The 57,671-nt window shown below is 45.2% G+C and carries 49 protein-coding genes, 2 tRNA genes, 1 other RNA gene and 1 CRISPR repeat array (1 of these 53 running past the window's edge); of the genes, 7 read left to right on the top strand and 45 right to left on the bottom strand.

Features of this window, described 5'->3' with window-relative positions; genetic code table 11:
• The 4 genes from NE638_RS06205 to NE638_RS06190 form a co-directional block, all read right to left on the bottom strand.
• Window positions 1-191: the 5' end (the start) of a DUF6553 family protein gene (locus NE638_RS06205; protein ID WP_015525807.1), read on the bottom strand. It extends 388 nt beyond the left edge of the window; 191 of the gene's 579 nt are visible here — the first part of the coding sequence; its start codon is at window positions 189-191; its stop codon lies off the left edge, out of view.
• Window positions 192-248: 57 nt separating this feature from the next.
• A complete protein-coding gene (locus NE638_RS06200) occupies window positions 249-842 on the bottom strand; it encodes a DUF5662 family protein (protein WP_021977109.1) in 594 nt (197 codons plus the stop codon).
• The gene (locus NE638_RS06195) at window positions 793-2,718 is read right to left on the bottom strand and encodes a Type II secretory pathway, pullulanase PulA and related glycosidase (RefSeq protein WP_237971517.1); all 1,926 of its coding nucleotides are present in this window, start codon (window positions 2,716-2,718) and stop codon (window positions 793-795) included. The genes NE638_RS06200 and NE638_RS06195 overlap by 50 nt, the downstream gene beginning before the upstream one ends.
• 62 nt (window positions 2,719-2,780) lie before the next feature.
• Window positions 2,781-3,536, bottom strand: coding sequence for an exodeoxyribonuclease III (locus NE638_RS06190; RefSeq protein ID WP_015525806.1), 756 nt, complete (start codon window positions 3,534-3,536; stop codon window positions 2,781-2,783).
• 200 nt (window positions 3,537-3,736) lie between these two features.
• On the opposite strand from NE638_RS06190, the gene NE638_RS06185 reads away from it, so the two are divergent.
• Window positions 3,737-4,111, top strand: a complete 375-nt coding sequence (locus NE638_RS06185) for a DUF1292 domain-containing protein (RefSeq protein WP_015525805.1) — start codon at window positions 3,737-3,739, stop codon at window positions 4,109-4,111.
• A gap of 94 nt (window positions 4,112-4,205) precedes the next feature.
• On the opposite strand, the gene NE638_RS06180 is transcribed toward NE638_RS06185, so the two are convergent.
• The 22 genes from NE638_RS06180 to cas3 form a co-directional block, all read right to left on the bottom strand.
• Window positions 4,206-4,718, bottom strand: coding sequence for a deoxyuridine 5'-triphosphate nucleotidohydrolase (locus NE638_RS06180; protein ID WP_015525804.1), 513 nt, complete (start codon window positions 4,716-4,718; stop codon window positions 4,206-4,208).
• 43 nt (window positions 4,719-4,761) lie between these two features.
• Entirely contained in the window at window positions 4,762-5,253 is a 492-nt protein-coding gene (gene nrdG / locus NE638_RS06175) for an anaerobic ribonucleoside-triphosphate reductase activating protein (protein WP_044961222.1), read from the bottom strand.
• Window positions 5,254-5,256: 3 nt separating this feature from the next.
• Complete coding sequence (locus tag NE638_RS06170) at window positions 5,257-7,350, bottom strand: polyribonucleotide nucleotidyltransferase (RefSeq protein ID WP_015525802.1); 2,094 nt, start codon at window positions 7,348-7,350, stop codon at window positions 5,257-5,259.
• Window positions 7,351-7,547: 197 nt separating this feature from the next.
• Window positions 7,548-7,814, bottom strand: coding sequence for a 30S ribosomal protein S15 (gene rpsO, locus NE638_RS06165; protein WP_015525801.1), 267 nt, complete (start codon window positions 7,812-7,814; stop codon window positions 7,548-7,550).
• A gap of 156 nt (window positions 7,815-7,970) precedes the next feature.
• Window positions 7,971-8,870 (bottom strand): bifunctional riboflavin kinase/FAD synthetase, encoded by a 900-nt coding sequence (locus tag NE638_RS06160; protein WP_015525800.1) that lies wholly within the window; start codon window positions 8,868-8,870, stop codon window positions 7,971-7,973.
• Between the two features lie 34 nt (window positions 8,871-8,904).
• Window positions 8,905-9,795 carry a tRNA pseudouridine(55) synthase TruB gene (gene truB, locus NE638_RS06155; RefSeq protein WP_044961224.1) on the bottom strand — a complete coding sequence of 297 codons (891 nt, stop codon included), beginning with the start codon at window positions 9,793-9,795 and terminating at the stop codon, window positions 8,905-8,907.
• Between the two features lie 7 nt (window positions 9,796-9,802).
• Window positions 9,803-10,759 carry a DHH family phosphoesterase gene (locus NE638_RS06150; RefSeq protein WP_044961226.1) on the bottom strand — a complete coding sequence of 319 codons (957 nt, stop codon included), beginning with the start codon at window positions 10,757-10,759 and terminating at the stop codon, window positions 9,803-9,805.
• Between the two features lie 9 nt (window positions 10,760-10,768).
• A complete protein-coding gene (gene rbfA / locus NE638_RS06145) occupies window positions 10,769-11,137 on the bottom strand; it encodes a 30S ribosome-binding factor RbfA (protein WP_015525797.1) in 369 nt (122 codons plus the stop codon).
• A 12-nt stretch (window positions 11,138-11,149) separates the two neighbouring features.
• On the bottom strand, window positions 11,150-13,843 hold the full coding sequence (gene infB, locus NE638_RS06140) for a translation initiation factor IF-2 (protein ID WP_173745921.1): 2,694 nt from the start codon (window positions 13,841-13,843) through the stop codon (window positions 11,150-11,152).
• Between the two features lie 42 nt (window positions 13,844-13,885).
• A complete protein-coding gene (locus NE638_RS06135) occupies window positions 13,886-14,203 on the bottom strand; it encodes a L7Ae/L30e/S12e/Gadd45 family ribosomal protein (protein WP_021650310.1) in 318 nt (105 codons plus the stop codon).
• Window positions 14,190-14,468: an RNase P modulator RnpM gene (rnpM, locus tag NE638_RS06130; RefSeq protein ID WP_015525795.1), complete on the bottom strand. Its 279-nt coding sequence runs from the start codon at window positions 14,466-14,468 to the stop codon at window positions 14,190-14,192. The genes NE638_RS06135 and rnpM overlap by 14 nt, the downstream gene beginning before the upstream one ends.
• Complete coding sequence (nusA, locus tag NE638_RS06125) at window positions 14,468-15,661, bottom strand: transcription termination factor NusA (RefSeq protein ID WP_015525794.1); 1,194 nt, start codon at window positions 15,659-15,661, stop codon at window positions 14,468-14,470. The genes rnpM and nusA overlap by 1 nt, the downstream gene beginning before the upstream one ends.
• Window positions 15,662-15,702: 41 nt before the next feature.
• Window positions 15,703-16,167: a ribosome maturation factor RimP gene (gene rimP, locus NE638_RS06120; protein WP_021650312.1), complete on the bottom strand. Its 465-nt coding sequence runs from the start codon at window positions 16,165-16,167 to the stop codon at window positions 15,703-15,705.
• A gap of 216 nt (window positions 16,168-16,383) precedes the next feature.
• Window positions 16,384-17,469: direct repeats of the CRISPR family, unit length 32 nt; unit sequence ATTTCAATCCACGTTCCCTCGTGGGGAACGAC.
• Between the two features lie 160 nt (window positions 17,470-17,629).
• Window positions 17,630-17,920, bottom strand: coding sequence for a CRISPR-associated endonuclease Cas2 (gene cas2 / locus NE638_RS06115; RefSeq protein WP_059085214.1), 291 nt, complete (start codon window positions 17,918-17,920; stop codon window positions 17,630-17,632).
• A 9-nt stretch (window positions 17,921-17,929) separates the two neighbouring features.
• Window positions 17,930-18,961 carry a type I-C CRISPR-associated endonuclease Cas1c gene (gene cas1c / locus NE638_RS06110; RefSeq protein ID WP_015525792.1) on the bottom strand — a complete coding sequence of 344 codons (1,032 nt, stop codon included), beginning with the start codon at window positions 18,959-18,961 and terminating at the stop codon, window positions 17,930-17,932.
• Entirely contained in the window at window positions 18,958-19,623 is a 666-nt protein-coding gene (cas4, locus tag NE638_RS06105) for a CRISPR-associated protein Cas4 (protein ID WP_059085215.1), read from the bottom strand. Before cas4 ends, cas1c begins: the two co-directional genes overlap by 4 nt.
• Window positions 19,623-20,534, bottom strand: coding sequence for a type I-C CRISPR-associated protein Cas7/Csd2 (gene cas7c / locus NE638_RS06100; protein WP_059085216.1), 912 nt, complete (start codon window positions 20,532-20,534; stop codon window positions 19,623-19,625). The genes cas4 and cas7c overlap by 1 nt, the downstream gene beginning before the upstream one ends.
• Window positions 20,531-22,267 (bottom strand): type I-C CRISPR-associated protein Cas8c/Csd1, encoded by a 1,737-nt coding sequence (cas8c, locus tag NE638_RS06095; protein ID WP_059085217.1) that lies wholly within the window; start codon window positions 22,265-22,267, stop codon window positions 20,531-20,533. The genes cas7c and cas8c overlap by 4 nt, the downstream gene beginning before the upstream one ends.
• Window positions 22,264-22,926, bottom strand: a complete 663-nt coding sequence (cas5c, locus tag NE638_RS06090; protein ID WP_015525785.1) for a type I-C CRISPR-associated protein Cas5c — start codon at window positions 22,924-22,926, stop codon at window positions 22,264-22,266. The genes cas8c and cas5c overlap by 4 nt, the downstream gene beginning before the upstream one ends.
• Window positions 22,927-22,945: 19 nt before the next feature.
• Window positions 22,946-23,386 (bottom strand): hypothetical protein, encoded by a 441-nt coding sequence (locus NE638_RS06085; protein WP_059085218.1) that lies wholly within the window; start codon window positions 23,384-23,386, stop codon window positions 22,946-22,948.
• A complete protein-coding gene (locus tag NE638_RS06080) occupies window positions 23,370-23,837 on the bottom strand; it encodes a DUF3990 domain-containing protein (RefSeq protein ID WP_015525783.1) in 468 nt (155 codons plus the stop codon). Before NE638_RS06080 ends, NE638_RS06085 begins: the two co-directional genes overlap by 17 nt.
• Window positions 23,838-24,168: 331 nt before the next feature.
• Window positions 24,169-26,304 (bottom strand): CRISPR-associated helicase Cas3', encoded by a 2,136-nt coding sequence (gene cas3, locus NE638_RS06075; protein ID WP_173745920.1) that lies wholly within the window; start codon window positions 26,302-26,304, stop codon window positions 24,169-24,171.
• A 150-nt stretch (window positions 26,305-26,454) separates the two neighbouring features.
• Between cas3 and NE638_RS06070 the strand changes: the two genes are divergently transcribed.
• Window positions 26,455-26,595 (top strand): hypothetical protein, encoded by a 141-nt coding sequence (locus NE638_RS06070; protein ID WP_173733046.1) that lies wholly within the window; start codon window positions 26,455-26,457, stop codon window positions 26,593-26,595.
• Window positions 26,596-26,665: 70 nt separating this feature from the next.
• On the opposite strand, the gene NE638_RS06065 is transcribed toward NE638_RS06070, so the two are convergent.
• The 4 genes from NE638_RS06065 to NE638_RS06050 form a co-directional block, all read right to left on the bottom strand.
• Complete coding sequence (locus NE638_RS06065; RefSeq protein ID WP_173745919.1) at window positions 26,666-28,912, bottom strand: DNA gyrase/topoisomerase IV subunit A; 2,247 nt, start codon at window positions 28,910-28,912, stop codon at window positions 26,666-26,668.
• 15 nt (window positions 28,913-28,927) lie between these two features.
• On the bottom strand, window positions 28,928-30,853 hold the full coding sequence (locus tag NE638_RS06060) for a DNA gyrase/topoisomerase IV subunit B (RefSeq protein WP_022426613.1): 1,926 nt from the start codon (window positions 30,851-30,853) through the stop codon (window positions 28,928-28,930).
• 287 nt (window positions 30,854-31,140) lie between these two features.
• On the bottom strand, window positions 31,141-33,045 hold the full coding sequence (locus NE638_RS06055) for a GGDEF domain-containing phosphodiesterase (protein WP_244094807.1): 1,905 nt from the start codon (window positions 33,043-33,045) through the stop codon (window positions 31,141-31,143).
• Window positions 33,032-34,711, bottom strand: coding sequence for a GGDEF domain-containing protein (locus NE638_RS06050; RefSeq protein WP_173745918.1), 1,680 nt, complete (start codon window positions 34,709-34,711; stop codon window positions 33,032-33,034). The genes NE638_RS06055 and NE638_RS06050 overlap by 14 nt, the downstream gene beginning before the upstream one ends.
• Before the next feature lie 213 nt (window positions 34,712-34,924).
• Here NE638_RS06050 and NE638_RS06045 point away from each other — a divergent pair.
• Window positions 34,925-34,996: transfer RNA gene (locus NE638_RS06045), tRNA-Glu, on the top strand.
• A gap of 224 nt (window positions 34,997-35,220) precedes the next feature.
• Entirely contained in the window at window positions 35,221-36,384 is a 1,164-nt protein-coding gene (locus NE638_RS06040; RefSeq protein ID WP_173745917.1) for a ComEC/Rec2 family competence protein, read from the top strand.
• A gap of 127 nt (window positions 36,385-36,511) precedes the next feature.
• Here the strand turns inward: NE638_RS06040 and NE638_RS06035 are convergent, their stop codons facing one another.
• Genes NE638_RS06035 through NE638_RS06015 form a run of 5 tightly spaced genes read right to left on the bottom strand, consistent with a single transcriptional unit; the run spans window position 36,512 to window position 44,019 of the window.
• Window positions 36,512-38,665 (bottom strand): RNA degradosome polyphosphate kinase, encoded by a 2,154-nt coding sequence (locus NE638_RS06035; RefSeq protein WP_173741592.1) that lies wholly within the window; start codon window positions 38,663-38,665, stop codon window positions 36,512-36,514.
• Between the two features lie 16 nt (window positions 38,666-38,681).
• The gene (locus NE638_RS06030) at window positions 38,682-40,217 is read right to left on the bottom strand and encodes a Ppx/GppA phosphatase family protein (RefSeq protein ID WP_118752447.1); all 1,536 of its coding nucleotides are present in this window, start codon (window positions 40,215-40,217) and stop codon (window positions 38,682-38,684) included.
• A gap of 34 nt (window positions 40,218-40,251) precedes the next feature.
• A complete protein-coding gene (locus tag NE638_RS06025; RefSeq protein ID WP_173745930.1) occupies window positions 40,252-41,568 on the bottom strand; it encodes an ATP-binding protein in 1,317 nt (438 codons plus the stop codon).
• A gap of 25 nt (window positions 41,569-41,593) precedes the next feature.
• On the bottom strand, window positions 41,594-42,724 hold the full coding sequence (gene pheA, locus NE638_RS06020) for a prephenate dehydratase (RefSeq protein WP_021650329.1): 1,131 nt from the start codon (window positions 42,722-42,724) through the stop codon (window positions 41,594-41,596).
• Entirely contained in the window at window positions 42,721-44,019 is a 1,299-nt protein-coding gene (locus tag NE638_RS06015; RefSeq protein WP_015525769.1) for a bifunctional folylpolyglutamate synthase/dihydrofolate synthase, read from the bottom strand. Before NE638_RS06015 ends, pheA begins: the two co-directional genes overlap by 4 nt.
• 253 nt (window positions 44,020-44,272) lie before the next feature.
• On the opposite strand from NE638_RS06015, the gene NE638_RS06010 reads away from it, so the two are divergent.
• The 3 genes from NE638_RS06010 (at window position 44,273) to NE638_RS06000 (ending at window position 46,098) form a co-directional block, all read left to right on the top strand.
• Window positions 44,273-44,674: a putative ABC transporter permease gene (locus tag NE638_RS06010; RefSeq protein ID WP_044960605.1), complete on the top strand. Its 402-nt coding sequence runs from the start codon at window positions 44,273-44,275 to the stop codon at window positions 44,672-44,674.
• Between the two features lie 69 nt (window positions 44,675-44,743).
• Window positions 44,744-45,667: an aspartate carbamoyltransferase gene (pyrB, locus tag NE638_RS06005; protein WP_022426605.1), complete on the top strand. Its 924-nt coding sequence runs from the start codon at window positions 44,744-44,746 to the stop codon at window positions 45,665-45,667.
• On the top strand, window positions 45,661-46,098 hold the full coding sequence (locus tag NE638_RS06000; protein WP_015525765.1) for an aspartate carbamoyltransferase regulatory subunit: 438 nt from the start codon (window positions 45,661-45,663) through the stop codon (window positions 46,096-46,098). Before pyrB ends, NE638_RS06000 begins: the two co-directional genes overlap by 7 nt.
• 183 nt (window positions 46,099-46,281) lie before the next feature.
• Here the strand turns inward: NE638_RS06000 and rnpB are convergent.
• From rnpB to NE638_RS05950, 10 genes are all read right to left on the bottom strand, one after another.
• An RNA gene (rnpB, locus tag NE638_RS05995) (RNase P RNA component class A) lies at window positions 46,282-46,632 on the bottom strand.
• 68 nt (window positions 46,633-46,700) lie between these two features.
• Window positions 46,701-48,074, bottom strand: coding sequence for a sodium-dependent transporter (locus NE638_RS05990; protein ID WP_015525764.1), 1,374 nt, complete (start codon window positions 48,072-48,074; stop codon window positions 46,701-46,703).
• 667 nt (window positions 48,075-48,741) lie between these two features.
• Entirely contained in the window at window positions 48,742-49,776 is a 1,035-nt protein-coding gene (gene selD, locus NE638_RS05985; protein WP_330418235.1) for a selenide, water dikinase SelD, read from the bottom strand.
• A gap of 215 nt (window positions 49,777-49,991) precedes the next feature.
• On the bottom strand, window positions 49,992-51,659 hold the full coding sequence (locus NE638_RS05980; protein ID WP_173740833.1) for a nucleoside kinase: 1,668 nt from the start codon (window positions 51,657-51,659) through the stop codon (window positions 49,992-49,994).
• Between the two features lie 147 nt (window positions 51,660-51,806).
• Entirely contained in the window at window positions 51,807-52,589 is a 783-nt protein-coding gene (locus tag NE638_RS05975) for a Nif3-like dinuclear metal center hexameric protein (protein WP_173733052.1), read from the bottom strand.
• Window positions 52,576-53,304, bottom strand: a complete 729-nt coding sequence (locus NE638_RS05970; RefSeq protein WP_244094806.1) for a tRNA (adenine(22)-N(1))-methyltransferase — start codon at window positions 53,302-53,304, stop codon at window positions 52,576-52,578. Before NE638_RS05970 ends, NE638_RS05975 begins: the two co-directional genes overlap by 14 nt.
• Window positions 53,297-54,424 carry an RNA polymerase sigma factor RpoD gene (gene rpoD, locus NE638_RS05965; RefSeq protein ID WP_021651146.1) on the bottom strand — a complete coding sequence of 376 codons (1,128 nt, stop codon included), beginning with the start codon at window positions 54,422-54,424 and terminating at the stop codon, window positions 53,297-53,299. The genes NE638_RS05970 and rpoD overlap by 8 nt, the downstream gene beginning before the upstream one ends.
• A 39-nt stretch (window positions 54,425-54,463) precedes the next feature.
• Window positions 54,464-56,257, bottom strand: coding sequence for a DNA primase (dnaG, locus tag NE638_RS05960; RefSeq protein WP_118752449.1), 1,794 nt, complete (start codon window positions 56,255-56,257; stop codon window positions 54,464-54,466).
• A gap of 19 nt (window positions 56,258-56,276) precedes the next feature.
• Window positions 56,277-57,287, bottom strand: a complete 1,011-nt coding sequence (locus NE638_RS05955) for a deoxyguanosinetriphosphate triphosphohydrolase (RefSeq protein ID WP_173745916.1) — start codon at window positions 57,285-57,287, stop codon at window positions 56,277-56,279.
• Window positions 57,288-57,576: 289 nt separating this feature from the next.
• Window positions 57,577-57,661 (bottom strand) — tRNA-Leu (locus tag NE638_RS05950).
• Between the last annotated feature and the right edge of the window lie 10 nt (window positions 57,662-57,671).

Here is a 57,671-nt window from a genome sequence, read left to right as displayed (position 1 = left end):
CAGAGACCGAGATAACCGTCTGCCCTGGTATCACCAGTCTCAGCTTTATCGCTGTAACGGATCTCCCAGAGTTCCTTGCGGATCCTGTTTTCTTCCGGTTCTTCTCCTGCTGCAATGGACTGCTCCAGAAGCTTCAGACGCTCCATGGGATCTTTCTCTCTATAGTATTTCGCAATTGTTGGTGTATCCATTCATTCTTCCTCCTGATATCTGAATATTATATCAGACAACCTGCCAAAAATACACCCCTATCTGTGATTTCGAAGCTTTTTCCCTGGGCTTTTCACTTTTTTTCCGCGGTTATCACATAGATATACATTGCGGATATACCACAGGGTCTTATCCTCTCCGTATTTATCCAGGATCCGGAGAAGTCCCTCCAGCTCTTTCTTTGTCTGTGGGTGGATAAACCACAGCTTCTCCTTGCTTTTCAGAAAATACTGCAATGGTTCATGATAGGTATATTCCTCTCCCAGATAGTTTCTGGATGCACTGATCCGATCCATGACCATTTCCGCCACATATTTTCTGGGCATTCTGGCTCCCATGATCACATGCTCACCGTCAAGAGAATAGTCTACCCAATGTTCAAAATGGTGCCGGTTTCTTCCCTTATGGTGCAGCCAGGACATGGATACGCCGGTTGCCTCACGTTCTGCGTTGTTGGGGCTTCTTGTCCCCTGATAATATTTACAGCCTACCAGAAATTCCGTCGGGGAATATTTGGACAGGTCATGAAGCAACCCCTGCTTATATAACCCGATACGAAAACAATATTTCATCACCAGAAGCTTATGCCTCGTGATGGTCCTGAAGTGCAGCCACGGGTGCCATGATCGCATCTTTCTCCGCCTCCTGTCTGCCCAGCAATACCACAATGGCGCGGGGGCCTATTTCGATTGATTTTTTATATTCTTCTTCCTCCTCCAGACAGAATCCTGTTCCGTGAAGAGAGGTATCTGCGATTTTTTTCCAGCACATGCCTTCCGGGAGATTGGGCAGAGCAAGGCTCCGGTTTTCCCAGTGGAAATTATAGCCGATGTAAATAAAATCATCCTCTGCAGCCTCCAGATCCTCTTTTTCCCTTGCATAGGCTCCGTAGTACATCATACCAAGAAGCCTGCTGGTATTCTCATAGCTCAGATACCAGGCACGTTCCCCGTGAAGAGACACATCCGGGAACCCCTTGGTCAGATAATCTACCCCTTTCAGTTCCACCGGCATATGAAGAACGGGATGGGCCTTACGAAAAACAATGGCATCCTTTACAAATTCCCTCAGTCCCTGGTTTCTGGAAAGGCCCTTCCAGTCTGTCCAGCCGGTAGCATTATCCTGACAGTAGGCATTATTGTTTCCGCTCTGGGAATTGCCGAATTCATCGCCGTGATAGATCATGGGAACACCCTGACTCAGCAGCATCATCAGAAAGGCATTTTTGATCTGGCGTTCCCTCATCTGGCGGACGGAAACCTTACGGGTAGGGCCTTCCACACCGCAGTTCCAGGAATAATTATAGCTGCTTCCGTCCTGATTGCCTTCGCCATTGGCCTCGTTATGTTTATAATTGTAGCTCACCAGGTCATTCATGGTAAATCCGTCCTGGCAGACCATGTAATTGATCACTCCATGATTCTCGCTGTTATGACGGATATGCCATGCTGCAGCCTCCACCATACCTTCATCGCTTTTCAGGAAACGGCGCATATCTTGGAGAAAATTCATATTGCTCTCCGCTCCGCAACGTCTGGCCGGAAGCTTTCCTCTGTAAAAATGATCAAAATCAAAGCCCTGGAAGATCAATTTTGCTCCGGAAAGGATTCCATCCCGAAGAAGCATCTCCCGGTTAAAGCCCTCTCCCAGCACATGAAATCCATCTACATGGTAAAAATCTCTCCAGAACTGCAAAGCTCGAAGAGCCATCAGGCTGTCTGTTTCCTCTGGAAAATAGAATTCCATGATACAGGCAATGCCGTTCTTGTGCAGCTCCCGGATCATATACCGAAATTCCTGCTCCGGTTCTCTGGTGCTGCAGTAAGCACTCTTCGGGCTGAAATAGAAGCCGGATGCATAGCCCCAGTAATTCACTACATTTTCCTTTCGACGGGTCTTGATGTGTTCACTGCCCTCCTTCGGTTTACTGATCGGAACCTCACAGAATTCATAGGCAGGCATCAGTTCAATGGCATTGATCCCAAGTTCTTTCCAGTAAGGGATCATCTCTGTCAGGCCAAGAAAAGTCCCCTTATGGGAAACCATCTTTCTGGCAAGCTTCGTATAACCACGGACATGAAGCTTGTACAGGATCATATTTTCATATTCTACTGCCGGTGCAGTTTCATTTTCCCAGCCGGAAACATTCTCATTAAGGAAGCGACAGCGGACCTCCTTTTCCGGATCGTAAGGTACTCCGAAATGCTCTCTCCCGTGAAGTCCGTATGCATACGGATCCTGCACGATCTCACCGTCTATTTTATAATTATATTCAAACTCCTTCAGAGAAGCACCGCACAGCTTCAGTGCCCACACACGTCCTGTATGGAAATCCTTTGGAAAAGCGATCTCCACCGGTGCGGCAGCTCCTCTTTTTTTATATAAAAGCAGGGACACTTCGGAATCCTCCGATGCCTCCACTGCAAAATTATAACCGCCCTCCATTTTGTTGGCTCCAAGTATCAGCGGCTGACCTTTTTCCACTCGACCTAATCTGCGGCTTGCCAAGGCAACTCCTCCTTTTCTCTTTTTATTATTCAAATCCATGGAAATCCGTTTCACCGGATCCGTCACAGATCAATATCCAGCTCAACCGGGCAATGATCGGATCCCATGATCTCTCCGTGGATCTTCGCATCCTGAAGCTTTTCTTTCAGAGAAGGGGAAACAAGGAAATAGTCGATACGCCAGCCAGCGTTCTTCTCTCGTGCACGGAAACGGTAGGACCACCAGGAGTAAACGCCCTCTTTATCCGGATAAAAATAGCGGAATGTATCAATAAAGCCACTCTCAAGGGCTCTGGTAAAGCAGGCTCTCTCTTCATCCGTAAAGCCTGCATTTTTGCGGTTGGTCTTCGGATTCTTGAGATCGATCTCCTGATGTGCCACATTAAGGTCGCCACAGCAGATCACCGGTTTCTTCTCCTGCAGTTTCAGAAGATAAGCCAAAAAATCCTCTTCCCATTTCATACGGTATTCCAGACGGCGGAGCTCGCTCTGGGAGTTGGGAGTATATACAGTCACAAAATAATACTCATCGAATTCCAGCGTGATGACACGTCCTTCTTTATCATGCTCCTCTATCCCGATCCCGTAAGCCGCAGACAATGGCTCCCTCTTCGTAAAAATGGCTGTACCTGAATAGCCTCTGCGGTTTGCGTAGTTCCAGTACTGATGATATCCGGGAAGTTCCAGTTTCACCTGTCCCTGCTGGCATTTCGTCTCCTGCAGACAGAAAATATCCGCATCCAGCTCATGAAAGCGTTCCTCAAAGCCCTTGGTGATACAGGCCCGGATCCCATTTACATTCCAGGAAATAAATTTCATATTTTTATATTTTCTCCTCATTTTTTCGTCATATTTTTATTATATCTCACATTGTCGGATTAAGCAAAAAATATTTTGAAAGTTTTCTCAGGCTCTCAAATATTTTGTTGCTGTTCTACGTCATATCTGTTAAAATGTTCTCTATATCATGCAGAGCTGCCCTCTTATTTACAGGCAGCAGCAGAACGGAGGATTTTTTTATGAGTGATGAATTTAACAAAAGCGGATGTGCACCAAGCGACTGCGCTTCCTGTACAGCTAACTGCGAAAGCAAGGTAGATGAGGCACATCATACCATTACCCTGACTATGGATGACGATACTGAGGTAGAATGTGCCATCCTTACTATTTTCCCTGTAGAGAACAAAGAATATATCGCACTTCTCCCACTGGATGAGAACGGCCAGAATGAGACCGGTGAGGTTTATCTCTACAGTTTCTCCCGTACAGCAGACGGCGATCCGATGCTGGCAAACATTGAAGATGATGAAGAGTACGACGCTGCCGCAAATGCCTTTAACGCAGTCGTGGAAAAAGCACGTGCAGACGAGGAGGCAGACGCACCTCTCAGCTAAACAGTGCATTTATCGGAAAGCAGTAACTACACAAAACAAGCCCGGAAAATCGGATGTATGTGGTCTTCACACATCCGCCTTCCGGGCTTTTGTTTTATTTTGTGGTACTTCCGAAGCCACCGTTTCTTACTGCATCTGCATCGTCATCCACAGTGATTCCGTATTCCACAAAGATCCCCTGCATAAAACCGGTTCCTGCCGGGATCTGGATCGTTTTATCTTCTCTTGTATCGTTAGTCAGCTTGGCAAAGATATGACCTTCGTTGTCGGAAAAGAAATAATCGCTGTCAATGATTCCCACTGTGTTATTCAACTGCAGCCGGAATTTAAATCCCAGTCCGCTTCTCGGATAACATTTCAGAACCCAGCCCTCTTCCATCTCTACACGGATACCGGTCGGTATCTTTACGATCTCACCTGGCTTCATGGTCACATCCACAGGTGCATAAAAATCATATCCTGCACTTCCGGTCGTAGCTCTCTTCGGAAGCTTCAGACTGTCGTAGATATTCCGGATCTCCTCTTCTGAATACTGTTCAAAGGTATCCTTCCAGTCCTTTGCAAACTGTTCAAAACTTACCTTGTGAAATTTCGCAATTCTTTTCATTTTTCGTTCCACTCCCAATAGGTAATTTCAAAAAAACCTCTGATCACTCCGTGTACAGAACCACACGGTTCTCACGAAGTGACGCCTGTACATCGATCACCCTCTGATTTGAGGAGCCTTTCCATTTCAGACGAACCTCTTTCTTGTCCACCTGAAATTCCCCGTCCACGCATACATCCAGATAATGGATGATCTCGTACTGCTGGATTTCTTCCCAGAGAGAACCCGTATACAGCCAGATCGTCTTATCCGGATACTTCTCTCTGATCTCTCTTGCAAGAGCTGTTACCTCAGCGATATTGGAAGGATGCAGAGGATCGCCTCCTGAAAAGGTGATCCCGCTGATATAATCCTTGTCCAGCTCTGCAAATATCTCAGCTCGCTCGCTGTCCGTAAAGGGCAGACCTCCATTCGGATCCCAGGTAATGGGATTCTGGCACTCCCGGCAGCCGTGTGAACAGCCGGCTACCCAGAGCACTACACGAAGTCCGTCTCCGTTTAACATATCGTCCTTGGTAATATTGTGGTATCTCATCATTTATGCTTCTTCCGGTACATCCTTCATGCTGAAGCTGATTCTTCCCATCTTGTCCTTGCCAAGGCAGATAACCTTAACTTTGTCGCCAAGTGTGAGAACATCCTCAACACGGTTGATCCTCTGTTTGGAGATCTTGGAAATGTGTACCATTCCCTCCTTGCCCGGTGCAAACTCAAGGAATGCGCCAAACTCTTTGATGCTGACTACGCGTCCTGTAAAGATCTGTCCTGCCTCAAACTCGGTAGTGATGATCTCGATCATACGTTTTGCTTCATCCATACCCTTCTGGTCTGTTCCGCAAATAGAAACTGCGCCGTCGTCTGTGATGTCGATCTTCACACCTGTACGCTCGATGATCGTGTTGATAGTCTTTCCTCTCTGTCCGACTACATCACCGATCTTCTGCGGGTCAATCTGGATCTGGATGATCTTCGGAGCAAACTCCCCAACAGTTGTACGAGGCTTGTCGATACATTTCTCCATAACTTCTGTCAGGATATATTCTCTTGCCTCTTTTGTTCTGCGGATTGCTTCCTCAACGATCGGTCTTGTAAGACCATGGATCTTGATATCCATCTGAATTGCTGTGATTCCGTCATGTGTTCCGGCTACCTTGAAGTCCATATCTCCGAAGAAGTCCTCAAGGCCCTGGATATCTGTAAGAACGATGTAATCATCGTCTGTTTCACCTGTAACAAGTCCGCAGGAAATACCTGCAACCGGTTTTCTGATCGGTACACCGGCAGCCATCAGTGACATGGTAGATGCACAGATACTTGCCTGGGATGTGGAACCGTTGGACTCAAATGTCTCAGATACGGTACGGATCGCATATGGGAATTCTTCCTCTGTAGGAAGTACCGGTACCAGTGCTCTCTCAGCAAGTGCTCCGTGACCGATCTCACGACGTCCCGGTCCTCTGGAAGGCTTGGTCTCACCTACAGAGTAGGACGGGAAGTTGTAGTGGTGCATATATCTCTTGGATGTTTCAAACTCATCCAGTCCGTCAAGACGCTGTGCCTCTGTAAGAGGAGCAAGTGTAGTAACGGTACAGATCTGAGTCTGTCCTCTTGTGAACATGGCAGAACCATGAACTCTCGGGATGATATCTGTCTCTGCAGCCAGCGGACGGATCTGTCTGATCTCACGTCCATCCGGACGTTTATGATCTTTGAGGATCATCTTGCGGACAGTCTTCTTCTGGTACTGATATACAGCCTCACCGAGAACGGCAAGCCATTCCTCATTGTCTGCAAAAGCTTCTTTCAGCTTATCAGTGATCTCGCTGATGTTATTCTCACGTGTCTGCTTGTCATCAGAGAATACGGCAACCTCCATCTCTTCCGGAGGAACGATCTTCTTGATCTCATCAAAAAGCTCCTGAGGTACTGCACAGGACTCGTAGGAATGTTTCTCTTTTCCGCACTCTGCTACGATCTGATCGATGAATTTGATGATCTCCTGGTTCACTTCATGAGCCTTGTAGATAGCCTCGATCATCTTATCTTCCGGGATCTCATTAGCTCCGGCCTCGATCATGATAACCTTCTCTCTTGTAGAAGCAACCGTAAGCTGAAGATCAGAAACTGCCTTCTGTGCAAGTGTCGGATTGATGATAAACTCGCCGTCGATCATACCAACCTGTGTGGTTGCGCATGGACCGTCAAATGGGATATCAGAAATACAGGTTGCAATGGAAGAACCAAGCATAGCCGGGATCTCCGGATTGCATTCCGGATCAACAGACATAACCATATCTACCAGAGTTACGTCATTTCTGTAATCCTTTGGAAACAGCGGACGCATCGGACGGTCGATAACACGGGATGTAAGGATTGCATGCTCGCTTGCCTTACCCTCTCTCTTGTTGAAGCCTCCCGGGATCTTTCCTACTGCATACATCTTCTCCTCATACTCAACACTTAACGGGAAGAAATCGATTCCTTCTCTTGGCTCTTTGGATGCGGTAGCAGTAGCAAGGACTGTAGTATCACCATAGTGCATAAGAGCAGCACCATTGGCCTGTTTTGCTACACGTCCGATATCTACAGTCAGTGTTCTTCCTGCAAGTTCCATGGAATAACTTTTGTACATATTCGTTCTCCTTTTCTTATTATATTAATATCTGACAGGAGCCCGAAACAACTGAAAAGACCACTTCCTTTGAAAAAGATCTCGACCGGAAATGGGCTTTTCAGTAGTCTCGGAAATCACTCCTGCGGTAATTCCGTCTGTGTTTATCACACATGTTAAAATGGGGCGGATGGAATCATCCGCCCCTCCCGTAGCAATTATTTTCTTAAACCTAATTTCTCAATCAGTGCACGGTATCTTTCGATGTCTGTTTTCTTAAGATAAGCAAGAAGGCCACGTCTCTGACCTACCATTTTCAGAAGACCTCTTCTGGAATGATGATCTTTGTGGTGTGTTTTAAGGTGCTCTGTGAGCTCCTGGATTCTTGCTGTAAGAACTGCAACCTGAACCTCCGGTGAACCTGTGTCACCCTCTGTTCTTGCATACTCTTTCATGATCGCTGTTTTCTTCTCTTTAGAAATCATTGTTGTTTCCTCCTTGAAATTTTAATCAAACGCCGGGTATTAAGAAGTGGTCGGAGTCTCCGGCTTCTGAATACTGGCTTTTTTCACCTCGAACAGTATAGCACACGGTTTCTGACCTGTAAACTGTTTTTTTCGAAAAGTTTTTCCCGAAAGTTTTTATTTTTCGAGACTGCGGAAATAAGCCTTTCCCTTTTCTGCATCCTTCAGGAGCTGCTGCTTTAGTGCTTCTATGGACGAAAAGCGCTTCTCCGGTCTGGAATAATGAAAGAATTCCACTCTGCAGGGCTCTCCGTACAGATCCTCCTCGCAGTCAAAAAGATAGGTCTCAACACCCAGGAATTTCTCTCCGATGGTTGGTTTATATCCTACGTTTGTGATCCCGCAAAGGGTTCTGTCCTTAAAATGGGACACTGTATCATAAACGCCATTTGGCGGCATCAGCTTTTCTTTTGCAGGAACGATATTGGTAGTGGGAAGAAGGACCTTATGTCCCATTCCTCTTCCATGTTCGATCACACCGTCCACAAAAAAGGGGATTCCCAGCAGATCATTAACCTTTTCCATATTTCCCTTTTTCAGTTCCTCACGGATAAATGTACTGCTGATCTTTCTGCGGCCTTCCATTTCTTTCGGAACAACATCCACAGTAAAGCCAAGCTTCCTTCCCATAGTCTCCAGAAGCTGTGGTGTTCCCTTGCGTTCATACCCGAACCTGAAATCTTCTCCCACTGCAACATGCTCCGCCTGAAGATCTCCCACCAGGATCTCTTTAACAAAGGTTTCTGCCTTCATATGACGGATCCGGTTATCCAGCGGACATTCGATCAGCACATCCACGCCTGCTTTCTCAAGAAGCTGACATCGTTCCTCTTTTGTAAAGATCATCTGACTGCCGATGCCAAGAGAAAAAAGGACTGTCTGCAGACCTTTTTCTTTCTGTTCCAGGATCTTCTCCACCAGTTTCTGGTGTCCACGGTGTATGCCGTCAAATTTTCCAAGTGTCACCGCACTCTTTGAAAGGCGCGGAAATTCTCCGTCGATCTTCAAGTATTCCATATCTTCTGCTGCTCCTGCAAGTTTTTATAAAGTGTCATACAAAAAACATGCGGATGGGTACGTATTTCTGTTTTCTTTCATCCCAGCCGTATATTCCTGTGAAATTTCCGTTGCTTTTATACATCCGGACTTTTTCTTCCCTGCTGCCTCCCTGTACCAGTTCTTCCGGAAGCGGGTTTCCGTTATTGAGAAGTCTGTCTCCCTCCGGTGTACAGGTAAGGACCGGATACATGGAAAGTACATCCTCGATGGAAACAAGCTTTTCTCCGATGGTCCCATCGGCAAACGCCTCCTCCACCTGGGAAAGTGTCATGCTCTCTTCCAGAGTGAAATTTCCGGACCTAGTCCGAAGCAGCTCTTCCATGGCTCCGCCGCAGCCTAATTTTTCTCCGATGTCATTGCAAAGTGTACGGATATAGGTGCCCTTGCTACAGGTAACGCTTATGCGTACCAGCGGAAGCTCCATATCCAGTATCCTTATCTCATAAAAAACCACAGGGCGCGGCTTACGCTCTATGGTTTTTCCTTCTCTGGCCAGTTCGTAAAGCTTCTTTCCGTTTACCTTCAGAGCCGAATACATAGGAGGGATCTGCAGCTGTTCTCCCACAAAGGATCCCACTGCCTCACGGACTTCCTCTTCCGTGACGGTCACAGGTTTCTCAGAAAGAACAGCTCCGGTCATGTCCTGGGTATCTGTGGAAACTCCCAGCCTTAAAACCGCCTCATATGTTTTTTCTTTTTCTGTAAGAAGCTCCACCAGCCGGGTCCCCTTGCCCAGTGCAACAGGAAGTACTCCCTCTGCTGCCGGATCCAGAGTCCCGGTATGGCCGATCTTTTTCATGTGGAGAATCCCACGCAGCTTTGCAACAACATCATGAGAGGTATAACCTTTTTCCTTTCGGATCACAAGTATTCCGTCCATGATCTTATCTTTACTCCTCTGCAAGCTGTTTTTCAATTTCAGCGGTAAGGTTGTTGATCACATCGTACATGGAGCCCTGCATATCACAGCCGGCTGCACGCACATGTCCGCCGCCTCCGAAAAATACGGCAATCTTGCTTACATCCACCTTACCATTGGAACGGAGAGATACTTTAAAGAGTTGCGTCTGCATCTCATAGATAAAGATCGCAACCTCCACACCAGCAGTCAGACGGAGCTGGCTCACGATTCCCTCCAGATCCTTTCCTTCCACACTGTAGAAATCCATCTCCCGTTTTTTCAGATATCCGACCACACACTTACCGCCCTGAAGGAGAATACTCTCTGCCAGGACACGTCCCATGACCTGATTCTGAAGATATGTTTTCTGGTAAAAGGACTCATCGATGATCCTGCTGAAATCAAATCCTGTTTTCATCAGTTCTCCGGCGATCCTCATGGTTTCCGGTGTTGTGGAAGAATACTGGAACACGCCGGTATCATGTGCCATTCCGGTATAAATAGGAACCGCAATGGAACGATCGATCTTGTCTGAATCCAGAAGTCCGTAAAGAACTTCGCTGGCAGAGCTGATCTCGCCTCTTACATGATTGACATCCGCAAATCCGTTATTGCTCACATGATGATCAATGCAGGCTGTTTTTTTTGCTGCATCGAAATATTTCCGGGCAACAGCAAGCCTGTCCAGTGCGCTGACATCACAGGTGATAAAAAGATCATACACCTTATCTTCTTCTGCTTCTGTCTTAACCTCATCCATTCTGTCAATGTAATCAAATACAGGTTTCCGGTCTTCCAGATAAACATCTGCTTTTATATCAGGAAAATATTTCCGGATATAGAGATACAGAGCCATACAGGAACCAATGCAGTCCCCATCCGGACGGATGTGACCGCCAATGCCAACGGTTTTTACATTTTCCAGTATTTCTGAAATGTTTTTCATTTTTTCCACCTATTCCTCTGTTTCCATCCCACTCATTACGTCATTGATCTTCTTTGACATATTTACACCATATTCAATAGACTCATCCAGAACAAAACGGATCTCCGGTGTATTGCGGAGATTCAGTCTTCTGGCCAATTCTCTCCGAACATAGCCCTCTGCATTCTTTAAGCCCCGGAGGGTGGAATCCTTGGCCTGTTTCTCGCCCAGCACACTGATGTAAGCTTTGCAGGTCTTAAGATCTGGTGCCACCTCAACAGCTGTCACAGAAGTCATCGGATGAATTCTGGGGTCCTTGATCTCGCTGTGTATGATGGTGCTGAGTTCTTTTTGAACTGCACCATTCACACGTGTATTTTTAATGCTGTTTTTTCTCATTACGAATCACTCCTATCTTGGTACCTCTACCATGATATATGCTTCGACTTTATCTTCTTCTTTGACATCATTAAAGTCATTAAATACAAGACCGCACTCATATCCGGCACGAACTTCCTTGACATCATCCTTAAATCTCTTCAGAGATGCAAGCTCACCCTCGAAGATCTGGTCCTCACCTCGTGTGATACGAACCTTACAGTTACGCTGGAATGTACCATCCAGCACATAGCTTCCTGCGATGGTTCCGACACCGGATGCCTTGAACAGCTGACGAACCTCTGCGTGACCGATAACCTTCTCCTCGAATACAGGATCCAGCATACCCTTCATGGCTGCCTCTACATCCTCGATCGCCTGATAAATAACTTTATAAAGTCGAAGGTCAACGCCCTCCTGCTCAGCAAGCTGTTTTGCTGTAGTATCCGGACGTACGTTAAAGCCGATGATGATCGCATTGGATGTTGCAGCAAGGCTGACATCAGACTCATTGATGGCACCTACACCACCATGGATCACCTTAACGATAACTTCCTCGTTGGAAAGCTTGGTAAGACTCTGTTTTACAGCCTCAACAGATCCCTGTACATCGGCCTTGACGATGATCGGAAGCTCCTTAAGATCGCTGGCCTGGATCTGGTCAAACAGGTTATCCAGAGAAAGCTTGCCTTTGGTCTCCTCGAGAAGACGGCTCTTGTTCTCTGTAACGAATGCGCCTGCAAAGTTCTTGGCTTCTTTATCGCTCTCAAAGGACATCAGGATCTCACCTGCATTAGGAACATCACCAAGTCCGAGGATCTCAACCGGAGTAGACGGACCTGCCTCTTTTACACGACGTCCCTTATCATCCATCATTGCACGTACCTTACCATTGCATGCACCTGCGGCAATAAAGTCTCCCACATGAAGAGTACCCTTCTGAACAAGGATGGTAGCAACCGGTCCTTTACCTTTATCAAGCTGAGCCTCAATAACAAGACCTCTTGCCTCACGGTTCGGATTGGCTTTGAGCTCGGAAACCTCAGCAGTAAGAAGGATCATCTCAAGAAGATTCTCAATTCCTTCTCCTGTATGTGCGGATACCGGAACAAAGATGGTGCTTCCGCCCCAGTCCTCAGGAATCAGTTCATACTCGGAAAGCTCCTGTTTTACACGTTCTACATTTGCACTTGGTTTATCGATCTTATTGATGGCAACGATGATCTCAACACCGGCTGCCTTTGCATGGCTGATTGCCTCTACTGTCTGCGGCATTACACCATCGTCTGCGGCAACGACCAGAACTGCGATATCTGTAGCGTTGGCACCACGCATACGCATAGCTGTGAACGCCTCATGTCCCGGTGTATCCAGGAATGTGATCTTCTGACCTTTGATATTTACCACGTAAGCACCGATGTGCTGTGTGATTCCGCCGGCCTCGCCTCTGGTTACGTTTGTATTACGGATGGCATCCAGAAGAGATGTTTTACCATGGTCAACGTGACCCATAACACAGACTACCGGAGGTCTCGGAACCATATCATCCTCATCCTCTTCGTCCTCTTTGAGGAGCTCTGCGATCACATCCACCTTTTCTTCCTTCTCAGCAATGATATCAAAGCCAAGTGCGATCTCCTCTGCCTTTTCAAAGTCGATCTCCTGGTTTACGGTTACCATGACACCTTCCATGAAAAGCTTCTTAACGATCACTGACGGCTGCATCTTCATCGCGTCCGCAAGTTCACGGATAGTAAGCTTCTCCGGAATGGTGATCTCCTTGATCTCCGGTTTCTTCTCTTCCTGCTTCGGCTGTGGATTCGGTTTCTGAAGTGCTTTCGGGATTCTGGAATTCGGTCTGCGTCCGCCCTGATTTGGTCTGCGTCCGCCCTGCGTACCTTTCTCGAATTCTTTCTTCTTGTTCTTATTCTCTCTGTCACGCTCACGCTTGCTGTCCTTGGATGTCTTGGTCAGCTCCGGAGTGAATACAGCATCTGAAGAGCCACCGTTTCTTCTCTGTCCCGGACGCTGTCCGCCGCCCTGGCCACCACGGTTTGCTCCGCTGAAACGGTTGTCTCCGCCTCTTCCGCCTTCGGAACGTCCGCCCTGGCCTCCCTGGCCACGGTTTGCTCCACCGCCGAAACGATTTCCTCCGTCTCTTCTTCCTTCAAAGCTTCCACCCTGACCTCCCTGGCCACGGTTTGCTCCACCGCCGAAACGGCTTCCGCCTCTTCCGTCATTCTGACGTGGGCCTCTGTTTCCCTCGCCCTGTCTTGCCGGACGTCCCTCACCATTCTGGGAACGGTTTCCGCCAAAACGATTTCCGCCGTCTCTTCTTCCCTCGAAGGTTCTTCCGTCACGATTTCCGTCTCTTCTTCCTTCCGGACGGTTGCCCTGCGGTCTTCCGCCCTGAGTACGATTCTGACCACTCTGACCGTTTCTCTGCTCACCGGACTCACCATTTCTTGTGTTTGCTCCTGCGCTTCTCTGACCGCCGTTCTGTGGACGTGCCGGTCCCTTTCTCTCGCCTGCTGCCGGTTTTCTTCTTCCTTTACCGCCATCGCTGGCATTCTGTGCATGAAATACACGGATGATATTTTTTTTCTTTTTCGGTGCTTCAGATTTGTTACCCTCTGTATTCACCGTTGTTGTCTTTTCTTCTGTTTTTGGAGTATCCAATTGTCTATATTGCTCCTTTCCCGATCTGTTGAATTTATCTTTTATCATTTCTATCGTCAAACCTCCTTACAGACGCCTGTATCATGCAGGTTATCTGCCGGATTCTTTTTCCAGCGCCTTCATGATCGCCTTTGCAAAATTTTCGTCCTGCACGGCAAGGCTGGCACGGAATTCTTTGCCCATTGCTCTGCCCAGGCTCTCTTTGTCTGAAAGGAAATATAACGGAACTTCATAATAGGTACACATATTCCGAAATTTCTTTTTTGTGTTTTCGGAAGCATCATCTGCCACCAGTGCCAGGAAACCTTTTCCTGTTTTTACGGATTTCTCTGTGGAAAATTCTCCGCTCACTGTTTTTCCTGCTTTTGTCGCAAGTCCGATGAGTGATAAAACCTTATTGTTTTTCAATTGATCCAAACTCCTTTTTGAGGTTCTGATACACTTCATCCGGAACTGCCATTTTCAAGGAACGCTCCAGGCCATGGTTTTTGATAGCCTTTTCCAGGCATTCCTCTGAGAAACAAAGGTATGCGCCGCGTCCGTTTTTCTTACCTGTAGCGTCCAGGATGATCTCATTCTCTGATGTCCTGAGAACTCGTATCATTTCCTTTTTGCTTTTCATTTCCCTGCAGCCGGTACACTGACGCATGGGAATCTTGGTTCTCGTTTTCATTATTCTTCGGCATCTCCATCTGCTGTTTCTTCAGCTTCTGTTTCTGTCTCTTCTGTATCTTCCTCTACTTCTTCAAGCTCTTCGGAAACAGCCTCTTCTGTCATTTCTTCCTCTGCTTCCTCGTGTTCCTCATCGTAATCATCGTAGAAGTCACCGGACTCTCTTGCCTGTGTCTCGCTCTTGATGTCGATCTTGAAGCCTGTAAGTCTTGCAGCAAGACGTGCGTTCTGTCCTTCCTTACCGATAGCAAGGGAAAGCTGGTAATCCGGAACTACGACCAGTGCGGTCTTCTCATCCGGGTCAGCCATAACTGCGATAACCTTTGCAGGGCTTAATGCATTCTCAATAAGGATCGCCGGGTTCTCATCCCAGTTGATGATATCGATCTTCTCACCGTGAAGCTCGTTAACAACTGCCCCTACACGTGCACCGTTCATACCAACGCATGCTCCCACAGCATCTACATCCGGATCGTTGCTCCATACAGCGATCTTGGTACGGGAGCCTGCCTCACGGGCAATGCTCTTGATCTCAACGGTACCGTCTCTTACCTCTGCAACCTCGGACTCGAAAAGTCTCTTTACAAGACCGGGATGTGTTCTGGAAACCAGGATACGCGGTCCCTTCGGTGTATCCTTAACTTCAAGAATGTAAACTTTTACTCGCTCAGTTGGCTGGAAGGTCTCACCCTTTACCTGTTCGTTCTCTGTAAGTACTGCGTCTGCCTTACCAAGGTTGATGCTGACATTTTTGCCCATTACTCTCTGAACAATACCGGTTACCACTTCTTTTTCGATTCCATAGTACTGATCGTAAAGAACTTTACGCTCTTCCTCACGGATTTTCTGAAGAATGACATTCTTTGCATTCTGGGTTGCGATACGTCCGAATTCCTTGGACTGGATCTCAACCTTCATAACATCACCGATCTCTGCGTTCGTGTTTGTTTTCTGTGCATCCACCAGAGAAATCTCCAGCGCCGGATCCTCCACATGCTCTACAACAGTTCTGTCAGCGTAAACACTGAAGTCACAGGTCTCCGGATCGATCATAACGTGAACGTTATCTGCCTTTCCGAAATGGTTCTTACATGCCTGGATCAGTGACTGCTCAATTGCCTCCAGCAGTGTATCCTTACTGATGTTTTTCTCTTTTTCGAGAACGTCCAGCGCATCTCTTAAATCTCTGCTCATTTTTCTTTTTTCCTCCTGAATTTTACAGATTCGATTCTCTTTTAGAATTCGATCGCGAGACGAATCAGGGCAATATCTTTTTTATCAAAGGTACGTTCTGTGCCGTCTTCATCGATTGTCACACTGTTACTATCATATGCATTTAAAATACCGCAGAATTCTTTCTGTTTCTCGATGGGCCGGTAGGTACGGATCTCCACCAGCTTGCCAAGGCTTCTCTTAAAGTCTTTTTCTTTTTTAAGAGGCCGGTCAAGTCCCGGAGAACTGATCTCCATAATGTAGCTGTCCTCGATGAAATCCTGCTCATCCAGTATATCGCTGAATGCACGGCTTACGTCCTCGCAGTCATTGACTGTGATTCCGCCCGGCTTGTCGATATAGCCTCTGAGATACCAGGTTCCGGCTTCCTTGACATACTCCACGTCTACCAGCTCAAAGCCCCTGGACTCCACGATTGGTGTAAGGATCGCCTCTGTCTTCTGTTCATATTCTTCCCGTCTGCTCATGCTTCCCACCTGCCTTTCCTATTTCTGCCTATTTCTGAACAAATTCCTTCTCAGCAAATAGGAGCGGGCTCTCGCCCACTCCTATGCCAACAAGTTCTTAGTTTCGTTCATTGTAACACCAATGTCTGTTAAATGCAAGTATTAATTGCGATTTCCGGTTTTTGTCCCCGCATAGGGAATGTCCCATGTACCACACCGTTTGATTTCCTCTTTGTTATTTCAATTCACGTTCCCACGTGGGGAACGACCCTTTCAATCTCCACGAATCTCTTTGCGTTGATATTTCAATCCACGTTCCCTCGTGGGGAACGACATCATCAACCAGGCTATCACTATCTTCTACACTCATTTCAATCCACGTTCCTGTGTGGGGAACGACGGCATATTACCAGAATGCAGCTAACTACTTTGCATTTCAATCCACGTTCCCGCGTAGGGAACGACGGCTGGAGCTACAGTGATCGCATATGTGATCGGGATTTCAATCCACATTCCTGCGTAGGGAACGACACGAAATGCGAAAAAAAATTAAGGTCATATCCAGATTTCAATCCACTTTCCCTCGTGGGGAACGACGGAAATCAGAACATAAGGAGGAACCAGAATGGCAATTTCAATCCACGTTCCCTCGTGGGGAACGACGGTGTTAGCCCTATTACAAATACCATTTACTATGATCTCAATCCACGTTCCCTCGTGGGGAACGACACATGTACCACAACTTTTCTGCTGACCTGTGATAATTTCAATCCACGTTCCCTCGTGGGGAACGACGTTCTTCGTAGAGCTGCTTGTCCTCTTCTGTTTTATTTCAATCCACGTTCCCTCGTGGGGAACGACGGAAATCAGAACATAAGGAGGAACCAGAATGGCAATTTCAATCCACGTTCCCTCGTGGGGAACGACGAATGAATTTTGAATTTATGACGATAGACACACCATTTCAATCCACGTTCCCTCGTGGGGAACGACGGCAAGCCCTGCTTCGCAAATGGGATTCCCTTGAGATTTCAATCCACGTTCCCTCGTGGGGAACGACCACGGCCGCACTTGCAGCCGACAGTGTAACTGCAATTTCAATCCACGTTCCCTCGTGGGGAACGACCATGGAGAAGCCTTCGCATTTCATGACAATAAAGATTTCAATCCACGTTCCCTCGTGGGGAACGACGAGTATATCGCAGAAACAGAAAAGCTCATCGAAATTTCAATCCACGTTCCCTCGTGGGGAACGACAGAGGGCGAGTGATCGTCCTCTTTTTTGAGAGGAATTTCAATCCACGTTCCCTCGTGGGGAACGACGGCAAATTTTCACAAATATTCTTTGTTTTTTTATGCAATAAATATAATTTTTCTACTTTTTATTATCCCTTCTCTCTTTTCTTTAGTGTTATTCATGTTACTTTTCTGATTTTTGTAGTGCGAATCCTGCCGGCATTTTATGTGTACTTCTGATTCGCACCTACATAATTAAAGGTTGATCTACTGGAATTCCACGTTCTATACCTACATGTTCTATTTTAGTCTGATAATTATTTCCGAGGTAATAAAAACGTAAGCTATCTTTATTTTTGTCAATAATATCAGACAATATCCCCTTCAAAGCAACACTTTGAGCGCTATCCAAAATACACTCAAATACAGAATTTTGCACCCTTCTTCCATAATTTGTACATTGCTTCGCCACTTTACGCAAACGAGTTCTTCCTGCAGTTGTCTCTGTATTTACATCATAAGTAATCACTACCAACACTTTGTCACCTCATTTCCACAAAAACACTGGATAACTGTCCAAATCTCCTCTTAAATATCTTGCCAACAACATTGCCTGTACATAAGGAACCATTCCCCATTCCACCTTTTCTTTCAAGAACGGATGTGTGATGGTTTCCTTCTTTTTCTTCTGCCATTCTACCAACAGCTTTTTTCGCAGCTCATCATCCATCAGAACAGCTCCATTTTCTTTTTTGGTAAAATTCTTTCCATTTACAATCTTTTTGTTAACAAGCGATAATACAAAACGATCTGCCAATACAGCTCTTAATTCCTCTATCATATCCAAAGCCAGTGATACTCTACCTGGTCTTTCGGTATGAAGATATCCCACATAAGGATCCAGCCCCACACACTCCAGGGAAGAAGCAATCGTATTTGTCAACAACGTATATACAAAAGACAACATTGCATTCATATTATCTAACGGTGGTCTTTTATTTCTTCCTTGAAATGAAAAATCCTTTTTCTGTTGCAAAATCATTTCATCAAAAACTCCAAAATACACGCTGGCCGCTTCCCCTTCAAAACCTCTTAATTGTGCTTTTGATTCACATGTTTGAATTAATCCCAACGTATGTTTCAGCTTTTCTGATGCTATTTTTATTTTGTCCGCATCTACCTGCATACTATGATCTCTAACACAGCGTTCCAACACCCATCTTGCATTATACACCTTTCCAAGTATACAGTTTTTTGCAATTTCCAGGCTGATTGCTGAATCCAAACTGCTTGCATACTGCTGTTCTCGCAAAAGCACATTTCCTCTTGTCTTTCCGGTTATCCTCGCAAGAAATTTTCCCTGGGGCGTCATAAAACAAAGAGAGATATTTTTTTCTGCACAAGATCCCATCAATGCCGGACTGACGCCCCTGTATCCAAAGGAAACTATCCCTTCCAGATTATGTAATGGAAGTCTTCCTTTTTCTTTATCCTCTTCAAAAACAACTATATTTTCTCCATCTAAACCCAAATAGCTGTTTTCAGAAGTTACATACAACGTATTCAAAAGTTTTTTCATGTCTCTTCCTCCTTCAGCATCTGGTCTATATAATGTTTCACAGAAACTTGTTTGTTTAATTTGGGCAGACAAAGTTCCTTTAATGAACAGGAATTACACATTTTACCTGTTTTTACCTTCGGAGTATAACCTCTATTGTAATACTGATGCATCTCTTCAAATATATCTTTGACTGCATTTCTCAGATCCTCTGTAATTTCCACAACTTCTCTTCGTCTTGTTTCTCCATAAAAAAGAGCTGCTTCAGGTATTGTTGCAGAAAACATTTCTTCGAGACATAAAACCTGTGCCACAAGCTGCAATCTATCGGCATCTGTTGATTTTTCTTTTCCTTTTTTGTATTCTACCGGATAAACAGAATACATTCCCCGATGTCCATGAAGCCGTATTCCATCTTCACATTTATGAAATTCTACAAGATCACACTCTCCACTCACTCCCATAATTCTTGAAGAAACCGGCAAAGCTCTTACCAAAATAGTATCTTTTCTTTTTTCCGTCAAATATGGATCATGTACCTTCTGGTGCATCAGTTTTCCAACAGCTGTATGAACATTTTCTGCCCACTGCTGCTCAACATGGATCAATGCCCACTGTCTTCTGCAAAATTTAAAATGCTGTATACCTGATATCATCAAATAATCATCTTCTGTATACTCCATCAAATCATCCTTTTTACTTCAACAGATTCCGGTATTTTATCATTATGAATTTCAACTGTATAATCCTGATATCTTCTCGGATATTCTACATTTTCTTTTCGTGTTACTTCAACTGCATCAAACAATTTATATGCCGGACAATCTCCCAATTCTTTACTGTGCTTAAACACGATCAGTTCACGTACTGACATTTTTCCACGGGCTGCTGAATGGTCATTTTCAAACATATTTATGATCGCATCCCACAGAAGTTCCAGATCTTCTTCTGTAAATCCTGTTGTTTTTCGTGCAAGATTTGCAGATATAAAGCCCTCTGCGCGATACAATGCATATGGCACAATACTCTTTCTTCCCATTTCGGTACTTTTATTTTCGGCATCTTTTTCTGTTGTGATTGCCACACGGGTAATGGTAACTTCCTGACTGATCACTGGGTCGATACTTCTGGCAAATCCAAGCTGAACTGGGCCACGCACCTGTCCGCAGTTTAAAGAAGCTTTTACAAAAGTAGTCATTACTGCCCCAAAAGTTCTGATATCATAATAATTTTCACACATGTAATCCCGCAATTTTGAATCCACACCCGGATCACTTTTTTTCAGTTTTTTTAATGCTTCCGTTACTTTCTTATCATCTGTTTCTTTGATTCCAACATTTTCACATGCCGTTCGGTCACTTCGATTCAACGGAACATCTTCTTTAATATAAATTTTGTAACCCTGTGCATCCTCTTTTACTGTTTCCACATAATTTCTTATTTTTCTTTTCAGGCAGACATCCGTAACAAGCCCTAAGCCGCTTTCCGGATCTATTCTTGGCATATTTCCTGCATCCGGATCTCCATTTGGATTACCATTTTCCACATCAAATAAAACTACAAACTCATATCTGTTTTTAATAACTTCGCTCATCTATTTTCCCTCCCGTTTTCCCAAATACTTTCCTGTTTCTGGTGGTAATACCCCAAAATAAATTTTCCTTGTTCCTCCAATGGCAAACGTTTTGGATAAGCTTCTAGCTTACTCACCAATTCGCCCAAAAGATCTTCATATTTTCTTTTCAAATACCCTTTATCTCTTTCTATTTTTTTTATATGACTATTCTTTAATTTAAACAATACTGGAAATACTGATGCCGGTGTTGCACATGCTGAATTAAAATACCGATCTCGAATTGTTGATTTTATTCCAGGATTTGCCTCTGTCTGAATCGACTCCAACACAGAAAATAATCTTCCCAATACATATGCTACATCATTAGATTCTTCATTTAATCCCATACAGATCTCTCCTTCCGTATTTTTATAATTTTTTATCAGAAATGCCTTAACAATAGAAACTCTTCCCCATGTTACACATCCCTGCTCAGCCCGTATTCTTATTAATGTATCTGTATACAAACTTGCCGGATACCTGGAATTTTGTAAAATAGCTGAAAACGCCATAGCGGCCATATTGGAGATTGTTTTTTTATCCCGTGAATTCATATTCACTGTTTCTTTTAACATATCTTCAATTCCAAGATATTCCCGCTCTTCCCATTTAGGTTTTATCATCTGCATTCGTTCATAATGACATGCCAGATTTTTCGTAATATTTCCAAATGAACTCTGATAAAAAAATCTTACAGATAACCTGGCAGCATTTGGTGCCAGACATAAAATATAAAACTTCTGAGATGGATTTAATTCAATGTCATCAATTATGATCTGTTCATCTTTTCTGAGTTTTTCAAAAAATCCATGTACCTCACTTTGATTATCTTTTACCGGATTTAACAATGCTAAAAGCGCATCCTGATATTCCGTCTTTGCCTCCTCTGCCCAATATACAATAATAGAATCTCCCAGCGGAAACGTATATTTCTTTTGTGCCAGCAAATAATTCAACGCACTTGTGTAAGCAAACTCTGCATATTTTCCGACCGGTGCATTATAGCTCTGTTCTTTTCCATAAGATTCAAATGATGGTGCATTAAAAGAAACCAAAGCTGCACCACTGGACTGTGCTCCCGGCACCCCTTTTATATTCCTGTGAATTCTTGAAATTTCAGTTTTTTCTCCTGTTACCAGACAAATTCCACTTATATCTGTTTCCGACTGTTTACTTTCTACATTCCATATTTGCTCTATTTCCTTGTCATCCTGGGCATATTTTTTATCCATACAGAATATAAGATTTCCACCATCCGTGATCTCCTCCCAGTTTTCTAAAACAGCAGCATTTTCTTTTGCTTTTTCCGGATTCCATTTATAAAAAAAAGCACATATAGCCTGTGCCATTTCTCCGGAAGTATTTTTCAACAACTTCAGATGCTTCTCCTTTGCCGCTTCAAAGCATTCTGTAATTCTTTTTCCTGTACCACTCTTATCAATTCCAAGCATATATTTCGAATTATCACATAAAAAATTCGCCGCAACTCCGGATGATCGCGTGAGCATTGCCGGAACTTTCATTGTTTGTGAAATCCAAATCTGTTTCTTCCCTGCCTGTCTCTCCTCCTTCAGCCATAAGATATTCTTTATATCCCCGTCTGTAGACAAATTGATTCCATAAGAAACTTTTGCCTGACACCACCCCTGTTTGGGTAATTTTTCTTGTCTTTCCAAATCTTCATAATATTTCACCAATGCCTGCAGTATCATCGAACCACCTCGCAGTTTCGCACATCTATTACTCCCTGTTTCATGATTGCTCTAAAAAACATGGGGCTAAGATTCTCTTCATCCGAATAATCAATATCATATAGCATAAATCCAAAATCTTTTTCCTCTACATCGTCATATGCAGTATGAATTTCCTCTTCATTACACAACTCAAAATTTGCAGGAAATTCCCGACACCCAAAATAAGGCATACTGTAACATGCGCCTCTTTTCAATCTCCTCATAATAATATCCTTGAATTTCCCTGGATTATCCGTTTCATTTGCTTTCTCCGTCATTTCAAAATGAGCTTCAATAACATACTCTACATCACTTAACAACAAAGACGCTCTCTGTACAATTTCCTCTTTACTGCTTAAATATAGGGGTTTCATTCCTCCATTATAGGCTTCAAGCACTTTACTTGCAGATACCTTACTCTTCACTTCATTTCTTCTTACACTGGTAAATTTAACCGGTTTCTTCACATAAATCTTATCTATACACCATTTCATGCCCGGATGCCAGTAAATTGCTTCCAAAATTCCTCTGGCAGCCGACGGTGTTATTACATCATAAGAACACCGTTCTACTTTCATCTCTGGTCTTGAAAATAATGCATAATCCCCCCACACTCTGACCTTTACTCCCATTCCCATAGGCACTTTCCCTCTTTTCTCATATTATTTCACCAGCTTTATAACATGCTGCTATATAATCTCGTGATTGATAATAAAAATCTGTATTATAGTCCGAAATATGTGCATCAATCCAGGAATGATAAATTTCCCATATTCCCTTTTCAAGTTCTGTATCATCGTATATGTCTTCTATTAATCTCTCATATACTTCTCCAATATCCCAGTAATCCGGAATTGCATACCTGCATATTGATACATTGTCAAATTCGCCCTCCGGAATATCACATTGCTCTGTAAATTCTGCCGCAACTTTTTCTATTGGCTCACAGTGAAAGACATCCGCATAGTTATATATTCGCTTTATATTTTCCATTCCAAGATAATCCGTAACTTTCCACCGACGTTGTTTTTGAGTTCGTCCTATGTACTCGATCAAACTACAGGTAAAAAACAAAGCATTATTATTTTTTCTCGCCATAAACAACCTCACTTCCTACAAATTTCAATGTATCCAGTGCTGAAATTGTATGAAAACTGATTTGATGCGTTGGATACTTGAATTTTACCAATTCCCAGAAAGCAGCTCTTGAAATCTTTCCATCCAGATAATTTTGCAGATAATTGTAGATTGTATCATCTGCCATTGGTCCTTCCACAATATCATACTGATGTGCCTGTCCCTTTCGACAGGAAATAATAAAATCCAGCCATTCTTCCGTCATTTTATCGAATTTAAGAATATTTAATCTCTGATTTTCTGTATACTCATACTTGTTAATATATCCTTTTTTACCATATCTTATAGCCCATCGTTCTGCCTGCTTTTCAATATTTGTACAATAAAAACCAAAATAAAAATCTTTGTTAAATCTGGCTTTTCTGATTTCCGGATATTCCACTACCTCTTTGCTCCCATGATATAGAATCATATGCAGCTCCTTTTTTCTGTAAATTCTTTTTATTTTTAATAATTTTCTTTTATTTTTTCTCGTCATCTTAAATATACTACACTCATCCAAAATATACAATACTTGCCCCTAAATTATTTACATTTAAATTTATTGAATTCTTTTTATTTATATATTATATTTATAGTATGTCAGAAAACATTTTAATGCCTATGAAGGCAGGCGACTTGCTTGATTCGATTAAAATGGTTCCTGTGGATTGAAATAATAATTTTAAATGTAACCGTGTAGAATTAGAACAGGGAGATTAAGGTTTTTCCACCTTAATCTCCCTGCTCTAATCTACATATTTTCACAACCAAACTGCCATGCCACAGTCAACCTCAAGATTCAGTCCTGTCTCCTCTGAATATTGTTCTAAATCTGTCAGTTCATAGAAATCCTTTATATCTTCCGAAACCAGCTTCAGCATCCCCGCATCATTATATTTCTCAAATTCCTGTTTATACAAATTCACACAATATTGTACAGCCCGTCTCATTCCGGATTTTGTAAAACCTTTATTTTTCAGATCCTGTATCACTTCCTGAGCATCTTCTTCCTGATTTACAAAAACGGTTACCGTGTTTTCATCTATCAGTTTAAACTCTCTTTCCACTGTAGCAAAATGATGCCATCCCCCATTAAACTCTTCGCAGATTTTCTTTTTATCCAAACTTTCACCTCGCATATGATAAAGCATTTCAAAGTATCTTGTTACAGTCTGCATATCTTCAATTTTACATTCATTCGTAAGCAGCGCTTTCGAAACATCCATCTGCTGTCTCTGCCCTAGAACTTTTTCAGCATCATCAAACTGAAAAATCACCACTTTGCTTTCTTCTATCGTCCGTTTTCCCTCACGATTACACCTTCCTGCCGCCTGAATGATAGAATCTATTCCTGAAAGCTGTCTGTATACTGTATAAAAATCAAGATCTACTCCTGCCTCTACCAGACTTGTTGAAATTACAATGCACTTTTTCCCTTCTCTCAATCGTTCTTTTATCTGCTTTAACATACGCTTTCTATGTTTTGGATACATGCTCGTAGATAAATGATAAACGCCATCTTCTCTCATAGCATTATAAATTTTTTGAGCTTTCTTTTTTGTATTCACAATGCATAATGCCTGTGTTTCTCTTAACAGACATTCTTCCACGTCTTCTTCTGACAATTTTCCATCGTTTTCAAAGTGAACTCTTTTAAAAAACTCAAACTGTTCCTCTGTCCTTGGACAAAGCTCAGTAATCTGCTTTATATTGCAAAAAAAAGCATCCAATGCCGGTTGTGTAGCTGTACATAATACTGCACTCACCTTATAATTTATCACCAGTTCTTCAATTGCTGTCAGACAGGGTTTCAAATAGTCATTTGGCAACATCTGTGCTTCATCAAATATGATCACACTATTTGCCATATTATGTAATTTTCTGCATTTTGAAGATTTATTTGAAAACAAGGATTCAAAAAATTGTACATTCGTTGTAACTACTACTGGTTTATCCCAGTTTTCAGAAGCAAGCTGCATAGGTTTCAGTTCTTCTGCTTCCTCATAATCTATGTTGCAATGATTTTCCAGAACATTTTCATCTCCTAATATCCTTCGAAAAACTGCTGCATTTTGTTCGATAATACTGGTATAAGGTATCACATAAATAATACGTTTCATGTGATGCTTAACTGCATGCCTTAATGCAAATGCAAGCGATGCAACCGTTTTACCTCCACCAGTCGGAACCGTCAGCCGAAAAAGGCCTTTTTCTCTCTCTCCGTTTTCCAGGCAAGCTTTTAAAATCTCTGTTCTTCTGCCATTTACACTTTCTGTTTCTGTATTTTTCAGCCACTCTGTTATATATTTTTCCAATTTATCCAGAAGCACCTGTATCTCTTGCCCCTGCTGTCGTCCCGATCTTTCTTCTGTCATAAATTCTTCTGTATCAAGAAAATCGGCATCGACAAGACAAGAATACATCATTCTCGTAAACATACTTAAAGAAAAATTTAAATCCTTCGTTTTCTCTACATTAACTGGTGATGTTTTTAACTCTGGAATCTTCACTTCTTTTTTGTATGCATAAAAATCTTCTATTTTCTTCTTTCTTCTTCCAAGTGTAGTAGATGAATTTCCTGTATCTGTGCTGACGCCATAATCGGATAAGCCAGCATGATGTCCCGCAATACACATCTCCAAAAACGGATACATCCCACCCAATTCCATGCAAACTCTTGCTCCTGCTGTTGCATGATCCACTTTTATTTCTTCTCCACGAATCCGACGTTGAAATTTATCGCTATATTTTCCGATATCATGCAGCATTCCACAGCAATATCCCCAATCTCCTTTTTCAAAAACTTCTGCAAAATCTTTTGCTTTTTCTGCCGTTCCCTGCAAATGCTCTAATATACTTTGTTCACGTTCACCATCACAATGTGCAATATAATTCATCTTCTTCTCTTCCATTTACAACACCGTACCCTCACTACAAGTTATATATTATACTGCTTTAGTTCATCTATATCAATGTATCCAAAGCGCCATCTCTTATGATAATCTCCCATTCTCCATCTCATACACCACATTCATAGTGGAGACTCTGTGGGATACCAGGACTACAGTGCGGCGGGTGGTGTCTTCTTTCAGGGACTTGAGGATGGTGGCTTCGTAGAGCTGACCTTTGTCTACGTATTTCAGGGAGGAGAGCCTTCCCCTCATATCTGCCCGTCAAACCGGGAATGAGCGTGCATCTCACGAATGGTCAGTTCCAGCCAGATCACCGTAAGCTGTGAGGTAGATGGCGGGGTGGTGATCAGATTCTCGGCTTCACACCTTTGGTGTCTCGCTTGGCGAGTTTGACTTTGTTAAGTACATATGGTTTGTCGTGGTAGGTAATGGCATACTCCTGCCTGCTTTCCAAAAGATACGCATGGTGGATCCGGTCTTCGCCGGTAAGCTTCATGCCGCGGACACCCATAGCGTTTTTCTTAGTGACGGAGATCTCGGTTTTCATGATACGGAGAAAGTAACCCTTTTCAGACTGGAACACAACCTGATCCATCTCGTCCGCTGCTCCTACGAATACAAGGCGGTCATCCTCTGCAAGCTTGGTGGAAACAATGGTACGCTTGGAAGCACGGAACTCTTCTCCTTTTACCAGCTTGCACATGCCGTTCTCTGTAACAAAGAGCACTGTGGAGGCTGCCACCTGGCTCAGCGGTGCCACATAAAGGATCTGCTCGGAAGTACTATCATAATTACCCAGATTATCTGCCGGAACACCTTTATCACGGAAACGCACCAGCGGGATATCCTCTGCCTTCACGGTGTGGAGCTTGCCGGTATCTGTAAAGATACAGATCTTGTCCGTATTCATGCAGGTAAAGACATAGCGGCTCTCTGCATGAGCGGCATCCTTATTACGCTCGTAGGCATTCTTGTCAATGAGACGCATATATCCGAAACGATCCATCAGGAAGCAGACTTCGGTCTCTTCCATCTTCTTCTCCTCATAAACAGCTTCCTCGGCGTTTTCAATGGAAGTCTTACGCTTACTGCCGTATTCCTTCTTGATCTGATCCAGTTCACCCATGATCACTGCTGCCATGGAGTCATAATTATTCAGGATATCCTCATAAGCAGCAATGTTCTTCATGGTTTTCTCATGCTCCTTCATCAGAGCATCGATCTCCAGACCGATCAGCTTGTAAAGACGCATGTCCAGAATAGCTGCGGCCTGTTTTTCTGTGAATTTCAGGGTTTTTGCCGCTTTTTCGGAGGTCTTGGTCTTGAATTTAATCCCTTCTGTGATACCATCGGTCAGGCATTTCTTTACCTGGTCACGGCTCTTGCTGCCACGGAGGATCTCGATGATCAGATCAATGACATCGCAGGCTTTGATAAGGCCTTCCTGGATCTCCCGTTTCTCCTGTTCCTTGGCAAGAAGGGTTGTATATTTTCTGGAATTTACTTCAAATACAAAGTCCACATGGTGAGCAATGATCTGCTTCAGTCCCAGTGTTTCCGGTCTTCCGTCTGCAACTGCCAGCATGTTGACACCGAAGGTATCCTCCAGTCGGGTCTTCTTATAGAGCATGTTGGTAAGGTTCTCCACGTCTGCATCGCGCTTCAGTTCCAGAACGATACGGATCCCCTCTTTGGAGGACTGGTTGGAAATATCCACGATATCTGTGGTCTTCTTGGTCTCTACCAGGGTTGCGATATCATTAAGGAATTTTCCGATGTTTGCACCGATCATGGTGTAAGGAATCTCTGTGATCACCAGCTGCTGGCGACCGCCCTTCAGCTTCTCTATTTCCACCCGTCCACGGATACGGAGCTTACCTGTTCCAGATTCATAGATCTTTACAAGGTCGTCCTTATTTACTACGATACCACCTGTCGGAAAATCCGGGCCCTTGAGATAACGCATCAGCCCACGGGTGCTGATATCATTATTCTTCATGTATGCCTTCACAGCATCCACCACTTCGCCCAGGTTATGCGGCGGGATACTGGTAGCCATACCAACGGCGATTCCGTCTGCTCCGTTTACAAGGAGATTTGGGATACGCACCGGAAGTACTACCGGCTCCTTCTCTGTTTCATCAAAGTTCGGCATGAAGTCCACAACGTTCTTATCAAGGTCTTCCAGAAAAACCTCCTGGGTCAGCTTCTCCAGGCGGGCCTCTGTGTATCGCATGGCTGCGGCTCCGTCGCCTTCAATGGAACCAAAGTTTCCATGTCCGTCCACCAGTGTACGACCCTTTTTAAATTCCTGCGCCATGACTACAAGCGCATCATAAATGGAGCTGTCACCGTGGGGATGATATTTACCCATAGTATCTCCTACGATACGGGCACATTTACGGTACGGGCGGTCGTAACGGATGCCAAGCTCATACATATCGTAAAGGGTACGGCGCTGTACCGGCTTCAGTCCGTCACGTACATCCGGCAGTGCTCTGGAAATGATAACGCTCATGGCGTAATCGATATATGATTTCTGCATGATCTCCGCATAATCGGTGCGGATGATATTGTCCTGTTTCGTATTCATAGTTTATTCTCCCAATCAAATATCCAGCTCTGCATCTGTTGCATGCTCATAGATAAAGGCCTTACGTGGCGGAACATCGCTTCCCATCAGGATCTCTGTCACATCGGAGGCCATGCGGGCATCTTCGATCTCCACACGCTTCATCATTCTTGTCTCAGGGTTCAGGGTAGTCTCCCAGAGCTGCTGGGCGTCCATCTCACCGAGACCTTTGTATCTCTGGAGCGTGAAGCTTCCCGGTTTATGGCTCTTACGGTATTTCTCAAGAGCCTTGTCATCGTAGAGATATTCCTCCTGCCCCTTCTTCGGCATTACCTTATAAAGAGGTGGCATGGCAATATACACATGTCCCTCATAGATAAGCTCCGGCATAAAACGGTAAAACAAGGTCAGAAGCAGAGTAGAGATATGAGCACCATCCACATCCGCATCGGCCATGATCACGATCTTGTCATAACGAAGCTTCGTGATATCAAAATCATTTCCGTAGCCTTCGGAAAAGCCGCAGCCAAAGGCATTGATCATAGTCTTGATCTCTGCGTTGGCCAGCACCTTGTCGATGGTAGCCTTCTCTACGTTGAGGATCTTACCGCGGATTGGAAGGATCGCCTGATAGTTACGATCTCTGGCTGTCTTGGCCGAACCGCCGGCGGAATCTCCCTCTACGATAAAGATCTCACACAGTGACGGATCCTTTTTCTCACAGTTGGCCAGCTTGCCGTTGGAATCAAAAGAGTATTTCTGTTTGGTGAGAAGGTTTGTCTTGGCACGCTCCTCGGTCTTACGGATCTTGGCCGCCTTTTCCGCACAGGAAAGGACGATCTTCAGTGTTTCCAGATTTCGGTCAAAAAACAGTACCAGCTGTTCTCCTGCTACCTTGCCGGTGGCTCTGGATGCGTCCTGGTTATCCAGCTTGGTCTTGGTCTGTCCCTCAAAGCGGGGTGCCGGATGTTTGATGGAGACTACAGCAGTCATTCCGTTTCGGATATCTGCACCTGTAAAATTGGGGTCTTTATCCTTCAGTACACCGATCTCACGTGCGTAGGTGTTCATTACCGTTGTGAATGTAGTCTTAAATCCGGTCAGATGAGTTCCTCCCTCTGCATTGTAGATATTATTGCAGAATCCGAGAACGTTCTCACGGAACTCATTGGTAAACTGAAAAGCAACCTCCACCTGGATCCCGTCTGCCTCTCCTTTAAAATAAACCGGATCATGGAGAGGCTGTGCATTCTTGTTAAGGTCACGGATAAAGCCTACGATTCCCTCCGGCTCATGATACTCGATATCCTCAGGAGTGTCCCCTCTTCGATCCTCAAAATGGATGGTAAGCTCCGGATTCAGATAGGCAGTCTCATGAAGACGGCTCTTTACATCCGCTGCTCCAAATCTTGTTTTCTCAAAAATCTCCGGATCCGGAAGGAAATTCACACAGGTTCCGGTACCTCTGGTCTTCCCTAATTTGGGGAGAAGTCCTGCTTCCAGTTCAATGGTAGGGATTCCTCTCTCATAGTGGTCATGATGTATATAGCCATCACGGCTGATCTTAATATCCAGATACGTAGATAATGCGTTCACTACGGAAGAACCTACACCATGAAGTCCGCCGCTTGTCTTATATGCGGAATTGTCAAACTTACCGCCTGCATGAAGGGTTGTAAAAACAAGACGCTCCGCAGATATTCCCTTGGCATGCATATCCACCGGGATCCCTCGTCCATTATCCTCTACTGTACAGGAACCGTCCTTCTCAAGAACTACATGGATACGGCTGCAGTACCCTGCAAGGTGCTCATCCACCGCATTGTCTACGATCTCATATATCAGATGGTTCAGTCCCTTTCTGGATACGCTTCCGATATACATACCGGGGCGCTTTCGCACGGCCTCGAGGCCCTCCAGGACAGAGATACTGCCCGCATCATAAGTGTCTTTTTTTGCCATTCCACTGATTCCTTTCTTTTTTATATTCGAACATTTGTTTGTATTATACTCAAAATATATGTACTTGTAAAGTCCACATGATCATCTTTTTTCTGCAATTTTTCCAAAAGATACGCGTGGCAGTTCAAGGAACCGATCTTCCGAAAAATCGCTTTCTTCAGCCGCCACAGCCTATCTATTCTATCAAAAGTATCTGTAAACTTCAAGCAATTTGTGTCTGTCTGAATACAACAGGCGGAAAACCCTGCTTTTTATGAAAGCATGTTTTCCGCCTGTTTCTGATCATTTCAGGAAATTTTTTCCAGAAGCTTCTCCTCGCACAGGGGCCTGGAAAAATAATATCCCTGTATCATATCCACACCCCATTTTTCCAGAAGCTTTACCTCCTTTTCGGTCTCAGCGCCTTCTGCGATCACCTTATATCCCATATGCTGCAGGATCATGACAATGCTGCGATAAAAGGTAGCCGTCTGAGGATCGCTGCTGACCCCGGACAAAAGAGAACGGTCCATTTTTACTGCTGAAAACGGAATGCGAAGAACTGCGTTCAGATTTGCATAACCGGAACCAAAATCATCCAGGCACATGTGGATCCCCACTTCTGCAAAATCATCAATGGCTGTGCAGAAGCTTTCGCTGTATTCGGTTGCCACATTTTCCGTGATCTCAAACTGAAAATATCCCGGATCTAATCCATACCCCTGTATGATCCCGATAAGCACATGGCTGTATCCGGGTTTCATCAATTCGGAAGGAGAAAGATTGAATTTCACATTCCGGATCTTCTTCATGATATATTCATGTTCTTTTATAAAACGGCAGACCTTGTGAAGCTGAAGACATCCCACTGCCGAGATCATTCCCTGTTTTTCCGCGATCCCGATAAACACATCCGGCGGGATCATTCCCAGAGCAGGATGTTTCAGCCGGCTCAGTGCCTCCAGAGTAATAAAATCCTGGTTTTTTATAGAATATACCGGCTGATAATATACTTCAAACAGATCCTCTTTCACAGCCTTCTGAAGAAAATGCTCCACTTCCTGTTCATAGCGGAAGCCCTCCAGGATCTTGCTGTCCGACTGGATCAGGACCGTATCCTGACGGTTCTGTATCAGAGAGATCATATATTCAATATAAGAAAGAATACTATCCTCTTTTTCCATTTTTTCCGCATTCATGATCCCGCAGATTGCAGCATGGAACGACACCTTTTCGTTTTCGATAAAAAACGGCTTTTTCAGAAATTCTTCTATGCCGTCTCTGGCTTTTTCATAATCTGTCAGCGAGTCCAGCACTGCCAGAAAGCAATTGCCTGTGATACGAAAGATCTGCACTGAATCCGTGATCTCCCGAAATCCCTTCGCCGCCCGGATCAGCAGCTGATCTCCCACTCTGGTACCGTAGATCCGGTTGATCTGCTTCATATTGCGGGCATCCACAGCAAGCAGATGAAAGCTTTCTTTTCGATAGAGCTTTTCTCCGATCCATTTGTCAAAATACTGTTTGTCAAATAAACCTGTCATACTGTCCGTATATTCACCTGGATTGTTCATAGTAAGATAGATCAGCCAAAGTCCTACAGAAAGTCCGAAGCCGGTAAGCAGTATTCTTTCCGCGGCAATCTGGAGAAACAGGCAGGCTGCTTCGATAAACCAAAATCTCCATATGGTGCGCCGTATTTCTTTTTCTGCTGTTTTTCCATAAAGTAACATAAATGCAACGATCACCAGCATAAAAAAGAATACATATCCATAGAGCAGAAAATGAAAACTTCCCTGGATAAATCTACATTCCTGGTCAAAATAAAAAAGCCATCCCGTCCGTAAGTTTGCTGTAACTGCCAGCAGCATTGCAGCCGGCAGGACCACCCAGCCGGTTTTCAGCCATTTATACTTCTCCTTCTGTCTTCCGGTGATGATCCGAATGTAGCAGAAAATCCCGTAGGTAAGTATGACATCACAGAAATAATAGAGCGTCAGGACCAGCGCTGACATTCTGCAGCCTTCGCTGCTGCCGCCTCCCGCGATCACCGCACTCAGCATATCCAGCAGCACGTAAACGCCGCTGAAAGCCAGAAAACATACAAAATTCCTGTTTTCCGCATTGTTCAGTCTTTTATGAGAAAAATAATGTATCGCGATCATCGTCACCAAAACAAGGGATGTGATCTGAAAACAGTTAATATACTCCATTTTTCAAATCCCCCTTCTTTTTGTTCTCATAAAGCTTCCTGTCTGCCTCATATTTCCATTCTCCCATGGATTTCAGAGAGCCATCCTTATTTCGCAGATGGCTGCATCCCAGGGACAACGAAAAACGATGTCTGCATCCTCTCCCGATATTCCGTAGCTCTTCTTTCAAGCGTTCCGGCCAGAATTCATCCGGTACTTCCGGATCATAGACCAGAACCGCAAATTCATCCCCGCCGATGCGGTAGCAGGTTCCTTTTTCCCGGAAAACGTTCTCCACACATCTGGCCGAGATCACCACCATCTCGTCTCCTGCAGCCCGTCCGTATTCTTCGTTGATCACGCGAAGCTGATCGATATCGATATACATAAGAAGGATATCCCGGTATCTGCCCATATCTGCGGAAATACTTTCCAGTTTTTTCTCAAAATTGGCTCTCATCTCAAGTCCTGTCATCCCATCCTCTCTGGACAGTCGTTCGTAAGCCTGGGATTCCAGACGGTAACGGACGTTGTCTGCCATCATCATGACTGCGTCTGCAATGACCAGCACAAGAAACACAAGATTTCCCAATTCAAAAATGGATCCATAGTAGGAAATCTCGAACAGCCAGTACAGGATCAGCGCTATGATACCGCTTGTTCCCACGATGATATATGCAATGAGAAGCAGATGTATCTCACGCTGTTTATGCTTCCGGTACTCCCGGATCAGAAGTACCGCTGATATCAGGACCCACACAAACAGCAGGATATGTGTTACAAACAGCATATCCTTAAATTCAAAGGCTCCCAGGATCACCAGAACTCCCTGTAAAACAGCATTCAGATAAAATGTAAAGATTCCAAGATCCAGGAGCCTGTATTTTTTCATGTTTCCGATATTCTGCAAAAAACGCAACATCGGAACTGCCAGCAGCATGAACATATAAAAAGAAATGAGACATAATACTTCGGGGCATCTGCTGTAGCTTTGTGCCAGTGATGAGTCCGTCACCAGCCAGATACTGCACATCATAAGGAACAGTGCCACATCCCGGAACCGTCTGTCCGACATCTGCCTTATTCTCATATAGATGCAGATGCACAGGGCGATCATACTTAATACGATCATGATCGTTGCCGCCCCTAAAGGAATGGCTGCTTTTCTGATCTGATACCAGGCTATTGCACTTCCAGTTCCTATGCATACCGGCTCTATAACATATTTTCCTCTCTGAGGCGCAGAATAGCTGAACGTCAGGACTTTTCCCTCTGTGTCATTACCCAGAGCGGCGATGCACTGCACCTTGGAACGCATCTGCACATTTTTGGAAAACATGGCCTCCTTATATTCATACAGGATCTTTCCATTCAGGCGTATCACCAGATCGTACTGGGCTCCTGTAGAAACCACGGTCATTCCTCTGCTTTCCGCTCCCAGACTTTCATTGTACAGGATCAGCTTTTCACCTGTTTTTGCCGGAATTTCCGCAGGCAGGGTGATCTCCTGTTTTTTTCCGTCTTTTATGTAGTACCATCCTTTGTTAAGAAGCTGTACACTGTCCTGATTCTGGATCAGCCCCCCTGTGTGGATCGCCGCAAAGATCGCGCCAAAAACCAGCAGTACCACAACAAAAAGAAAGGATTCTCCCTTCCATATCAAATTTTTCTTTTTTCTGTAATCCATACTCTTCCTCTTTATATTTTTTTATTCCATTTCGTTTTGTATCTATCATATCATCAATCGATTTTTCCGTCAAAAAAATTGTCAAAAAACAGGGTGAAAATTTTTTTCAAAAAAAGCAAAAAAGTGCTTGCATTTTGTAAGAAAGTATTATATACTAACGAAGTCGGTTGCGGGAAACAACAGAAGTCAAGAGTAAACGACACAAATGAATATGGCCAGTTGGTCAAGGGGTTAAGACGCCGCCCTCTCACGGCGGAAACACGGGTTCGATTCCCGTACTGGCTATCAGCTGAAAGCAGTTAGGATTTTTATTCTGACTGCTTTTTTGTGATTGTTATACTTCACTTTTTCCTGTTATCGTTATCAAACGTTGCTCTGAACATTGCATATAAAAATTTCGTTCTTCCTGTTTATCTGTTTTCTGTATTTTCACATATATTATTTTGCATTTCTTTCTCTTCTGTTTTATAATTTCCCCTGAAAATACTTAAGATAAGGGGTGACTTCTCATGCATCACAAACATTCTTTTCGCAGAAAGCTGCAGACATTTTTTCTTTCTCTGCTGCTTGTTCTGCTAACAGTCGCAGGAGTTCCCTCTGCTGCTTACACAGCCGAGGCTGCTTCTGCTGACACAACAATGGCTGTACACTTTCTGGATGTAGGGCAGGGGCTTTCGATCCTGGTCCAGTCACAGGGGCAGAATCTCCTGTATGACGGCGGTGACCGAGGACATTCCAGTTTCGTGGTTTCCTATCTGCAGAAACAGAATATTTCCATCATTGACTATATGATCTCCTCCCATTATGACGAGGACCATGTGGCTGGTCTTATAGGATGCCTGGACAGCTTTTCCGTAAAAAATGTGATCGGTGCAGATTATGTACAGGATACAAAGATCTATCAATCTTTTGAAAACAGTGTTGCCTCTCAGGGATTAACTGTGCAGCATCCGGAGCCCGGAACGGATTTTACTTTCGGAGGCGGGAAATTTACGGTGCTTTCTCCTCAATCGATCAGCAGCAACGATAACGACAATTCTGTTGCGATCCGGCTGGAAAACGGAAATAACCATTTTCTTTTTACTGGGGATGCAGAATCTGCCGGGGAGGAAGCGATCTACAATCTGGGACTTGATCTTTCCTGCGATGTGATCGTTCCGGGACATCACGGTTCTGCCACTGCCACCACCTGGGATCTGCTCCAGAAGACTGTTCCGGAATATGCAGTGATCAGCTGCGGCGCCGGTAATTCCTACGGACATCCTCATAAGGATACCATGGATAAGCTTGCGGATATGGGAATACAGGTATTTCGTACTGATGAGCAGGGTACGGTGATCGCAGTCAGCGACGGAAGCAATATCCAGTGGAACCAGAGTCCCTGTAATGATTATTCTGCTGGAGATGAATCGGATACCGGCACACAGCCTTCCTCCGCTTATAAGGATTCCGGTGCGTCCGGCTATGGATCTTCTGATTCGGCTGCTGCAGATCCTCAGACCGGAGTGCAGGCCGATCCGGAGCCAGTGGGTGATATGGTCTGGATCTCCGCTACCGGGAGCAAGTACCACCGGATCCCTAACTGCGGAAATATGAATCCGGATAATGCCACAGAGATGACACGCTCCCAGGCTGAAGCTGCAGGATATAAAGCCTGCAAGAAGTGTTATTAAAAACGTCCGCATGCTGTCAGTTTTTCTGAATATCATGCAGTATTGACATAATATGGATAATCTTTGAGAACATTATTTAAGGACAGCTGTATCATAAATTGATATGACAGGCTGTCCTTTTCTTTTACTATTTTATAATATCCTCCGCCGGTTCAGCCGGTACGAAAACTCTCTTCTTTTCTTTTTTCTCCTTTTTTGCTGCCTTTGCCCGCTCGGTAGCCTCCCTGCAGAATTCCATCTGGGAATTTATCAGCGTTTTGCCACGTTTGTCCTGCTTCTCATACAAACCGGAGGGCTGCAGGATATGTGCTTTTACATTGTCACGGAATTCCAGATCCAGAACATGCATGATCTCTTCCTTGATCCGCTCATCTTCCACAGGGAAAACAATCTCCACACGACGGTCAAGGTTACGTGGCATCCAGTCCGCACTTCCCATATAGATTTCATCGGAACCGCCATTGCGGAAATAGAAAATACGGCTGTGCTCCAGGAAATTACCAACGATCGAACGCACGTGGATATTTTCGCTGATACCTGGAATGCCCACCTTCAGGCAACAGATGCCGCGGATCAGAAGATCGATCCTGACACCACAGGAAGAAGCATAATACAGCGCTGCAATGATCTCAGGGTCACACAGAGAATTCATCTTTGCCGCAATGTGAGCCTCTTCTCCCTTTTTCGCATGCTCCGCTTCTCTTTCGATCATTTTTACAAAACGGTCCTTCATCCAGATCGGTGCAACGATCAGGCGATTCCAGCGCTTCGGCTCGGAATATCCGGAAAGCATGTTGAACACAGCAGTTGCATCCTCTCCAAACCGTTCGTCACAGGTAAATATACCACAGTCTGTATAAAGCTTGGCTGTGGAATCGTTATAGTTTCCGGTTGCCAGATGCACATATCTGCGGATCCCGTTTTCTTCTCTTCTCACAACAAGAGTGATCTTACTGTGTGTTTTCAGGCCCACCAGACCATAGATCACATGACAGCCTGCCTTTTCCAGCATTTTTGCCCAGACGATATTATTTTCCTCATCAAAACGCGCTTTCAGCTCTACAAGAACAGAAACCTGCTTGCCGTTTTCTGCGGCTTGAGCAAGTGCCGCAATGATGGGTGAATTGCCGCTGACGCGATACAGGGTCTGCTTGATTGCCAGTACATCCGGGTCCTTTGCCGCCTGACGCACAAAATTTACCACCGGATCAAAGCTCATATACGGATGATGCAGGAACACATCACCCTCCCTGATCACCTGGAAAATATCTTTATCATTCTGAAATGCAGGCACTGCTGCCGGTTTGTATTTCGGTTCCTTGAACTGCTCGTATCCGTCAATACCATAAACCTTCATCAGCATGGTCAGATCCAGCGGTCCGTTGATAAAAAAGATATCATCTCCATGAACCTGAAACTCCATTTTCAGAATATCCAGAAGCCGCGGATCCATCTTATCTTCCACTTCCAGGCGGATCACCTCTCCCCACTGGCGCTTTTTCAGCTGTTTCTGGATCTCAACCAGAAGATCCTCTGCCTCATCCTCGTCAATAGGAAGATCCGCATTACGCATGATCCTATACGGATGGGCACAGATCACATCATAGCTTAAGAACAGCTTGTCGATGTTGCGCTCAATGATCTGTTCCAGAAGTGTTACGGTTGTATGGCCTTTTTTCTCAGATGGAATGATCACTACTCTCGGAAGTACAGAAGGCACCTGTACAGTGGCAAAATCAATCTCTTCTTTTCCTTTTTTGGTATCTTTTTTGGAAAGAAGTGCTCCGATATTCAACGTTTTATTACGGATCAGAGGAAACGGTCTGGAAGAATCCATTGCCATTGGTGTCAGGACCGGATATACATTATCTTCAAAATACTGATCCACAAATTCTTTCTGCTTCTCGGAAAATGCCTCATGCTCAAAGATCACATGAAGTCCTGCTTTTTCAAGCGCAGGGACCAGAGACCGGTTTAATGTACTGTACTGTACGTGAACAAGATCATGTGTCTGCCGGCTGATGGCTTTCAGCTGTTCCTTGGCTGTCATTCCTGCAATATCTGTTTTTTTGTACCCTGCATGAACCTGATCCTTCAGGGATGCAACACGGACCATATAAAATTCATCCAGATTGGATGAGGTGATACTCAAAAATTTCAGTCTCTCAAACAGAGGTAGATTTTTGTCTCTGGCTTCACTGAGCACACGATCATCAAATTTGATCCAGCTCAGCTCTCTGTTTACAAAATATTCCGGTTTGTCAAATTCCTTAAATTTCATACAAAAACCTCCTCCGTTATCTTCTTCCCTTCCGTCTCATTACAAGCCGGATTCCAAACACCTCTTCAAAAAATTCTTTTTTATCTTTCAGAAGCCCCAGCTCCAGAGAAACATCCCTTGCGGAATCCACCACCAGGTAAAGGATCCTGTCTTTTAAGGTTACATTAAGCGCTTTTACCTTCTGGTAATGGCTTCTGTCCATAGCATTGGCCAGGCGGAGAATCGCGGTCAGCTTCGCAGTCAGGAGATAATTTCCCCTATTCATGGATGTTTCACGGTTGATTTCTTTGTAGCAGCCGAATTCTCTGGTATTGTACCTCACCGCACTAGCAATCACCTGCCGCTCCTCTGTGGAAAGACCTATGATCTCCGTAGCCATGATGATCCGGTAAGAGCATTCTGCCACCTCACTCATACTGATATATTTTCCGCAGTCATGAAGAAGAACTGCAATCTGCAAAAGAAGCCGTTCACGTTTTCCCATGCCGTGGATCTTCCTTGTGCTGTCAAAAATATCCAGTGCCACATCGGTAGTTCCTGCAATGTGGTTCTTTCCACTGGAATACCTTTTGGCAATGTTCCTGGATGCCACCAGGATATCATTTTCAAAATTGTGTACACTTTTCAGATATTTGTTTTTTTCCGCATAGTCATAGGCAATCCCGTCCAGAAGAGAAACACCCGGGATCCAGAGTGCTTCTGCCTGAAAGATTTCTATAAAGTTTCGGATGATAACCATGTTCGGCACGATCAGAGACGCATATTCCGGTTCCAACTCCATGGATTCGGCAAGGTCATGATCGGACATGTTTACAATGGTCTCGTATTTCTTCAGGAATTCCTCCTTTGTGATGATATTCTCTCCGGATCTGTCCTGAAAGATCGTATCTGTGAGAAAATCTCCCATCAGGATCAGATTGGAGATTTCCTTGTCCTTAAGATAAAGACGTTGAAAGCTTATCAGATCATTTCGGATAAATTCCTCTATCAGCCGGTCATAATGTGGAGTTGTTTTCTCCAGTTCTTTCAGACGTTCGCGGATACGAAGACTTCCCATACGGATACTCTGGGTCAGCACCAGAGCATCTTTATCAAAGAGAGAGATCTGCAGATTTCCTCCTCCGATATCCAGGATCGCCGTCCCCTTCTGAATAGCCTTTTTGAAGCCGGATTCAATGGCAGCAATGGATTTATATCCCAGAAAATGCTGTTCCGCATTACTCAGGATCTCTACCCGGATGCCAGTTCTCTGATAGATCTGCTCCAGGATGATCACCGGATTTTCCAGCTCACGGAGAGAGCTTGTTGCACACGCACGCCAGCTTTCTACCCCAAATTCAGCCATCATGCGTTTAAAATCATTAAGGATCTCGCAGAGCTCATCTACAGTCTCCATCTCTAGCCGTCCTGCAGCATAAGTTCCACGACCCAGCTCCAGCTGGTAACGGACATCATTGATCTCCCGGAAGCCGATCCGCTTTGACATTTCAAAGATCTTCATACTGACTTCATAGGAGCCTATATCAATTGCTGCAAAGGTTGTCACCGCCATAGTTTTTCATCCTTTCCCCCAATACACAGGTAAACTATTTCTTTTTTTCTTCCTCTGTTCCCACAATGTAATCAATAAACTGCTGCGCTGCACGTCCGGTCAGTCCGCCGTGAGAGATCTCCCACTGGTTGGCTTTCAAAAGCAGTTCCTCATCCGGCATGGTAACTCCATAACGAGCTGCCAGTGTACGGACGATCTCCTGGAACTGTTTTTTGTCCGGTTTGCCAAAGTAGATACGGACACCAAAGCGATATACCAGGGAAAGCTTCTCCTGCACGGTGTCGGAGGAATGCAGATCATTGTCATCTGCGATCTCCAGCTTATCTGTGGCACGCTCACGGACAAGATTACGCCGGTTGCTTGTGGCATAGATCAGGACATTGTCCGGTTTTTTCTCAAGACCGCCCTCGATCACGGCTTTCAGGTATTTATATTCAATCTCAAATTCCTCAAAGGAAAGATCATCCATATAAATGATAAAACGATAGTTACGGTTTTTGATCTGGGCGATGACTTCATTAAGATCCTGGAACTGATGCTTATAGGCCTCAATGATACGAAGTCCCTGATCATAATACTGGTTCAGGATTCCCTTGATACTGGAAGATTTACCGGTTCCCGCATCACCAAAGAGCAGACAGTTGTTCGCCTTTCTCCCCTGTACAAATGCCTCTGTATTATCAATGAGCTTTTTCTTGGCGATCTCATATCCTACCAGATCATCGATCTTCACATGTGCGATCCTTGTGATAGGCTGGATCTCCACCTTTCCCTCCTCATCGTGGCCGATACGGAATGCCTTATGGAGACCAAGCTTGCCAACACCGAAATCTTTATAGAAGGATACCATATCATCCATAAATTCTTCGGTTGTGGTGGCTGCTGCCAGGGTTTTGCTCATCTGACAGATACGGTCACGGATCCTGGTATTAAAGAGCTTGCTGTTCTCATCCGGTGTCTGGTAATCACAGATCACCCTGCAGCATACAGTTCCGAACACTTTATCAAAGACCGTGATGTCAAAATCATACAATTCCTTGAAAATCTGGAAATCATTTTTTGCCAGGTCGTTAATGCTGCCCTTGATCGCTCCTCGTATCTCGCTTGCCATACTGAAAGCGTTCTCATGATTTACCAGAAGGAAGGTAAGATATGTATGCCAGATATTTCCGGAAAAACCGTACATTCCTGCCAGCTCCACCAGCCCGTTGACACTTTTGAAAAACTGGTCTTCTCTTGCCTTGAGTGCTTCTTCATCTGCTTCATAAAGATTAATAAGTTCTGTCATATCGTCCAGTATCTCACCGTTTGAAAATCCACGGTAAAGGATACATTCCTGAATTCTTGCCAACATAATAATTTAGCTCCTCTGTCTCTTAATAATTTCCAAGAACACGGAGAACATTCGCCTCCGCCTCGATTCCTCTTAACGCATTCTCCACAGCGCTTTCGCCAAGTTTCCCTGTGAAATCCACGAAAAAACGGTATTCCCAGGATTTTCCCGGAATCGGACGGGATTCAATTTTGGTCATGTTCAGTCCGTTGTAGATAATATGTGAAAGCATGTTGTAAAGAGTTCCGCTTTCATGAGGCAGCTCAAAACAGATGCTGATCTTCCCGGCCTTTTCCTCGTATTCCGGTTTCCTGCTTACAATAATAAAACGTGTAGAGTTTGCTTTTTCTCTGCAGATATTTTCTGCAAGGACCTTCAGACCAAATACCTCACCAGCCTCACGGCTTGCGATAGCTGCCACGCCTTTGTCCCCCACCTCACTGACCTTTTTGGCCGCGCCTGCGGTGTTTTCCACTTCCTTCTTTTTCCAGGAAGGGTTTTCCTCCAGAAATGCCTTGCACTGGGCAAGCCCCTGAGGATGAGAGCAGACTTCCCTGATATCCCCTATCTGTGCATCCGGCATGCCCAGAAGCACATGATCCACACGGATGATCTGCTCGCCTACGATATACAGCTTGTACTCCATAAGAAGGTCATAGATATCAGCCACGATACCTGCAGTAGAATTCTCAATAGGAAGTACCGCATAATCGGCCTTGCCATGGGTTACATCCTCCATAGCTGTCCTCCATGTTTTTACATGGTAGCTTTCGATATTTTTCCCAAAGTACTGCCGCATAGCCGCATAGCTGTAGGCTCCCTCTACACCCTGGAACACAACCGTTGCGTTTTCAAGGGGAACATGCTTCACAGTTGTGAAATTGCGCTCTCCGTAAATCCCATGCTCTGTCAACAGCTGGTACTGTCTCTTACGGCTGATGGCCATGATCTGACGAAAAAGCTCCTGCACGCCGAGGCTGTTAAAGTCCCCGTGGGCCTTGTTTTTCAGCGTATGGATCTTCTGGCTCTCACGTGCCGGATCCAGTACCTGCTTACCGGTTTTTATTTTATATTCAGCGACTTCCTCACTCACCTTCATTCGTTTTTCAAAGAGACGTACGATCTCACTGTCGATCTCATCGATCTCGTCTCTGTATCTTTCCAAATCCGTCATTGGTTTCCTCCGTTATGTTTCCTGATAATTTCTGTAAGATCCCCCAGGAACGCCAGGGAACCAAAAGCAATGATCACATCCTCTTTTCCTGCCAGCTGATAGGCCTCTGCTACTGCGGCTTCGATGTTGTCAAAGGGCCTTACATCAGAATGAAATTCCCGCACCGCATCTGCCAGCTCCTGCGGGGTCAGAGCCCTGGGGTTATCCGGTGCCGCAATCGTCAGGATGGTATCTGCGTATTTTTCTGTTTTCCGGATGACCTTGCGGTAATCCTTGTCACGGAACATTCCCATGATGTAGATGATCCTTTTCCCCTTAAAATACCGTTCAATGGATGCTGCCAGCATGTCTGCCGCTGCAGGGTTATGAGCTCCATCAACCACAAAATCCGGTTCTGTCCCGAGAAGTGCAAATCTTCCCGGCCAGGTGGTACGTTTCAATCCATCCTGTCTCTGGACCAGTGTTGTGGGATATCCTTGTTCATTCAGGATTTCCAGTGCCCGGAGCGCTGCCACCGCATTTTCCTTCTGATAGGCACCTGCCAGGGATATTGTATATTTTTCTCCTTTATAAAGAAAGGTCTGGCCGGTTATGGATGCTTCCAGTACCTCTGCGCTGTCCTGGTCTGCCGCCTCGTATGGCACATTCTGTTCTGCGCATATTCTTCGTATGACCGCCTCTGCCTCCGGCTGCTGCTTTACAGTTACCATATGACTGTTCGGTTTAATGATGCCGGCCTTTTTTTCTGCTATCTCGCCCAGGGTATTTCCAAGAAATGCCGTATGATCCATACTGATGGATACCAGAATGGAAAGAACTGTAGTACTTATAATGTTGGTGGCATCCAGATCACCGCCCATACCAACTTCCATTAATACCAGATCGCATTTCTCATCCCGAAAATAAAGAAATGCGGCTGCAGTTTCAATTTCAAATACTGACGGATGCGGTTTTCCCTCTTTTACGATCTCATCGATCACCTCCGCGATCCTTGTCACATATGCTGCAAATTTCTCTCTGCTGACAGGTTCTCCGTTAACCTCCATCCTCTCTCTGTAGGAATAGACCGCCGGGGAAATATATCTTCCGACCCGGTAACCTGCACCTGATAAAGCGGAATACAGATATGCGATCACAGAACCCTTTCCGTTAGTTCCCGCTACATGAACATACTTCAGTTCATCCTGGGGATCTCCAAGCCGCCTCATCAGTTCTCTCATATTTTCCAGTCCCAGAACAATTCCCTTTTTCAATTCCGCAGCTCTGATGTAGGCACGACTTTCTTCATAATTCATCGTCTGTTTTCTCCTTCCGCATGTGTTGATGATCCATTACTGCTTTTTCACTTTGCAGTAATAATTTTGTTCATTATAACCCACGTGTATATTTTTTTCAAGGCAGGGAAGGCTATTAAAGACGCTTTTCCACGTTAAATATATTTAAAGTCCAGGCGGATATTCGCAGCCCCGCAGGGGACTTTCTTAATTCAGTTAAACTGACATTTTTCCGGAAAGCGCAGGATTTCTGCTGATGAGAAGGAGCTTTAAAATGCAAAAGAAGGATTTTTTTCTATGTGGTTTTACAGGCTGGTGTCTGGAGATCTTATGGACAGGACTGCACTCTCTTGTCACCGGACATTTTACTATGATGGGCAAAACCTCTCTTCTGATGTTCCCTATTTACGGACTTGCAGCACTGATCCGTCCGGCTTACTACAAGCTTGCCCGCTTTCCGGTTATGGTACGGGGGATCATTTACAGCTGCGGGATTTTTTTCGTGGAATTTTTAAGCGGATCTTTTTTTCAGAAGCTTCACATCTGTCCCTGGGATTATTCTCATGTTCCGCTTCAGTATAAAGGAGTGATCCGGCTGGACTATGCTCCTCTGTGGTTTTTTACCGGTCTCTTTTTCGAATGGCTTCTTCGACAAAATCCTCGGAAAGTCTCTTGAAAATCTCACAGTTATATTATATGATAACTGGAAGGAATCTTATTTCCAGTAAATAATTGGAGGTACAACATGAGACATTTAATGAGTCCATTGGATTTCTCGGTTGAAGAGCTTGATAAGCTTCTGAATCTCGCCGACGACATCGGGAAAAATCCAAAAAAGTATGCGCATACCTGTGATGATAAAAGGCTTGCGACATTGTTTTACGAACCAAGTACACGTACACGTTTAAGTTTCGAAGCAGCCATGATGAATCTTGGAGGAAAGGTTCTCGGTTTTTCTTCTGCTGATTCCAGCTCCGCATCCAAAGGCGAAAGCGTTGCCGATACTATTCGCGTTGTTTCCTGTTATGCAGATATCTGTGCTATGCGTCATCCGAAAGAGGGTGCTCCGCTTGTAGCTTCTATGTCATCCAACATTCCGGTGATCAATGCCGGTGATGGCGGCCACCAGCATCCTACCCAGACATTAACCGATCTTTTAACTATCCGCTCCCTGAAGGGCAGACTTGACAATATTACCATCGGCCTCTGTGGTGACCTGAAATTCGGCCGTACCGTTCACTCTCTGATCGAGGCTCTGGTCCGTTATGAAAATGTGAAATTTGTTCTGATCTCTCCGGAGGAGCTTCGTATTCCAAGCTATATCCGTGAGGATGTTCTGAAACGCAACAATGTCGAGTTTGTCGAGGAGGAACGTCTGGAGGATGCACTTCCGGATCTGGATATCCTGTACATGACCCGTGTTCAGAAGGAACGTTTCTTCAACGAAGAGGATTATGTCCGCATGAAAGATTTCTATGTTCTGGACAAACAGAAAATGGAGCTTGCACCGAAGGATATGTATGTCCTCCACCCACTCCCACGTGTTAACGAGATTTCTGTTGAAGTGGATTCTGATCCACGTGCCGCTTATTTCAAACAGGTCCAGTATGGTGTGTATGTCCGTATGGCCCTGATTCTTACATTACTGGAGGTGGAACTGCCATGTTAAACGTAGGTGCTCTTCGTGAGGGTTATGTTCTGGATCATATCAAAGCCGGCAAGGCAATGACGATTTATCATGACCTGAAGCTGGATAAGCTGGACTGTACGGTTGCTATCATCAAAAATGCCCGCAGCCAGAAAATGGGAAAAAAGGATATCATCAAGGTTGAATGCCCCATCGAGGATCTGGATCTGGATATCCTTGGTTTTATCGATCATAATATTACCGTAAATATCATCAAGGACGAAAAGATCGTTGCAAAGAAAGAGCTGAAGCTGCCGAAGCAGGTTGTGAACGTGATCAAATGCAAGAATCCTCGCTGCATTACTTCCATCGAGCAGGGGCTGGATCAGATTTTTGTTCTTGCAGATGAAGAGAATGAAGTTTACCGGTGTAAATATTGTGAGGAGAAATATAGAGGTAAACGGAATAAATAGGGATTCAAGGATTCCTGCGAGAATTATTGACAAACAGACGCGTCCGGCTCCTGCGAAGGCCTGAATATCGAAGCGGGAACCGGGCGCTGTGTTTTCATAGAAAAGTTTTTTACAAAAAAGCAACTGATATTTTACAGAACATATCTGCAAAATACAGTTGCTTTTATTATGTGCTTATTATCATACACAGTCAGACCGATAAGCCGGGTTATGTCGTTGGGTGATCATCTATCTAGGCCTTCCGTTGCCAGAAGGCTCCAGCGACCTACCTGAAAGCACGACGGGCCGCCGTATGGCTTTCTTCTCGGTCTTGCTTCGAATGGAGTTTACATGTGCCCGCTCTGTTACCACAGCGGCGGTAGTCTCTTACACTGCCTTTCCACCCTTACCCCGCAAAACGGGGCGGTTTATTTCTGTTGCACTGGTCTGGGAGTTACCTCCACCGGACGTTATCCGGCATCCTGCCCTGTGAAGCCCGGACTTTCCTCGTCTGGACCCTTTCGTCTGTCCAGCCGCGATCACCTGGCCTGGCTGCGCACCTGCTATTTTAACACAGGTGTATAGACTTGTAAAGTTGGAATTTTCTTGGTCTCCTATGTCTTTTACATGGAAATCCATCCAAATGCATTTGCCACAGAACTGAAAAGAATGATCGCCGCAAAGATTGGGCAAAGATACTGGATCATAAAATTAAAGATTCTTTTTCTGCGGAAAGTACCACCTTCCTGCAGTACTTCCTCTTCAATCTTCTTTGTACCAACTACTCTGGATATCAGAAGACAGGTAGCAATCGCTGCGATCGGCATCATGACAGAGTTCGTCAGGAAATCAAAGAAATCAAGGAACTGCATTCCAATGATCTTAACACACGCCAGAGGACCATAGCCAAGAGAAGAAAGACTTCCGAGAACAACCATGATAATTCCGACAAATACTGTTGCCTTCTTGCGCCCCCATTTCAGTTCATCCTGAAAAGTAGATACTGCACTCTCAGTCAGTGCAATAGAACTGGTCAAGGCTGCACAGAGAACCAATACAAAAAACAGGATTCCAACCAAAGTTCCAAATCCCATGCTTGCGAATACCTTCGGAATCGTAATAAACATCAGTGCCGGTCCCGCCTGTAACGTATCCGGATTTCCACCGGAGAATGCAAACACAGCCGGAATGATCATCAGACCTGCCATCATTGCGATCGCTGTGTCAAAAATTTCTACATTTTGTGTAGACCCTTCAATAGATACATCCTTTTTCATATAAGAACCAAAAGTTACCAGAATACCCATTGCGATCGACAGAGAATAAAACATCTGTCCCATTGCCGCAACCACTGTCATCCAGGAGAAGTTTTTGATATTTGGTATCAGAAAATATTTCACACCTTCCAGTGCTCCTGGCCTCGTTACCGAATAAATGACAATGACCACAGACAAGAATACCAGTATCGGCATCATTAATTTGGAAACTCGTTCCACGCCATTCTGCACACCTGCATAAATGATCACCAGCGTAAGCAGTGTAAAAAACAGGAAACAGGTTTCTGTAGAAAATCCATCCGCTATAAAAGCAGAAAAATATCCGTCTTCAGCAAGAATCTGACTGCCTCCCTTTACATACTCCACCAAGTATTTAATTACCCAGCCACCGATCACGGAATAATACGGCACGATCAGAACCGGTATGATCGCATTGATCCAACCGCCCAAAGACAGCCACTTTGATTTACCAAAAGTTCCAAACGCACCTACCGGACTTTTCTTTGTCATACGTCCCAGAGCTGTCTCTGCCACGATCATAGAATATCCAAAGGTCAATGCCAAAATGATATAGATCAGTAAAAAAATTCCACCGCCGTACTTTGCCGCCAGATAAGGGAATCTCCATATATTCCCAAGCCCTACCGAAGCACCAGCTGCAGACAGTACAAATCCAATCTTCCCGGAAAATGTACTCCTCTCATGTTTATGTTTCTCCATAATTCTTCCTTTCCCGTCACATTTTTCATATTCTTTCTTTATGTCTTCTCAATTTCCGCTCATATGATAATACCATGCTTTTATCCCTTAGGCAAACAATATATAAAAAATACAGAGCATATATTTCATGAATTACTGTTCACTCCATTCTCAGTAACACGCTTCGCAATGCACAGAATTTATGCTAATCACATAAATTCGCGCAGTATGGCTCGGGTTTTCTGTGACCTTCGCTCACAAAAAACACCTCGCGGAATATTACCAGTAAACAGTAATTTTCCTGTTCTGCATCCCACAACCATACTCTCCACACATTTTATGTTTTTCCTACCAGCTGGATGCACCAGCCTGGGGGAGAGGATATCGGTTTGGGCTGCTGCGGAGGAGGGGTGATAACTACTTGGGCTGCGGGAGTCGGCGTTATTGCGGCAGGGACAGCTGTCTGAGCCAACGGCGAGTTCTGACCCTGCCGCAATGCTTTTAGCCGACTCACGGAGTCCTAGTAGTATCCCCCGACGGAGTCCCTGCCCGGACCGATATCCTCTCCCCCAGGCGTCCGCCATCCGCCATCCGTCATTCTGCTACCACCACTTTCCCCAGCAGTATCCCCCTACGCAACCATCCACTCTGACGTTATCGTCCAAACATTCGTTCGTAAATTAATTTCCTACCGGATCTCCAACGTCCACTCCCGCCGATCCACAACCTCACCGATCACCCCAGCCTGCAGACCAGCCGCATCCAGCCGCTTCATGATCTCCTGCACATCCCTCTCCGGAACCGCCGCCAGCAATCCCCCAGAAGTCTGCGGATCAAACACCAGATCCTCCCGCCAGAGCTCTGCCACACTTTTCACTCCGGTTTTCTCAGCAAACTCCCGGTTCCTGTAAGCCCCACCCGGAATCAATCCCATAGAAGCAAACTCCTCCACATCCGGAAGCACCGGCAGCTTCTCCGTATCGATCACAACCGTCCGGTCACTGGCCACAGCCATCTCCGTAGCATGTCCCCCAAGACCAAACCCCGTCACATCCGTACAGGCATGAACCTCAAACTCTTTAAAAACCTCACAGGCATCCCGGTTCAGTTTCTTCATGGAAGCCAAAACCGCCTTACGTGCACCTTCCGTCACCAGATCCGCCTTGATCGCCGTATTCACGATCCCCGCACCCAGCGCCTTCGTCAGGATCAGCTTATCTCCGGTCTGCGCTCCAAAATTCTTCCAGAACTTCCTCGGATCTACAAAACCCGTCACACTGAGCCCATACTTTGGTGTATCATCCTGGATCGTATGGCCACCGGCAAGAACCGCCCCGGCCTCCATCACCTTATCCGCACCGCCACGCAGGATCTCCCCGAGGATCTCCACATCCATATCCTTCGGAAACGCCACAATATTCAAAGCTGTCTTCGGAGTTCCACCCATGGCATACACATCACTCAATGCATTTGCCGCCGCGATCTGCCCGAAATCATAAGGATCATCTGCCACCGGAGTAAAAAAATCCAATGTCTGGATCAGTGCCAGATCTTCGGAAACCTTATAAACGGCCGCATCATCCGAAGTGTCCGTTCCAACCAGAAGATCCGGATCACAGAACTTTGGCAGCCCGCCAAGAACTCCCGCCAGAGTCCCCGGTCCTACCTTAGCTGCACAGCCACAGTTTGGAGCCAGTTTTGTCAATTGTATTTTTTCTTTCATGATCATTTTCCCTTTCCTTTAAGTCCTGTAAATCCCGTCATCCATCCGCAGCACCACAGAGGACTTTAACTTTTCCGATTCACACTCAAAAGGCTCCACACACCACAGATCCTATGCACAGAGAAATCCTAATCTTCTCATCTTTGTGCCAACCGATATCTGCATTGCATAGAGCCTTATATCTACACATAGCTTTTTTTATTCATACAATTAATTTATACATTAAAACAACTACCGCCAATAAACTCCCTCAGAAGCGAATTAAACGGAACGCCTTCACTGGGCACCGGCACAAAATAATCCAGGAACTTCAAAAGCCGCTTCGCCTCCTGATACTCCGGTTCACTCTTGTCAATTCCAAAAAGCAGCGGTTCCGCATAAACCTTCAGGCAGGCAAGCTCATACACAAGAGCTGAATTAAACATCACATCTGCTTCCTCCTGGAACGGAAAAATATTCTGCTCCTCGCCTCTCCGTACAGAAGGCCACCTTGCAATGGTATCCTTTGCGGAAGTTCCACGTGTACGTGCATCACGGACAATTCGGCGTATCAGTCTTCCATCCGTTGTGGGGATCCGGTTATGCTCATCAATGTTCAGCTGTGTCAGTGCACTGATATAGATCTTAAACTTACTCTCTTTTGGAAGGGCATAACTCAATTTGTCATTGAGCCCGTGGATACCCTCAATGACCAGGATATCATCTTTTCCAAGCTGAAGCTGGTCTCCCCGGTATTCCCTGCATCCGGTCTTGAAATTAAATGTAGGAAGATCCACGGTTTTTCCCGAAAGGAGATTCAGCATATCTTCATTAAACTGCTGCGTGTCAATGGCTTCCAGACACTCATAATTCTTTTCTCCGAATTCATCCAGCGGCGTATGTTCACGATCCACAAAATAGTTATCCACAGCAATGGGATGCGGCTTCAGACCATGAGCAGAAAGCTGAATAGATAATCTGTGAGAAAAACTGGTCTTTCCGGAAGAAGACGGACCTGCGATCATTACGAACTTTACATTGCCCCTTCTCCGGATCTCCTCGGCAATCGAAGAAATCTTGGCCTCATGGAGTGCCTCCTGAATCAGCATCAGGCTCTGCACACCTTCTCTTGTGATCCGGTCATTGAGATCTCCTACAGTGGCAACATCCAGCTTATCGCCCCACTCTTCCGATTCCTTCTGCACATGGAAAATCTTATCCTGGGGTTCAAAAGGCTCCAGCACATCCGGGTTCTTCTGCCTCGGAAGGATCAGCACAAAGCCTTCATCATAAAGCTGCAGATCAAAATGCTTCACATAGCCGGTATCCGGTGCCATAAATCCATAAAAATAATCCTCGAAATTTTCCAGGCTGTAAATATTCACTCTGGAAACCCGCCGATAACGGAACAGCTTTTCTTTATCATACATATGATGCCTGTGGAACATGGAAACGGCATCATCCGTGCTGACACTGCGTTTGCAGATCGGAAGCTTCCGGTCTACCAGTTCCCACATCCGCACTTTTACCCGGTCAAGAAGCTCCTGATCCAGGGTAGCACTGCCTTTCATGGTAAAATAAAGAGCATTTCCGATAGAATAATGGATCACAACATGATCCACATTCTCTTTTCCAGCTACATCAAAAATTGCCTTCAAAAGAATAAAGATCGCACTTCTCCGATAGGTTTTTCGACCGGCACTGTCCTTTGCGGTTATAAATCCCAGTGTACAGTCATGCTGAAGCTTCTTGTGAAGCTCACGGAGCTTTCCGTTCTCAGTCACAAGGATCACCGGATACTCTGTTTTGCCCTCATAATCCCTTATGATCTCAGAATACGGTGTCATTTTGGGGTATTCCCTTGTTTCTCCGTTTATGGTCACTTTAATCATTGTCTGTTCCATAACGATCCCCTCCACAGGCTTATATATTTATACAGCTGCCCGATTTTTCGGACAGCCATGTGTTTCACAATTCATTTTTCCGAAACAGATAATCGTATTCCATCCCACTACATATTCATGAATACAAGCACTTTTTGCAATCCGCTTTTACAAAACAGTATATGGATTTTTCACACTGGCGCAGGTTGTCTTAAGCGCAGAGAATGCCGCATTCAGTTCCTTCTCCATAGCTTCCGCAAAAATATACTCCGTACCGTAATGTCCGGCATCTACGATTGCCAGACCATCTGCCATAGTATCGATGGCAGTATGATAATCAATATCTCCGGTCACATATACATCCGCACCGGCGGCCATTACATCACCGATCATACTCTTTCCGCTTCCTGTACAGATCGCCACCGTCTCGATCTTCCGATCCAGATCACCGTAAACCCGCACATCCGGAAGATGATTGCATTCTTTTACATATTTTCCAAACTCATCAAGAGTCATAACATGGGGAAGCTTTCCCACTCTTCCGAACCCCTCCGGCTGCTCCCCGGATTCATCGGTAACTGTAAGCACCCTTGTATCCTGAAGCTTCAGATGCTCTGCACTTAAATCTGCCATTCCGATCACATCATAATTGGTATGCATGGCAAAATACGGGATATCCTCCTTTATCAGACGGAGGATCTTTCTTCCGGTAAAGGTATGATTGTTGATCTTTTTGATTCCGGAAAAGATCATTGGGTGATGGGTAAGGATCATATCCGCACCAGCAGCCACCGCCTCATCCAACACCGGTTCCGTAAGATCCAGTGCAAGAAATACATGGGAAATCTCTTTCTGGTCATCTCCCACCAGCAGTCCCACATTATCCCAGTCCTCCGCAAATTTTTGCGGATGATGCTCATTCAGCCATTCGATCAGTTCATATGCTTTCATATCGTTTCAGAGCTGTATGGATCAGCTCCATTTCCTCCTTTACTTCTGCCAGACGAGTTTTTGCGGAAACAGACTCTGTCCCGGAAAGACCGGCAAGTATTTTCTTACGGATCATTTCCTCCCGTAGAAGATACTCTTTAAGGACCGGGTGACATTTTTTCAGAAGGAGAGGTCCAAACCAGGCCTCTTCCTCTGTGTAAACAGTCTTTTCTCCCGAATTGTTACGTACCGCTTTCATCATAGGATAAAATTTTCCGTCTTCTTTTATCATTTCTTCCCTTACGATCTCCCAGCCGATCTCAGAAAGAAAATGCCGGAAATGAGGAAGGTCCGACTGAGGCTGCAGGATCAGTTCCTGAAACCCCTCCCGGACCTTCGCTCCATCCTTTAATATCCTTTCCATCAGAGGACCACCCATTCCCGCGATCGCCAGGGTATCACCTTCTCCCGGCTCAAGCTTCGCAAGCCCGTCGCTCAAACGGGTCTCTATGTAATCTTCAAGGCCATAACGGGTAATATTCTCCCTGGCTCTTGAAAGCGGTCCCGGACGTACATCCATGGCAATGGCTGACGGAACTGTTTTTTCACTGACAAGCCAGATCGACAGATAGCCATGGTCACATCCTACGTCTGCCAGCCGGTTTCCTTTTGTTACCATACCGGCAATGGCACGAAGACGCATGGAAAGCTGTACGGATATATTTTTATCAGTCAAGATAATCCTTCAGCTTGCGGCTGCGGCTGGGATGACGCAGCTTGCGCAGAGCTTTTGCCTCGATCTGACGGATACGCTCTCTTGTGACATTGAACTCTTTACCAACTTCCTCCAGAGTTCTGGCACGTCCGTCGTCCAGTCCGAAACGAAGGCGGAGAACCTTCTGTTCACGGTCAGTAAGCGTACTTAAGACTTCTACCAGCTGCTCCTTCAGAAGTGTAAATGCAGCTGCATCTGCAGGTACCGGAACATTATCATCCTGGATGAAATCGCCAAGATGACTGTCTTCCTCCTCACCGATAGGAGTTTCCAGAGATACCGGCTCCTGGGAGATCTTAAGGATCTCACGTACACGGTCTACCGGCATGTCCATCTCCTCAGCGATTTCCTCCGGCGTAGGTTCACGTCCAAGCTCCTGGAGCAGCTGACGGGAAACACGGATCAGCTTGTTGATAGTCTCAACCATATGCACAGGGATACGGATGGTACGTGCCTGATCTGCAATGGCTCTTGTGATAGCCTGACGGATCCACCAGGTTGCATAGGTACTGAACTTGTAGCCTTTTCTGTAATCAAATTTTTCAACAGCTTTGATAAGGCCAAGATTTCCCTCCTGGATCAGGTCGAGAAACAGCATTCCACGTCCAACATAACGCTTTGCAATGCTGACAACAAGACGGAGATTGGCCTCTGCCAGACGTTTCTTGGCAGCTTCATCCCCCTTTTCCATTCTCTTGGCAAGCTCGATCTCCTCATCTGCACTTAACAGACTGACTTTACCGATCTCTTTCAGGTACATACGGACCGGATCCTCGATGCTGACACCTTCCGGTACAGAGAGGTCGATCTTATCAAGCTCTACCTCTTCTTCATCTTCCATCCCATCCATATCCATATCGTTATCAAGGAGGAGTTCGTCACCGCTATTTTCTGTGATACGGAGAACGTCCACACCGCTGGCCTCCAGGAAGTCAAAAACCTTCTCCATCTGATCCACTTCCAGTGGAGAGTCCTTGAAAAAGTCGCTGATCTCCTGATATTCCAGCACATTCTTTTTCTTTTTTGCAAGTTCAAGAAGCTCTACAAGTTTCTCGCTGAATTTTGCCATATTCATTTCCATAGGTGCTCTATACCTCCATATAGTGTTTATATTTTATCCTTAATTGAAAGAAATATGCAGCTGCTGCCTCTTTCTTCCAAGGTCTTCCAGTTCTTTTTTTGCTTTTATCAGTTCCTGAAGCCCGGCCATGTCTGACGGGTCCCAGGTACGGTTTTTTTCTTTGAGGCTTTCTTCCTTGATCCGCAGCAGCGCATCGGAAAAAGCCCTCTGCTGTTCTCCTTCGTTTTCCAGATGGATGGTGGCGTTAAAAAGAGATGCCACCTCCCGCTGCTCCTCACTGTCTGTAAAGGCGTTGAGAAGCTTTCCCGGATTGGTCTCTCCCTCCTTATGCTGTTCAAACAGCATCTGGGCTACCTCTTTATACAGCGGTACCACAAAATCGGAAGGGGAAATGTATTTTTCCACCTGTTCAAAAATACCCGGATAATTTACAAGCCAGGTCAGCATCAGCTTCTGTGCTTTGTCTGCGGCGGATTCCTTTTTCTTTGTTTCCGGAGTCCCGGACTTTGGCTGGATCCGTTTCTCTGCAGGCGTTCCCTTCAGAGCCAGCGTGTTGACCCTTTTCCGGATATCCTCCGTGCCCACTCCATAGCGGCCGTATTCCTTTACAATGGCTTCTATATAAAGATTCCTCTCCAGTTCATCGGAAAGCTCCAGAAGCATCCCGGCACACCGCTCAAAAAACTGATTCTGTCCCTGGGGTGCATCCATGGCAAATTCCTGTTCCGCAATATGTACACGGAACATAAAGCTGTCCATGGCCCGGTCCAGACGTTCCTCAAAGGCCTCCGCTCCTTCATTCTTGATGAACTCGTCCGGATCCTTCCAGGGCTTCAGGCTTACTACCCTGGACGTGACTCCCGCCTCCCGCAGGATCGGGATCGCACGAAGGGCCGCCCGGATCCCTGCACCGTCACTGTCATAAAGAAGCAGGACTTCCTTGGTGTAACGTTTCACAAGACTTGCATGTCCAGAGGTCAGTGCAGTTCCAAGCGACGCCACTGCATTGGTAAAGCCTGCCTGATGCATGGCGATCACATCCATATATCCCTCACAGAGGATCAGATAATTCTTCCTGGTGGTCCTGGCCACATTCAGCCCGTAAAGATTCCGACTCTTATCAAAGATCTTCGTCTCCGGTGAATTCAGGTACTTGGGCTTGCCATCTCCCATGACACGACCTCCGAAACCAATGACCCGGTTGTTTACATCCATGATCGGGAAGATCACACGGTTCCAGAACTTATCATACATGCCTCGCCGCTCATCTACATTGAACAGGCCGGATTCCCGGAGAAGTTCATCACTGTAGCCCTTACCCTTAAGATATTTGTACAGATCATCACTATACTTGTCCGAATATCCAAGACCGAATTTACGGATGGTTTCCTCGGAAAGACCTCTTCCTGTCAGATATCCGTAAGCCGTCTTTCCGCCTTCTCTCCGGAGCTGATAATAAAAGTACTGTGCTGCCAGCTTGTTGATCTCCAGAAGATTTGCTCTCTGTTCTGCTTTTTCTCTGGCTTCTCTGGAATACTCGATCTTCGGAAGCTCTACCCCTGCCCGATCAGCCAGATGTGACAGCGCCTCACCAAACGAGTAATTCTCATATTCCATGATAAAATTGTATACGTTTCCTCCTGCCCCGCAGCCAAAGCAGTAATACATCTGCTTGGATGGCGTTACGGAAAAGGAAGGGGTTTTCTCATTATGGAAGGGACACAGCCCAAAATAGGAACTCCCCCTCCGTGTCAGTTTCACATACTGGGATATCACGTCTACAATGTCATTTTTCATTCGGACTTCTTCTATGATGTCATCTGAATAACGCATGCTTATCCCTCTTTTCCATTTAATAGACCTCCCAGGCTCTCGGTATATAGATCTCCCTGAATTTCTCCATGGAATACTGATCCGTCATTCCCGAAATATAATCACATACTGCCTGTTCCTTAGGTACTCCCCGGTATTCCACCAGTTCCCTGTATTCCCGGGACATTGCCTCCGGATGGTCAGTATAATATCCGTACAGTTCACTCAGCATCTGGATCACTTTATCCTCTTCCTTCCTGGCAACCGGATTCTCATAGACATTCCGGAACATCAGCGCCCGAAGCTCCATCATCGCCTCAAAAACATCCGGCGACATGGAGATGCTGTCTTTCCCCATACTGTTCTCTATAATATTATGTACGAAAGTATTCAGCCGTTCTCTCGTGGTATAGCCCAGAAAAGTTCTCATTGTAACAGGAATATCATCTTCCGTGATGATCCCTGCCCGCTGGGCATCGTCCATATCATGGTGGATATAGGCGATCTTGTCAGAAAAACGTACCACCTGTCCTTCCAGTGTGAAAGGATTTCCGCTGGTGCGGTGATTCATGATCCCATTGCGGACTTCCCAGGTAAGGTTCAGCCCGTTTCCGTTCTTCTCCAGTACTTCCACGACCCGGACACTCTGCTTATAGTGTGCAAAGCCACCCGGATGTACCTGATCCAGTGCTCTCTCTCCTGCATGTCCAAAAGGCGTATGCCCCAGATCATGTCCCAGAGCGATGGCTTCCACCAGATCTTCATTTAAGCGAAGTGCCTTGGCAATAGTCCGGGCGATCTGCGATACCTCCAGTGTATGTGTCAGCCTGGTACGGTAATGATCTCCCTGTGGTGCCAGAAACACCTGTGTCTTATCCTTCATACGGCGAAAAGCCTTACAATGAAGGATCCTGTCTCTGTCTCTCTGATACGTTGTCCGCACATCGCATTCCTCTTCCGGGTACTCCCGGCCTCTGGTATCTGCGCTGTGAGAAGCATAAGGACTCAAAAGCTCCCGTTCTCTCTGTTCCATGCTCTCTCTGATGTTCATAAGCATTTCCTCCACAGTCTGACAAACAGCGGCGACAAAATACCCTCTGTTAATTATATTCTACACAAAACCACAAATTCCTCTTTTCTGAAAAAATAATTCAAAAAATATTGGAGTTACGGTCTGATCAGCCCTTAAGATGTCCAAAATTATCCTATTGTATATGAAACGAATACAAATATATCACGCAGATCTTCCCATTTCAGCTTCTCACCAGTGCAGGCATGCAATAATTTACTTTCATATAGCCAAAAACAGAGCTGCAATTCACAGCTCTGTTTTAAAGTCATGCGGAAGATGGGACTTGAACCCACACAAGCGCAATGCTTACAAGATCCTTAGTCTTGCTCGTCTGCCAGTTCCGACACTTCCGCATATCGCATT

The organism is Blautia sp. MSK.18.38 (assembly GCF_024460535.1).
Lineage (GTDB): Bacteria > Bacillota > Clostridia > Lachnospirales > Lachnospiraceae > Blautia_A > Blautia_A fusiformis.
This window is presented reverse-complemented; position numbering and strand designations above follow the sequence as displayed.

Bases quoted from the DNA above. Each gene is read 5' to 3' on its own strand.
- NE638_RS06200 (WP_021977109.1), bottom strand. From the start codon at position 842: ATGCGATCATGGCACCCGTGGCTGCACTTCAGGACCATCACGAGGCAT.
- NE638_RS06190 (WP_015525806.1), bottom strand. From the start codon at position 3,536: ATGAAATTTATTTCCTGGAATGTAAATGGGATCCGGGCCTGTATCACC.
- NE638_RS06185 (WP_015525805.1), top strand. From the start codon at position 3,737: ATGAGTGATGAATTTAACAAAAGCGGATGTGCACCAAGCGACTGCGCT.
- NE638_RS06180 (WP_015525804.1), bottom strand. From the start codon at position 4,718: ATGAAAAGAATTGCGAAATTTCACAAGGTAAGTTTTGAACAGTTTGCA.
- nrdG (WP_044961222.1), bottom strand. From the start codon at position 5,253: ATGAGATACCACAATATTACCAAGGACGATATGTTAAACGGAGACGGA.
- NE638_RS06170 (WP_015525802.1), bottom strand. From the start codon at position 7,350: ATGTACAAAAGTTATTCCATGGAACTTGCAGGAAGAACACTGACTGTA.
- rpsO (WP_015525801.1), bottom strand. From the start codon at position 7,814: ATGATTTCTAAAGAGAAGAAAACAGCGATCATGAAAGAGTATGCAAGA.
- NE638_RS06160 (WP_015525800.1), bottom strand. From the start codon at position 8,870: ATGGAATACTTGAAGATCGACGGAGAATTTCCGCGCCTTTCAAAGAGT.
- NE638_RS06150 (WP_044961226.1), bottom strand. From the start codon at position 10,759: ATGAAAAACATTTCAGAAATACTGGAAAATGTAAAAACCGTTGGCATT.
- rbfA (WP_015525797.1), bottom strand. From the start codon at position 11,137: ATGAGAAAAAACAGCATTAAAAATACACGTGTGAATGGTGCAGTTCAA.
- infB (WP_173745921.1), bottom strand. From the start codon at position 13,843: ATGATAAAAGATAAATTCAACAGATCGGGAAAGGAGCAATATAGACAA.
- rnpM (WP_015525795.1), bottom strand. From the start codon at position 14,468: ATGAAAACGAGAACCAAGATTCCCATGCGTCAGTGTACCGGCTGCAGG.
- nusA (WP_015525794.1), bottom strand. From the start codon at position 15,661: ATGAGCAGAGATTTAAGAGATGCGCTGGACGTTCTCGAAAAAGAGAAA.
- rimP (WP_021650312.1), bottom strand. From the start codon at position 16,167: ATGAGCAGACGGGAAGAATATGAACAGAAGACAGAGGCGATCCTTACA.
- cas1c (WP_015525792.1), bottom strand. From the start codon at position 18,961: ATGAAAAAACTTTTGAATACGTTGTATGTAACTTCTGAAAACAGCTAT.
- cas4 (WP_059085215.1), bottom strand. From the start codon at position 19,623: ATGGAGTATACAGAAGATGATTATTTGATGATATCAGGTATACAGCAT.
- cas7c (WP_059085216.1), bottom strand. From the start codon at position 20,534: ATGAGCGAAGTTATTAAAAACAGATATGAGTTTGTAGTTTTATTTGAT.
- cas8c (WP_059085217.1), bottom strand. From the start codon at position 22,267: ATGATACTGCAGGCATTGGTGAAATATTATGAAGATTTGGAAAGACAA.
- cas5c (WP_015525785.1), bottom strand. From the start codon at position 22,926: ATGGGAATGGGAGTAAAGGTCAGAGTGTGGGGGGATTATGCATTATTT.
- NE638_RS06085 (WP_059085218.1), bottom strand. From the start codon at position 23,386: ATGGCGAGAAAAAATAATAATGCTTTGTTTTTTACCTGTAGTTTGATC.
- NE638_RS06080 (WP_015525783.1), bottom strand. From the start codon at position 23,837: ATGATTCTATATCATGGGAGCAAAGAGGTAGTGGAATATCCGGAAATC.
- cas3 (WP_173745920.1), bottom strand. From the start codon at position 26,304: ATGAATTATATTGCACATTGTGATGGTGAACGTGAACAAAGTATATTA.
- NE638_RS06065 (WP_173745919.1), bottom strand. From the start codon at position 28,912: ATGAATACGAAACAGGACAATATCATCCGCACCGATTATGCGGAGATC.
- NE638_RS06060 (WP_022426613.1), bottom strand. From the start codon at position 30,853: ATGGCAAAAAAAGACACTTATGATGCGGGCAGTATCTCTGTCCTGGAG.
- NE638_RS06055 (WP_244094807.1), bottom strand. From the start codon at position 33,045: ATGGAGTATATTAACTGTTTTCAGATCACATCCCTTGTTTTGGTGACG.
- NE638_RS06050 (WP_173745918.1), bottom strand. From the start codon at position 34,711: ATGGATTACAGAAAAAAGAAAAATTTGATATGGAAGGGAGAATCCTTT.
- NE638_RS06040 (WP_173745917.1), top strand. From the start codon at position 35,221: ATGCATCACAAACATTCTTTTCGCAGAAAGCTGCAGACATTTTTTCTT.
- NE638_RS06035 (WP_173741592.1), bottom strand. From the start codon at position 38,665: ATGAAATTTAAGGAATTTGACAAACCGGAATATTTTGTAAACAGAGAG.
- NE638_RS06030 (WP_118752447.1), bottom strand. From the start codon at position 40,217: ATGGCGGTGACAACCTTTGCAGCAATTGATATAGGCTCCTATGAAGTC.
- pheA (WP_021650329.1), bottom strand. From the start codon at position 42,724: ATGACGGATTTGGAAAGATACAGAGACGAGATCGATGAGATCGACAGT.
- NE638_RS06015 (WP_015525769.1), bottom strand. From the start codon at position 44,019: ATGAATTATGAAGAAAGTCGTGCCTACATCAGAGCTGCGGAATTGAAA.
- NE638_RS06010 (WP_044960605.1), top strand. From the start codon at position 44,273: ATGCAAAAGAAGGATTTTTTTCTATGTGGTTTTACAGGCTGGTGTCTG.
- pyrB (WP_022426605.1), top strand. From the start codon at position 44,744: ATGAGACATTTAATGAGTCCATTGGATTTCTCGGTTGAAGAGCTTGAT.
- NE638_RS06000 (WP_015525765.1), top strand. From the start codon at position 45,661: ATGTTAAACGTAGGTGCTCTTCGTGAGGGTTATGTTCTGGATCATATC.
- NE638_RS05990 (WP_015525764.1), bottom strand. From the start codon at position 48,074: ATGGAGAAACATAAACATGAGAGGAGTACATTTTCCGGGAAGATTGGA.
- selD (WP_330418235.1), bottom strand. From the start codon at position 49,776: ATGAAAGAAAAAATACAATTGACAAAACTGGCTCCAAACTGTGGCTGT.
- NE638_RS05980 (WP_173740833.1), bottom strand. From the start codon at position 51,659: ATGGAACAGACAATGATTAAAGTGACCATAAACGGAGAAACAAGGGAA.
- NE638_RS05975 (WP_173733052.1), bottom strand. From the start codon at position 52,589: ATGAAAGCATATGAACTGATCGAATGGCTGAATGAGCATCATCCGCAA.
- rpoD (WP_021651146.1), bottom strand. From the start codon at position 54,424: ATGGAAATGAATATGGCAAAATTCAGCGAGAAACTTGTAGAGCTTCTT.
- dnaG (WP_118752449.1), bottom strand. From the start codon at position 56,257: ATGCGTTATTCAGATGACATCATAGAAGAAGTCCGAATGAAAAATGAC.
- NE638_RS05955 (WP_173745916.1), bottom strand. From the start codon at position 57,287: ATGAACATCAGAGAGAGCATGGAACAGAGAGAACGGGAGCTTTTGAGT.